This window comes from Paraburkholderia sediminicola, from assembly GCF_902859805.1.
Taxonomy (GTDB): Bacteria; Pseudomonadota; Gammaproteobacteria; order Burkholderiales; family Burkholderiaceae; genus Paraburkholderia; species Paraburkholderia sediminicola.
In genome coordinates this window covers 1-56,590 of record NZ_CADIKC010000003.1, presented here as the reverse complement: position 1 = coordinate 56,590, position 56,590 = coordinate 1, and the positions used below count along the sequence as shown (strand labels likewise).

56 protein-coding genes, 1 other RNA gene and 1 riboswitch (1 of these 58 cut by a window edge) are annotated in these 56,590 nt (G+C 61.9%); of the genes, 29 read left to right on the top strand and 28 right to left on the bottom strand.

Annotated features, from left to right (window positions below):
* On the top strand, positions 1 to 1,190 hold the 3' portion of the coding sequence (locus R8871_RS12525; protein ID WP_175050777.1) for a DEAD/DEAH box helicase. Its footprint begins 391 nt before the window's first position; 1,190 of the gene's 1,581 nt are visible here — the last part of the coding sequence; the start codon falls outside the window, past its left edge; its stop codon occupies positions 1,188 to 1,190.
* 37 nt (positions 1,191 to 1,227) lie between these two features.
* On the opposite strand, the gene R8871_RS12520 is transcribed toward R8871_RS12525, so the two are convergent.
* From R8871_RS12520 to ggt, 4 genes are all read right to left on the bottom strand, one after another.
* Positions 1,228 to 1,752: a hypothetical protein gene (locus R8871_RS12520; RefSeq protein ID WP_175050776.1), complete on the bottom strand. Its 525-nt coding sequence runs from the start codon at positions 1,750 to 1,752 to the stop codon at positions 1,228 to 1,230.
* Between the two features lie 137 nt (positions 1,753 to 1,889).
* Positions 1,890 to 2,717 carry a ferritin-like domain-containing protein gene (locus R8871_RS12515; RefSeq protein ID WP_175050775.1) on the bottom strand — a complete coding sequence of 276 codons (828 nt, stop codon included), beginning with the start codon at positions 2,715 to 2,717 and terminating at the stop codon, positions 1,890 to 1,892.
* A 344-nt stretch (positions 2,718 to 3,061) separates the two neighbouring features.
* Positions 3,062 to 4,426, bottom strand: a complete 1,365-nt coding sequence (locus R8871_RS12510; RefSeq protein ID WP_175050774.1) for an MFS transporter — start codon at positions 4,424 to 4,426, stop codon at positions 3,062 to 3,064.
* The gene (gene ggt / locus R8871_RS12505; protein WP_175050773.1) at positions 4,427 to 6,064 is read right to left on the bottom strand and encodes a gamma-glutamyltransferase; all 1,638 of its coding nucleotides are present in this window, start codon (positions 6,062 to 6,064) and stop codon (positions 4,427 to 4,429) included.
* Positions 6,065 to 6,406: 342 nt separating this feature from the next.
* Here ggt and R8871_RS12500 point away from each other — a divergent pair, with 342 nt between their 5' ends.
* The 3 genes from R8871_RS12500 (at position 6,407) to R8871_RS12490 (ending at position 8,420) form a co-directional block, all read left to right on the top strand.
* On the top strand, positions 6,407 to 7,186 hold the full coding sequence (locus R8871_RS12500) for a DeoR/GlpR family DNA-binding transcription regulator (protein WP_063497289.1): 780 nt from the start codon (positions 6,407 to 6,409) through the stop codon (positions 7,184 to 7,186).
* Positions 7,187 to 7,494: 308 nt separating this feature from the next.
* Entirely contained in the window at positions 7,495 to 7,692 is a 198-nt protein-coding gene (locus R8871_RS12495; RefSeq protein ID WP_054034465.1) for a hypothetical protein, read from the top strand.
* Positions 7,693 to 7,793: 101 nt separating this feature from the next.
* A complete protein-coding gene (locus R8871_RS12490) occupies positions 7,794 to 8,420 on the top strand; it encodes a TetR/AcrR family transcriptional regulator (RefSeq protein ID WP_175050772.1) in 627 nt (208 codons plus the stop codon).
* A 99-nt stretch (positions 8,421 to 8,519) separates the two neighbouring features.
* Here the strand turns inward: R8871_RS12490 and R8871_RS12485 are convergent, their stop codons facing one another.
* Positions 8,520 to 8,894, bottom strand: coding sequence for a hypothetical protein (locus R8871_RS12485; RefSeq protein WP_175050771.1), 375 nt, complete (start codon positions 8,892 to 8,894; stop codon positions 8,520 to 8,522).
* A gap of 202 nt (positions 8,895 to 9,096) precedes the next feature.
* Between R8871_RS12485 and glpD the strand changes: the two genes are divergently transcribed.
* From glpD to R8871_RS12455, 6 genes are all read left to right on the top strand, one after another.
* The gene (glpD, locus tag R8871_RS12480; protein ID WP_175050770.1) at positions 9,097 to 10,626 is read left to right on the top strand and encodes a glycerol-3-phosphate dehydrogenase; all 1,530 of its coding nucleotides are present in this window, start codon (positions 9,097 to 9,099) and stop codon (positions 10,624 to 10,626) included.
* 252 nt (positions 10,627 to 10,878) lie between these two features.
* Complete coding sequence (gene glpK, locus R8871_RS12475; RefSeq protein WP_175050769.1) at positions 10,879 to 12,378, top strand: glycerol kinase GlpK; 1,500 nt, start codon at positions 10,879 to 10,881, stop codon at positions 12,376 to 12,378.
* Positions 12,379 to 12,470: 92 nt separating this feature from the next.
* Positions 12,471 to 13,184: an MIP/aquaporin family protein gene (locus R8871_RS12470; RefSeq protein WP_054034471.1), complete on the top strand. Its 714-nt coding sequence runs from the start codon at positions 12,471 to 12,473 to the stop codon at positions 13,182 to 13,184.
* 207 nt (positions 13,185 to 13,391) lie between these two features.
* Positions 13,392 to 14,078, top strand: a complete 687-nt coding sequence (locus R8871_RS12465) for an HAD family hydrolase (RefSeq protein WP_175050768.1) — start codon at positions 13,392 to 13,394, stop codon at positions 14,076 to 14,078.
* Between the two features lie 206 nt (positions 14,079 to 14,284).
* Positions 14,285 to 15,124 carry a hypothetical protein gene (locus R8871_RS12460; RefSeq protein ID WP_175050767.1) on the top strand — a complete coding sequence of 280 codons (840 nt, stop codon included), beginning with the start codon at positions 14,285 to 14,287 and terminating at the stop codon, positions 15,122 to 15,124.
* Between the two features lie 10 nt (positions 15,125 to 15,134).
* Complete coding sequence (locus R8871_RS12455) at positions 15,135 to 15,515, top strand: hypothetical protein (RefSeq protein ID WP_175050766.1); 381 nt, start codon at positions 15,135 to 15,137, stop codon at positions 15,513 to 15,515.
* Positions 15,516 to 15,636: 121 nt separating this feature from the next.
* Here the strand turns inward: R8871_RS12455 and ribB are convergent, their stop codons facing one another.
* From ribB to R8871_RS12435, 4 genes are all read right to left on the bottom strand, one after another.
* The gene (gene ribB, locus R8871_RS12450) at positions 15,637 to 16,356 is read right to left on the bottom strand and encodes a 3,4-dihydroxy-2-butanone-4-phosphate synthase (RefSeq protein ID WP_175050765.1); all 720 of its coding nucleotides are present in this window, start codon (positions 16,354 to 16,356) and stop codon (positions 15,637 to 15,639) included.
* 146 nt (positions 16,357 to 16,502) lie between these two features.
* Positions 16,503 to 16,685, bottom strand: a riboswitch (FMN riboswitch).
* A gap of 143 nt (positions 16,686 to 16,828) precedes the next feature.
* Entirely contained in the window at positions 16,829 to 17,518 is a 690-nt protein-coding gene (locus R8871_RS12445) for a helix-turn-helix domain-containing protein (RefSeq protein WP_175050764.1), read from the bottom strand.
* Positions 17,519 to 17,751: 233 nt separating this feature from the next.
* Complete coding sequence (locus R8871_RS12440; protein ID WP_175050763.1) at positions 17,752 to 18,918, bottom strand: MFS transporter; 1,167 nt, start codon at positions 18,916 to 18,918, stop codon at positions 17,752 to 17,754.
* A gap of 31 nt (positions 18,919 to 18,949) precedes the next feature.
* Positions 18,950 to 19,351, bottom strand: coding sequence for a VOC family protein (locus R8871_RS12435; RefSeq protein ID WP_175050762.1), 402 nt, complete (start codon positions 19,349 to 19,351; stop codon positions 18,950 to 18,952).
* A 115-nt stretch (positions 19,352 to 19,466) separates the two neighbouring features.
* Between R8871_RS12435 and R8871_RS12430 the strand changes: the two genes are divergently transcribed.
* The 7 genes from R8871_RS12430 (at position 19,467) to lnt (ending at position 27,316) form a co-directional block, all read left to right on the top strand.
* On the top strand, positions 19,467 to 20,450 hold the full coding sequence (locus tag R8871_RS12430; RefSeq protein WP_175050761.1) for a LysR family transcriptional regulator: 984 nt from the start codon (positions 19,467 to 19,469) through the stop codon (positions 20,448 to 20,450).
* A 172-nt stretch (positions 20,451 to 20,622) separates the two neighbouring features.
* On the top strand, positions 20,623 to 21,996 hold the full coding sequence (gene miaB / locus R8871_RS12425) for a tRNA (N6-isopentenyl adenosine(37)-C2)-methylthiotransferase MiaB (protein ID WP_175050760.1): 1,374 nt from the start codon (positions 20,623 to 20,625) through the stop codon (positions 21,994 to 21,996).
* A gap of 46 nt (positions 21,997 to 22,042) precedes the next feature.
* The gene (locus tag R8871_RS12420) at positions 22,043 to 23,116 is read left to right on the top strand and encodes a PhoH family protein (RefSeq protein ID WP_175050759.1); all 1,074 of its coding nucleotides are present in this window, start codon (positions 22,043 to 22,045) and stop codon (positions 23,114 to 23,116) included.
* 97 nt (positions 23,117 to 23,213) lie between these two features.
* Positions 23,214 to 23,675: an rRNA maturation RNase YbeY gene (gene ybeY, locus R8871_RS12415; protein ID WP_054034485.1), complete on the top strand. Its 462-nt coding sequence runs from the start codon at positions 23,214 to 23,216 to the stop codon at positions 23,673 to 23,675.
* Between the two features lie 39 nt (positions 23,676 to 23,714).
* Positions 23,715 to 24,428 (top strand): gamma-glutamylcyclotransferase, encoded by a 714-nt coding sequence (locus R8871_RS12410; RefSeq protein ID WP_175050758.1) that lies wholly within the window; start codon positions 23,715 to 23,717, stop codon positions 24,426 to 24,428.
* Positions 24,429 to 24,660: 232 nt separating this feature from the next.
* Complete coding sequence (locus R8871_RS12405) at positions 24,661 to 25,557, top strand: HlyC/CorC family transporter (RefSeq protein WP_175050757.1); 897 nt, start codon at positions 24,661 to 24,663, stop codon at positions 25,555 to 25,557.
* A gap of 49 nt (positions 25,558 to 25,606) precedes the next feature.
* Positions 25,607 to 27,316: an apolipoprotein N-acyltransferase gene (lnt, locus tag R8871_RS12400; RefSeq protein WP_175050756.1), complete on the top strand. Its 1,710-nt coding sequence runs from the start codon at positions 25,607 to 25,609 to the stop codon at positions 27,314 to 27,316.
* Between the two features lie 125 nt (positions 27,317 to 27,441).
* On the opposite strand, the gene loiP is transcribed toward lnt, so the two are convergent.
* Positions 27,442 to 28,200, bottom strand: coding sequence for a metalloprotease LoiP (gene loiP, locus R8871_RS12395; protein ID WP_175050755.1), 759 nt, complete (start codon positions 28,198 to 28,200; stop codon positions 27,442 to 27,444).
* Positions 28,201 to 28,494: 294 nt separating this feature from the next.
* Positions 28,495 to 29,109 carry a glutathione S-transferase C-terminal domain-containing protein gene (locus R8871_RS12390; protein WP_175050754.1) on the bottom strand — a complete coding sequence of 205 codons (615 nt, stop codon included), beginning with the start codon at positions 29,107 to 29,109 and terminating at the stop codon, positions 28,495 to 28,497.
* A 233-nt stretch (positions 29,110 to 29,342) separates the two neighbouring features.
* Between R8871_RS12390 and R8871_RS12385 the strand changes: the two genes are divergently transcribed.
* The 6 genes from R8871_RS12385 (at position 29,343) to ruvC (ending at position 35,928) form a co-directional block, all read left to right on the top strand.
* Entirely contained in the window at positions 29,343 to 30,749 is a 1,407-nt protein-coding gene (locus tag R8871_RS12385) for an aminopeptidase P N-terminal domain-containing protein (protein WP_175050753.1), read from the top strand.
* Positions 30,750 to 30,792: 43 nt separating this feature from the next.
* The gene (locus R8871_RS12380) at positions 30,793 to 32,034 is read left to right on the top strand and encodes a UbiH/UbiF/VisC/COQ6 family ubiquinone biosynthesis hydroxylase (RefSeq protein WP_175050752.1); all 1,242 of its coding nucleotides are present in this window, start codon (positions 30,793 to 30,795) and stop codon (positions 32,032 to 32,034) included.
* Between the two features lie 254 nt (positions 32,035 to 32,288).
* Positions 32,289 to 33,356 (top strand): tRNA dihydrouridine synthase DusB, encoded by a 1,068-nt coding sequence (dusB, locus tag R8871_RS12375; protein WP_175050751.1) that lies wholly within the window; start codon positions 32,289 to 32,291, stop codon positions 33,354 to 33,356.
* Positions 33,353 to 33,586, top strand: coding sequence for a Fis family transcriptional regulator (locus R8871_RS12370; protein ID WP_007180440.1), 234 nt, complete (start codon positions 33,353 to 33,355; stop codon positions 33,584 to 33,586). The genes dusB and R8871_RS12370 overlap by 4 nt, the downstream gene beginning before the upstream one ends.
* A gap of 55 nt (positions 33,587 to 33,641) precedes the next feature.
* A complete protein-coding gene (purH, locus tag R8871_RS12365; RefSeq protein ID WP_175050750.1) occupies positions 33,642 to 35,207 on the top strand; it encodes a bifunctional phosphoribosylaminoimidazolecarboxamide formyltransferase/IMP cyclohydrolase in 1,566 nt (521 codons plus the stop codon).
* Positions 35,208 to 35,385: 178 nt separating this feature from the next.
* Entirely contained in the window at positions 35,386 to 35,928 is a 543-nt protein-coding gene (gene ruvC / locus R8871_RS12360) for a crossover junction endodeoxyribonuclease RuvC (protein WP_097390381.1), read from the top strand.
* Between the two features lie 4 nt (positions 35,929 to 35,932).
* Here ruvC and R8871_RS12355 read toward each other — a convergent pair whose 3' ends face one another.
* Positions 35,933 to 36,565, bottom strand: coding sequence for a LysE family translocator (locus R8871_RS12355; protein WP_175050749.1), 633 nt, complete (start codon positions 36,563 to 36,565; stop codon positions 35,933 to 35,935).
* Between the two features lie 197 nt (positions 36,566 to 36,762).
* Here R8871_RS12355 and ruvA point away from each other — a divergent pair, with 197 nt between their 5' ends.
* On the top strand, positions 36,763 to 37,344 hold the full coding sequence (gene ruvA / locus R8871_RS12350) for a Holliday junction branch migration protein RuvA (protein WP_093635484.1): 582 nt from the start codon (positions 36,763 to 36,765) through the stop codon (positions 37,342 to 37,344).
* Positions 37,345 to 37,465: 121 nt separating this feature from the next.
* Complete coding sequence (gene ruvB, locus R8871_RS12345; protein WP_175050748.1) at positions 37,466 to 38,530, top strand: Holliday junction branch migration DNA helicase RuvB; 1,065 nt, start codon at positions 37,466 to 37,468, stop codon at positions 38,528 to 38,530.
* 35 nt (positions 38,531 to 38,565) lie between these two features.
* Here ruvB and R8871_RS12340 read toward each other — a convergent pair whose 3' ends face one another.
* From R8871_RS12340 to tyrS, 3 genes are all read right to left on the bottom strand, one after another.
* Positions 38,566 to 39,246 carry a histidine phosphatase family protein gene (locus R8871_RS12340; protein WP_175050747.1) on the bottom strand — a complete coding sequence of 227 codons (681 nt, stop codon included), beginning with the start codon at positions 39,244 to 39,246 and terminating at the stop codon, positions 38,566 to 38,568.
* 111 nt (positions 39,247 to 39,357) lie between these two features.
* A complete protein-coding gene (dtd, locus tag R8871_RS12335; protein WP_175050746.1) occupies positions 39,358 to 39,816 on the bottom strand; it encodes a D-aminoacyl-tRNA deacylase in 459 nt (152 codons plus the stop codon).
* A gap of 56 nt (positions 39,817 to 39,872) precedes the next feature.
* Positions 39,873 to 41,117 (bottom strand): tyrosine--tRNA ligase, encoded by a 1,245-nt coding sequence (gene tyrS / locus R8871_RS12330; protein WP_175050745.1) that lies wholly within the window; start codon positions 41,115 to 41,117, stop codon positions 39,873 to 39,875.
* A 206-nt stretch (positions 41,118 to 41,323) separates the two neighbouring features.
* Between tyrS and R8871_RS12325 the strand changes: the two genes are divergently transcribed.
* Complete coding sequence (locus tag R8871_RS12325; RefSeq protein ID WP_175050744.1) at positions 41,324 to 42,454, top strand: anhydro-N-acetylmuramic acid kinase; 1,131 nt, start codon at positions 41,324 to 41,326, stop codon at positions 42,452 to 42,454.
* An 84-nt stretch (positions 42,455 to 42,538) separates the two neighbouring features.
* Here the strand turns inward: R8871_RS12325 and erpA are convergent, their stop codons facing one another.
* The 3 genes from erpA to rplM all read right to left on the bottom strand — a co-directional run bounded on the left by erpA (position 42,539) and on the right by rplM (position 44,006).
* Entirely contained in the window at positions 42,539 to 42,904 is a 366-nt protein-coding gene (gene erpA, locus R8871_RS12320; RefSeq protein WP_007180424.1) for an iron-sulfur cluster insertion protein ErpA, read from the bottom strand.
* Between the two features lie 269 nt (positions 42,905 to 43,173).
* Entirely contained in the window at positions 43,174 to 43,566 is a 393-nt protein-coding gene (gene rpsI, locus R8871_RS12315; protein ID WP_007180423.1) for a 30S ribosomal protein S9, read from the bottom strand.
* 11 nt (positions 43,567 to 43,577) lie between these two features.
* Positions 43,578 to 44,006, bottom strand: a complete 429-nt coding sequence (gene rplM / locus R8871_RS12310; protein WP_090686673.1) for a 50S ribosomal protein L13 — start codon at positions 44,004 to 44,006, stop codon at positions 43,578 to 43,580.
* A gap of 683 nt (positions 44,007 to 44,689) precedes the next feature.
* Here rplM and R8871_RS12305 point away from each other — a divergent pair.
* Complete coding sequence (locus R8871_RS12305) at positions 44,690 to 45,112, top strand: OsmC family protein (protein WP_063497318.1); 423 nt, start codon at positions 44,690 to 44,692, stop codon at positions 45,110 to 45,112.
* A gap of 113 nt (positions 45,113 to 45,225) precedes the next feature.
* On the opposite strand, the gene rnpB is transcribed toward R8871_RS12305, so the two are convergent.
* From rnpB to pyrC, 3 genes are all read right to left on the bottom strand, one after another.
* Positions 45,226 to 45,639, bottom strand: an RNA gene (rnpB, locus tag R8871_RS12300) — RNase P RNA component class A.
* Positions 45,640 to 45,680: 41 nt separating this feature from the next.
* On the bottom strand, positions 45,681 to 46,514 hold the full coding sequence (locus tag R8871_RS12295; protein WP_175050743.1) for a DUF3025 domain-containing protein: 834 nt from the start codon (positions 46,512 to 46,514) through the stop codon (positions 45,681 to 45,683).
* Positions 46,515 to 46,525: 11 nt separating this feature from the next.
* On the bottom strand, positions 46,526 to 47,605 hold the full coding sequence (gene pyrC / locus R8871_RS12290; protein ID WP_175050742.1) for a dihydroorotase: 1,080 nt from the start codon (positions 47,603 to 47,605) through the stop codon (positions 46,526 to 46,528).
* A gap of 190 nt (positions 47,606 to 47,795) precedes the next feature.
* Here pyrC and R8871_RS12285 point away from each other — a divergent pair, with 190 nt between their 5' ends.
* Positions 47,796 to 48,722: a class II glutamine amidotransferase gene (locus R8871_RS12285; protein ID WP_175050741.1), complete on the top strand. Its 927-nt coding sequence runs from the start codon at positions 47,796 to 47,798 to the stop codon at positions 48,720 to 48,722.
* A 118-nt stretch (positions 48,723 to 48,840) separates the two neighbouring features.
* Here R8871_RS12285 and R8871_RS12280 read toward each other — a convergent pair whose 3' ends face one another.
* From R8871_RS12280 to R8871_RS12255, 6 genes are all read right to left on the bottom strand, one after another.
* A complete protein-coding gene (locus R8871_RS12280; RefSeq protein WP_054034498.1) occupies positions 48,841 to 49,566 on the bottom strand; it encodes an amino acid ABC transporter ATP-binding protein in 726 nt (241 codons plus the stop codon).
* Positions 49,563 to 50,240, bottom strand: a complete 678-nt coding sequence (gene gltK, locus R8871_RS12275; protein WP_054034499.1) for a glutamate/aspartate ABC transporter permease GltK — start codon at positions 50,238 to 50,240, stop codon at positions 49,563 to 49,565. Before gltK ends, R8871_RS12280 begins: the two co-directional genes overlap by 4 nt.
* Entirely contained in the window at positions 50,240 to 50,980 is a 741-nt protein-coding gene (locus R8871_RS12270) for an amino acid ABC transporter permease (protein ID WP_175050740.1), read from the bottom strand. Before R8871_RS12270 ends, gltK begins: the two co-directional genes overlap by 1 nt.
* A gap of 82 nt (positions 50,981 to 51,062) precedes the next feature.
* Positions 51,063 to 51,956, bottom strand: coding sequence for a glutamate/aspartate ABC transporter substrate-binding protein (locus R8871_RS12265; protein ID WP_175050739.1), 894 nt, complete (start codon positions 51,954 to 51,956; stop codon positions 51,063 to 51,065).
* 265 nt (positions 51,957 to 52,221) lie between these two features.
* The gene (locus R8871_RS12260; RefSeq protein ID WP_054034502.1) at positions 52,222 to 53,535 is read right to left on the bottom strand and encodes a Glu/Leu/Phe/Val family dehydrogenase; all 1,314 of its coding nucleotides are present in this window, start codon (positions 53,533 to 53,535) and stop codon (positions 52,222 to 52,224) included.
* A 138-nt stretch (positions 53,536 to 53,673) separates the two neighbouring features.
* Positions 53,674 to 54,636 (bottom strand): LysR family transcriptional regulator, encoded by a 963-nt coding sequence (locus R8871_RS12255; RefSeq protein WP_175050738.1) that lies wholly within the window; start codon positions 54,634 to 54,636, stop codon positions 53,674 to 53,676.
* A gap of 132 nt (positions 54,637 to 54,768) precedes the next feature.
* Between R8871_RS12255 and purB the strand changes: the two genes are divergently transcribed.
* A complete protein-coding gene (gene purB / locus R8871_RS12250) occupies positions 54,769 to 56,157 on the top strand; it encodes an adenylosuccinate lyase (protein ID WP_054034504.1) in 1,389 nt (462 codons plus the stop codon).
* A 141-nt stretch (positions 56,158 to 56,298) separates the two neighbouring features.
* Here purB and R8871_RS12245 read toward each other — a convergent pair.
* Positions 56,299 to 56,590, bottom strand: a 292-nt coding sequence (locus R8871_RS12245) for a hypothetical protein (protein ID WP_407673146.1), incomplete at its 5' end; no start/stop codon positions are given.

Genomic DNA, 56,590 nt, shown 5'->3' with positions numbered 1-56,590 from the left:
TCGTCGCGACGCCGGGCCGTTTGCTCGACCACATGCAGCAGAAGACCATCGACCTGTCGCATCTCGAGATTCTCGTGCTCGACGAAGCGGACCGCATGCTGGACATGGGCTTCATCCATGACATCAAGCGCGTGCTCGCGAAGTTGCCGCCGAAGCGTCAGAACCTGCTGTTCTCGGCTACGTTCTCGGACGAGATCAAGACACTTGCCGACAACCTGCTCGACTCGCCGGCGCTGATCGAAGTCGCCCGTCGCAATACGACGGCTGAACTCGTCGCACAAAAGATTCACCCGGTCGACCGCGACAAGAAGCGTGAGCTGCTCACGCACCTCATCAAGCAACACAACTGGTTCCAGGTGCTGGTGTTCACGCGCACCAAGCACGGCGCGAACCGCCTTGCCGAACAGCTATCGAAAGACGGCATCAGCGCACTGGCGATTCACGGCAACAAGAGCCAATCGGCCCGTACACGTGCGCTCGCGGAGTTCAAGGACGCCACGCTGCAAGTGCTGGTCGCAACCGACATCGCCGCACGCGGCATCGATATCGACCAGTTGCCGCACGTAGTCAACTACGATTTGCCGAACGTGCCGGAAGACTACGTGCACCGCATCGGCCGCACGGGTCGCGCAGGCGCATCGGGCGAAGCGATTTCGCTGGTCTGCGTCGACGAACTGCAACTGCTGAAGGACATCGAGAAGCTGATCAAGCGTCAGGTGCCGCAGGAAGTGATCGCCGGTTTTGAGCCGGATCCGACTGCGAAGCCGGAACCGATTCTGCGCCGTGGCCAGGGTGGTGGTGGCGGCGGTGGCAATCGTCAGCCGCGTCAGAGCCAGGGTGCGCCGAAGCGCGAAGGTGGCCAGCGTGACGGCGGCCGCCGCGATGGCGCGTCGTCGGCAAAGCCCGCACAACGTTCGGGTCAGCGTCCGGCGAATGGTCAACAGCAGCCGAAGCCGCAAGGTGCGAAGCCGGCCGGCAACGGCGGCCAGCCGCGCCGCGACGGTCAGCGTCATGACGGTCAGCCGCGTGCCGCGGCGCACGAAGGCAGCGCCGCACAACATGCACCGCGCAAACCGCAGGCTGCAAAGCCGCAAGGCGGCAATCCGGGTGCGTTGCTGGGTGGCGCAAAGCCGCGTAACGACGCGCCGCGTGGCGGCCAGCCGACTCGCAGCGGCCAGCGCGGCCGTTAAGTTTCAAGCACCGCCGCTCGCTGGCTGTAGTCTCAGACTATCGGCTAGCCGCAGCGGCAGCCTGCTTCAGGTGCTCGATCTGGCGTTCCCATCGATCGAGCACCGCCTTTCCTTCCCCTTCCAGTTCAAACGTAATGCCGCTCGTCAGGCGCGCATAACGTACGCTCTGCGCCTCCGCTGTGTCGATCGAGCCGATGAGGTATACGAGACCGCTGTCGTCGCCTGTCACGCCCGCTAGCGGCGTCAAACGCAACTGCACCTGATAGAACGCCTCGTCGCAGACGAACGTCAGTGCGGCCCGGCCGCTTTGCGCGATCACGCGTGCCGCCCGGGCCTGCGGCCACAATGCAATGCATAGGGAGCGCGAATCCGGCGCGTATAACTCGCCGACGCCAAGCAGCGACGTGCGCACATGCCCGTTTGCATCGGCGGTAAGCAGCGACGCGGTGAACCCCATCTTGCTCGCCAGCGACGACCCGTCGAACAACGTGCGGACGGCGTCTGGCCATTCGTCGAACACACTCTGTTCGAGCGGACGTTCGGGTGAAGGAGAGTCGCTCATGGTATCGATCCAGTCAGTGGCGGGTTGCCGAGGTTGCGAGGGCTGCCGAGGATCAATCATGCCTCGAAATACAAATGGCCCGCACGGGCGGGCCATTCAATTTCATCTCTGTAAGCGGCGGACTCAGCAGAAAACCGTCAGCGAAAGAACACGTGCTGCGTGATCTTGGCGAGCGGATAGTGCACGCCCGGTTGAATCTTGGCCGGCAGATCGAGCGGCTTGAGCAGCATCTTCACGCACATGTCCGCCGACAGATTACGCCGGACCAGCGCATTGATGCGCGCGGCGCGTTCGCGGTTGTAGGCCGAGTCGTGCACGCGTTCCGGATAGCGAATCGCGAAGACATGGCGCAAGGCGATCTCCGAGTCTTCGTTCTTGATCTCCATCACACGCCGCATCAGCGCGCCAAGCACCGCAAGACGGCCATTGCCCTCGATCTTGTTGTACTTCTTGAAGAACTTGAAAAAGTGCTTGTAGTGACGAACTTCGTCAGTGCGAATGTTGTCGGTGATCTGCTTGAGCACGGGCTCGTCCGAACATTCGCCGATCGCGCGATACAGCGTTGCCGTGCCCGTTTCCACCACACAGCGCGCGACCATCTCGAGCGCGCGGGTCTTTTCGAAGTCTTCGACCGAGCAGGTCAGCGAGTACTCCTCCATGAAACTGCGAAAGGCAGTGTCCCAATCGAACTCAGGCCAGACGTAGGCGATATACGTCTTGAGCGCCCGGCCGTGCTGCATCTCTTCCGGCTCCCATTCCTGGTTGAGCCAGGCCGAGACTTCGGGGTCACCGTCGAAGAACGTGCTTAGATTACTGGTGTAAAGATCGGTACCGCTTTCGATAAACGAAGCGGCGCACAGCAGAAGCAGCAGGTCTTCATTAGCGACGGCCTTCTGACGATCTATGCGGGTGAGGTCGATATCCTCGATCCGCCAGGGCATCACATGGTTCAGCTCAGTGTGCATTGTGTCTTTGCTCCGAAAGCTGTATCGACTCGTGGAGCGCGCTCGAAACCGCCCACTATCGCAAGGGCGGTCCGCCGTGTCAGATACAGCGCCTTGATTAGAGTTAACCCCTTGTATCCTGCATCTTAGCCGGTGTTTCACAATTCTGCAGATAACCCAGCACAGACCGTGCCGAACCGCCGCAGTTCAAATTTCGCGGTAGTCGAATGCTTCAGTTGGTTACAAGCGGCACGCGCAAGGCACAAAAAAAGCCAGCTCGAAGAGCTGGCTTTGACTTGGCAAAGAGATTCCGCGTCAACCGCGGCAAGGCTCGCTGCGAAGCACAACGGCCACCGGCAACGCCATCATGCGGGCTGAACGCCTTCAAGACGCCGGACGCGCCGCATACGCCACGCGACCACGACAAGCGACAACCCCGACAGCACGGCCGCAATCAGGACGTAGTAACTTGGCGCCAGCTTGTCGCCGGTCAAGTGAATGAAGGTCTCGACAATCGTCGGCGCAAAGCCACCGAAAATCGTAACCCCAATGCTGTAACCGATTGAAAGACCCGTCGAGCGCACCTGCGTCGGAAAGATCTCGGACATCAGTGCGGGCATCGGTCCGGAGTAAGCCGCCTTGAAAATTCCGGCGGTGCCTTGCAACAGCAGCAGCCAACCGATCGTCGGATGCGACTGCAGCAAAGCGAACATCGGATAGATCAGCACGCCCATCAGTATCGACGTGGTCAGCATGATGCGAATCCGGCCGATGCGGTCGGACAATGCGCCCATCACAGGCGACAGCAGGAACTGCAAGCCGCCGTTGAGCACCACCACGCCGAACGACGCTGCAGCCGGCATGTGCAACTGCTTCACCGCGTACATCGGCATGTAGAGCTGCAGCACGTACACGCCGACCGTGGATTGCGCGACGATGCCCACTGCCAGCAGCAGATTCACCCACTGGTTGCTGAACGACGCGTCCTTCGCGTCAGATGCAATCTGATGCTTGCTCGCGGACTCACGCGCTTTACGCAAGGCGAGAAACTCGGGCGTCTCATCGAGATGCGAACGGATGTAATAGCCCACCGGCCCGACCAGCAGACCAAAGATGAACGGAAGGCGCCAGCCCCAGCTATTGAGTTGTTCGGGCGGCATCCACGCGGTCAGGAGCGAACCGAAGGCCGCCGCCGTGATCGCAGCAAGGCCCTGACTCGCGAACTGCCAACTCGCGTAGTAGCCGCGCCGCGACGCGCTATGTTCGACCATGAAGGCCGTCGCGCTGCCGAACTCGCCGCCCACCGCGAAACCTTGCACGAGCCGCGCGAGCAGGATCAACACAGGTGCCGCAAGACCGATCGACGCATACGGCGGCATCACCGCCATCGTGAAGGTGCCGACCATCATCAACACGATGGCGAGCGTGAGCGCCGCCTTGCGACCCTTGCGGTCGCCGTAGACGCCCAGCACGATGGCGCCCAACGGCCGCATCAGGAACGAGATGCCGAAGGTGGCGATGGCGAGCAGCGTCGAGAGCCACTCGTCCTGCATCGGGAAGAACTGTTTCGCGATGATGGTCGCGAAGTACCCGTAGACCAGAAAGTCGAACCACTCGAGCGCATTGCCGACCGACGACGAAAACACGATACGCCGCACCATCGCTCTGGAAAGCGGTGCGGACGTGGGATGCGCGGAGGCAGTCGCGGATTGCGACGCGGGGATGTTCATCTAGAACCCCGCGGCCAGGCCGTCGCGACGGCTGTCGCTTGCCGCCACATAGCCACGGTCCGGATCGTTGCGGTCGAGCTTCCAGATGTACTGGCCGGAGCCGAAGTCCATGTACGGATCGTCGACCGACTTGATCGTGTGCCCCAGCTTCTGCAGCGCCGTGGCGGTCGCCGGATCGAGCGTCGATTCGATGTCGATCGTGAAGTCGCGATTGACCTTCCAGCGCGGCGCATCGCAGGCGGCCTGCGGTTGCTGGCCGTAGTCGAGCATCCGCACGATCGATTGCAGGTGGCCTTGCGGCTGCATATCGCCGCCCATCACACCGAAGCTCATCACCGCTTCCTGCTTGCCGTCCACCTGCTGCGTCAGGAACGACGGGATGATGGTGTGGAACGGCCGCTTGCCGCCTTCCACCACGTTCGGCGACTTCGGATCCATCGAGAAGCCGCAGCCACGGTTCTGCATCGCGATACCGCTATCCGGCACCACGATGCCCGAGCCGAAGCCCATGTAGTTCGACTGGATGAAGCTGACCATCATGCCGCGCTCGTCCGCCACCGACATGTAGATCGTGCCGCCGGCCTTCGGCATGCCGAAGTCGAATTGCGTGGCGCGCTTGTGATCGATCAGCTTCGCGCGCGATGTGAGGTACGCGTCGTCGAGCATCTGTTCGGGCGTGACGTCCATCGAACGCGGATCGGCGACGTAGCGGTAGACGTCGGCGAACGCCAGCTTCATCGCTTCGATCTGCAGATGCTGCGACTCGACGTTGTCGACGGCGAGTTCTTTCACGTCGAACTTTTCGAGGATGCCCAGTGCGATCAGCGCCGCGATGCCCTGCCCGTTCGGCGGAATTTCATGCACGGTGTAGCCGCGATAATCCTTGCCGATCGGCTCGACCCAATCCGCTTTGTAGTTGCGCAGATCGTCGAGGGTCAACGCGCCGCCGCCTTCGCGCGCAAACGCCGCGATCTGTTCGGCGATCTCGCCTTCGTAGTAGGCTCGCGGACCTTGTTCGGCGAGCTTGCGCAACGTCTTGGCGTGGCCGGGAAAGCGCACCAGCTCGCTAACTTCCGGCGCGCGGCCGCGCGGCATGAAGGTTTGTGCGAAGCCCGGCAGGTCCTTCAATTCGGGTACGGCTGCCGCCCATTTGTAGGCGACGATGCTCGCCACCGCGTGACCACGCTCGGCGATCTCGATTGCCGGTTCCATCAGATCGGCGAACGGCAGCGAGCCGAATTTCTGATGCAGCGCTTCCCAGCCGGCGATCACGCCAGGCACCGTCACAGCGTCCCAACCGCGCTTGGGTTGTTTGGCAAGGCCGTTTTCCTCACCGTACTTGCGCTTGAAGTAGTCAACGTTCCAGGCCGCCGGCGACACACCCGACGCATTCAGGCCGTGCAGCTTCTTGCCGTCCCACACCAGCGCGAAGGCGTCGCCGCCAAGGCCGCACGAGACCGGCTCGACCACCGTGATGGCGGCGGCCGCCGCGATCGCCGCGTCGACGGCATTGCCGCCTTTCCACAGCATCCGCAGGCCGGCTTGCGCGGCGAGCGGATGCGAAGTCGAAACGATGTTGCGCGCGAATACAGGCAGACGCGGCGTCGGATAGGGGTTTTGCCAGTTGAAGCCAGTCATGTCGAACACTCTCGAAAGCGCGGTCCGGCGCGTTCTATAACACCGGAAACCATGGGAAACGGGTAAGACTCAGGTAGCACGCGGGGTAAAACGCGGAGCCTTGGATTGCATCGCGATCCGGCACAAAAAACAAATTCATTTATCAAATGAATAAATGCGCAAATGACCTGAATGGATCGCCGCACGGTCGTCCTGGATCCGAACCATGACGCATGAGTTGGCAGACAAGACGTGCGATGGTCTTACAATACGCTCACCCTCGTTCACGCATTACCCGTCTTCCGGCTCGGCTTCTCGCGCCGGCGGCGGGCAGCGCCGATAAAAACCCACTACCCGAGACACATGACCCGAGACCCCCGCCTGACTCTCAACGCCCGGCAACAGGAACTGCTGGAGTGGGTGCAACGCGACGGCTTCGTGACCGTGGACGACCTCGCGGCCCACTTCGACGTGACGCCGCAGACGATCCGCCGCGACGTCAACTGGCTCGCCGATATGAACCTGCTGCGCCGCTATCACGGCGGCGCCAGTCTGCCGACCAGTTCCGAGAATGTCTCGTACACGGCGCGTCAGCGGATGTTCCACGAAGAGAAACGGCGCATTGCGACGCTAGTGGCCACTCACATTCCCGATCAGGCGTCCCTCTTCATCAACCTCGGCACGACGACTGAAGAAGTCGCACGAGCGCTCAACCGGCATCGCGGCCTGCGCGTGATCACCAACAATCTGAATGTCGCCAGCATGATGAGCGGCTATCCGGATTGCGAAGTGCTGGTGACGGGCGGCATCGTGCGGCCGTGGGACAAGGGCATCGTCGGCGAACTGGCGATCGACTTCATCCGGCAGTTCAAGGTGGATTTCGCGATCATCGGTACCTCGAGCATTGAAACGGATGGCACGCTGCGCGATTTCGACACCCGCGAAGTGCGCGTGGCCGAGGCAATCATCCAACATGCACGCACCGTATTTCTCGCCGCCGACAACTCCAAATTCGGCCGTCCGGCGCTCGTTCGCCAAGGTCACCTCGATCAGATCGACGCGCTTTTCACCGACGCCGCACCGCCCGCCGAGATGAACGAAACGCTCGCCGCCGCCAATTGCCAGGTGTATATCGCCGAGTGATCCCAGGCGTCTTCCGCCATGTTGCAGTGCACGCGAAACTTCGAGTGAAATCAAGGATCTGGCCGCTCCTCCAAACCGCCTCTGCGGGTCCTGATTGTCAAAGGGAAAATTTACTGGGGCCCATTTGGTGTTTGTCCGGCGGTTGACTACACTCCAGTTCCCCGGCGTCCGTTCCGCGTTACGCGGAGTGCCGGCAGCGTGAACTTGTCGTGATAGCCGCACCTCCCGCCTGATCCTCTAGCGGACTCCACTGGCATCGTGCCAGTCGCCTCCAAGGCCGTCCGCGTTTGCTTGACATGGAGAGAACGATGCTGAGTCCGCATGAATTCGCCACGTTGTTGCTCGTCAAGGACGCTCCCAATCAAGTCGACATGGAGCGAGAAGAACTCGACGCCTTGCTGGAACGCCAGCTTGTGCAACTCGAACGGCTCGCGTCGGGCAACGAACAATGGCGCGTAACCGAAACCGGCGACAGTGCGCTCCGGGCCATCAAGCGTTTTTCCTAGTACCCTGGATTACCAAGCAAAGCGGCCGCATCTACGGCCGCTTTGTTGTGCGCAATTCATTTACACAGTAAATTGACGCGACGGACCTTCTGCCCTCGCGCATGCCAAAAACGCTCTCTTCCGACGACATCCAGCAATTCCGCGAAACCATGCGGTGTGTAGCCGAAAACGCGTTCGCCACGCGCGGCGCGCAAGGCGTGACGATGCGCGAACTCGCGAAGGAGCTGGGTTGCAGCGCGATGACGCCCTATCGCTACTTCCGCGACAAAGACGAGATTCTTGCGATGGTCCGCGCGGCGGCGTTCAACCGTTTCGCGGCGCGGCTCGAAGCCGTGGCGAAGGAAGCGCCCGCGACCGACCGCTCCGCCGTCAGCGACGCCTATGTGGCGTTCGCACTCGACGAGCCGCATGCCTACCGCCTGATGTTCGATCTGAACCAGCAGGAGGCCGCCTATCCGGAACTCCAGGCCGCATCGCATCGCGCCTGGCGGATGCTCGGGACGCATTTCGAGCAGCTCGTTGCCGCAGGCCTTCTGGAAGGCGATCCGGAATTGATCGGTTACGCCTACTGGGCGAGCCTGCACGGCTTCACCATGCTGGCGCTCGCCAATCAACTGCCTTTACCCCAGGCGCAACAAGCCGCAGGAAGCGCCGCGCCGACACGCGAAGCCGTATTCGCGCAGATTCGGCGGATGTTGTGGCGGGGGGCCCAGCCGCAGCGCGGCTAGCCTTGGGTTTGCCCCGGGTTGCCCCCGGGTTTGCCGATCAAATCACGCAACGCGAACAAGCCGCGAAACGTTCTGGGTAGGAACAAGAAGACGTAAAACTCAACCCGCCCGCAAGGTCGGATCGGCGGCCGCGCGCCAGCTCAAAGCTTTAGCCCGCTGGTCGGTGAAGAAAGTCACCCACTGATTGCGCGCTTGCGGGTCGGTACTCGCGCCGAGGCTCGTGTAATGCTGCGCCAGCGACGCCTGAAACGCGCAGTAATCGTCCTTCGACAACTTGCCGCGCCGGTTCGCCACGTACGCATCGAACAGCGTTGCGTAGACGCCTTGCGCGTCGTTGCCGTAGTCGACCGTCTGGGCACTGCACATCTGCTGCAACGATGCGAACGAGGGTGCGCCCATCGTTCCGTTCAAGCTCGGCGAGCTGATGCATCCGGTCAGGAGCGCAGCGGCCCCGATTATCCAAAGTCCACGCATGAATTCACCTCGAAATGGCTGCTGCCGAGAGTATCGTCCGTGGCCGCACGTTACGCCACCACCTTAGCCGAGCACTAGAGGGGCGCTTAAGAAAACCGAACTTTACTTTTTCGAATATGTTCATTAAAGTTCGCAAACGAACACTATCGGCTCGATAGTTTTTCCAAACCAGTTTCCGGATACAACGCAGAGGACACAGCAGGTGACGCAAGGCTCGAGATACGATTTGCTCGTCGTGGGCGGCGGGATCAACGGCGCAGGCATCGCACGCGATGCGGCGGGCCGCGGCCTGTCAGTGCTGCTCTGCGAGCAGGACGATCTGGCGGCCCATACTTCGTCGGCCAGCACCAAGCTGATTCACGGCGGCCTGCGCTACCTCGAATACCGCGAGTTCGGGCTGGTGCGTAAAGCCCTGCAGGAACGCGAAACGCTGCTGCGCGCCGCGCCGCACATCATGTGGCCACTGCGCTTCGTGATGCCGCACATGCCCGATCTGCGTCCGGCCTGGCTGATCCGCGCCGGCCTGTTCCTTTACGATCACCTTGCCAAACGCGAACTGCTGCCCGGCTCGCGCGGTATCGTGATGCGCAACCATCCTGCCGGCGCACCGCTGGTCGATTCGATCAAGCGCGGCTTCGTGTATTCGGACGGCTGGGTGAATGACGCGCGTCTGGTCGTGCTGAACGCGCTGGATGCGAAGGAACGCGGCGCGAAGATTCTCACGCGCACCAAACTGCTGAGCGCGGTGCGCGCCGGCGGCGAATGGCGCGCGCAACTCAAGCGCGAGGACGGCACGATCCTCGACGTGCGTGCCGCTTCGATCGCGAATGCGGCGGGACCGTGGGTCGGCGAATTGCTGCAAGGCGCGCTCGGCCGGGAAGCAACGCACAGCGTGCGCCTCGTGAAAGGCAGCCATATCGTCACGCGCCGTCTGTTCGAACACGATCACGCGTACATCTTCCAGAATCCGGACAAGCGGATCATCTTCGCGATTCCGTACGAACACGATTACACGCTGATCGGCACGACCGACCTCGAATATCGCGGCGACCCGTCGCAAGTGGCGATCAACGCCGACGAAACACAGTACCTGTGCGATTCGATCAATCGCTACTTCAAAGAGAAGATCTCGCCGCAAGACGTGCGCTGGACCTACTCGGGCGTGCGTCCGCTGCTCGAGGAAGAAGGTGCGGACAACCCGTCGGCGGTTACGCGAGACTACTCGCTCGAACTCGACGCGCCCGCGGGCGAAGCACCGCTGCTGTCGGTGTTCGGCGGCAAGATCACGACCTTCCGAAAGCTGGCGGAAGAAGCCGTCGACAAACTCGGGCACGCCCTGCAGAACGGCACGCCTTCATGGACAGCCGGTGCGCCGTTGCCCGGCGGCGATATTCCGCAAGCCAACTTCGAGCGCTTCCTCGCCGGTTTCAAGCAGCAGAATGCGTGGCTGCCCGCCGATCTGGCTCACCGCCTCGCGCGTGCTTACGGCACGCGTGTGAAAAACGTCATTGGCAACGCGCGCTCGGTGGCCGACCTCGGCCGCGCTTTTGCGCCTGGTCTCTACGAAGCCGAACTCACTTACCTGCGCGACACCGAATGGGCGCGCAGCGCGCAGGACGTATTGTGGCGCCGCTCGAAACTCGGCCTGCACGTCGAACCGGGCACACTCGATTCGATCACACACGACATTGACGCATGGTTCGCTCGCGAGCCGTTCCGACAGAGTGCCTAGCCAGCCAAGCTAGTTAGATCGTTTAGTCAGGTCATTTAGCTGAGCCGCGTAGCCAGACCGCCCAGGTCAGGCTATCGCAACACGCCCTGGCTACGTGGATGAACCCGCATAACCCGAACCAATTTTCACCCCTCGGCTACTGACAAAGCCGGGACGCATACGCTCAAACTGTTGCAGCCCGCTTAAAACAACGAGCCGTTCCCGTCGCCGGCCTGCAATCCGGCGATTCATAAAACACATGGAGAAGAGACAATGCAGGATCAGTACATCCTCGCGCTTGACCAAGGCACCACCAGCTCCCGCGCGATGCTGTTCGACCGGCTCGGCAATGTCGTGTCGACCGCTCAAAAAGAATTCCAGCAAATCTATCCACGTCCGGGTTGGGTCGAACACGACCCGCAGGAAATCTGGTCGACGCAGGCAGGCGTCGCCGCCGAAGCGGTCACGCGCGCCGGTATGAACGGCACGTCGATTGCGGCGATCGGCATTACTAATCAACGTGAGACCACCATCGTGTGGGACCGCGAAACCGGTCATCCGATTTATAACGCGATCGTCTGGCAGGACCGCCGCACCGCCGACTTCTGCGATCAGCTCAAAGAACAAGGTCTCGAAGAAAAAGTTCGCGCGAAAACCGGTCTGCCGATCGATTCGTATTTCTCGGCAACCAAGATCCGCTGGATTCTCGACAACGTCGAAGGCGCACGCGAAAAAGCGAAGCAAGGCCGCCTCGCCTTTGGCACGGTAGACAGCTGGCTCGTGTGGAATTTCACCAAGGGTGGTCTGCACGTCACCGACGTGACCAACGCCTCGCGCACCATGCTGTTCAACATTCACACGCTGAAGTGGGACGACGAACTGCTCGAAGCGCTCGACATTCCGCGCAATATGCTGCCGGAAGTGCGTGCATCGTCGGAAGTGTACGGGCCGACCAAGACCACCGTGTTCGCCTCCAAGATTCCGCTCGCGGGCATCGCCGGCGACCAGCACGCCGCCCTGTTCGGCCAGATGTGCACGGAGTCCGGCATGGTGAAGAACACCTACGGTACCGGCTGCTTCCTCGTGATGAACACCGGCGACAAGCCGATCGAATCGAAGAACAATCTCGTCACCACCATTGCGTGGCAGATCGGCGACCAGATCAACTACGCGCTCGAAGGCAGCATTTTCATCGGCGGCGCGGTGGTGCAATGGCTGCGCGACGGCCTCGGCATCATCAAGAACGCAGCGGAAATTGAAACGATGGCGCGCAGCGTACCGCATAGCGATGGCGTGTATCTGGTGCCCGCGTTTGCAGGCCTCGGTGCGCCGCACTGGAACGCACGGGCTCGCGGCACGTTGTTCGGCGTGACGCGCGGCACGAGTTCGGCGCACATCGCGCGCGCCGCGCTCGACTCGATCGCCTATCAGTCGCTCGACGTGCTGAAAGCAATGGAAGCCGACTCCGGCATTCGCATCGGCGAATTGCGCGTGGACGGCGGCGCTTGCGCGAACAATCTGCTGATGCAATTCCAGGCGGACATTCTCGGCGTCGACGCAGTGCGTCCGAAGGTATCGGAGACGACCGCATTGGGCGCGGCGTATCTGGCCGGTCTCGCGGTCGGTTACTGGAAAGACGTGAACGAACTGAAAAGCCAGTGGGCGCTCGATCGTCGTTTCACGCCTGCCCTGCCGCACGCCGACGTCAAGGAGTGCCTCGACGGCTGGCAGCGCGCGGTCCGCGCCGCGAAGGCCTGGGCCGACACGCCCTGATTCGCGTTCATCGGTTCCATAAGACACCTTTCGATATAACGAAGCCGCCTATCCAGCGGCTTCCCTAACAACTATATTTCGGATACCAAATCATGTCTCCTTATATTGCGGAATTCATCGGCACCGCTCTTCTGGTGCTGCTCGGCAACGGCGCGGTTGCCAATGTGCTGCTCGCGCGCACCAAGGGCAAAGGCGCGGACCTGATCGTGATCGTGATGGGCTGGGCGATGGCCGTGTTCATCGCTGTGTACGTCACGGCATCGTACAGCGGCGCGCACCTGAATCCTGTAGTTACGATCAGCCTCGCGCTGGCAGGCAAATTCGCATGGGCCAAAGTGCCGGGCTACGTCGCGGCGCAGATGCTCGGCGGGATGGCGGGCGCTCTGCTCGTATGGCTCGCGTATCGTCAGCACTTCAATAAGGAAGGCGATGCCGACGTGAAGCTCGGCGTGTTCTGCACGTCGCCCGCGATTCGCAGCGTGCCGCATAACCTGCTCACCGAAATGATCGCGACTTTCGTGCTGATTCTCGGCGTGCTGTATCTGGCTTCGCCGCAAGTTGGCCTCGGCGCGCTCGACGCGCTGCCGGTCGGCCTGCTGGTGCTCGGCATCGGCATTTCGCTCGGCGGTCCGACCGGTTACGCAATGAGCCCCGCGCGCGATCTGTCGCCGCGTCTGATGCACGCGCTGCTGCCGATTCCGGGCAAACGTGACAGCGACTGGCGCTATTCGTGGATTCCGGTGTGCGGTCCGTTGCTGGGCGGCGCCGCGGCAACAGGGCTGTATTTGTATCTGCACGCGCACTGATCCTGCCGCGCAAGTGGGAGCGTATATAGGGCCCGCACGGGGCGCCCGAAAGGCGCATTGAGCGCGCTCCCACGTCGCAAATAAGCACCGACGGCAAGCGACGGCGCCGCGCACGCGGCGCCAAAGCACGTATCATGATGCTTTCAATCTCCGCGCATGAGCTTGCAACTGTCTTGCTTGCGTGCCTCTCGCTTTCCGTCTTAAAGCATGATCGACCACCTCATCTGTGACTGCGACGGCGTGCTCGTCGACAGCGAAATCATCGCTGACCGCGTGATGCTCGAAACGCTGTCCGCCGCCTTCCCCGGCCTCGACTTCGAACCCGTCGTCAAGACGGCATTCGGCCAGCAGACCTCGCGTTTTCTTGAAGGTATCGAGAAGTCGTTCGATATCACGCTGCCGGCCGATTTCTTCAATACGATTGAACACAATGTCGAGCTTGAGCTCGCGGCATCGCTCAGCCCGATCAACGGCGTGCGCGACGCCTTGCAACGCGTAACGCTGCCGGCCGCAGTCGTGTCGAACAGCAGGATGGCGCGCGTGAATGCGTCGGTGCGGCGCGCGGGTTTGCAGCAGATTTTCGGCGAGCGGATTTTTAGCGCCGAACAGGTCGCGCGGCCGAAACCTTATCCGGATGTGTATCTGTTCGCTGCAAAGGCACTGGGCGTGGAGCCCTCACGCTGCGTCGTCGTGGAAGACAGCGTGGCCGGTTTGAATGCGGCTCGGGCGGCAGGCATGAAGACGATTGCTTTTGTCGGTGCGAGCCATATCCCCGACGGTTATGCGGATGCGTTGCGCAAGATGGGCATGACACGCATCATGAAACATATGGATGAACTGCCCGCGCTGGTCGAGGCCGGTGTGCGCGGTGAGTTTGGCGACGTGCAGTCTTAATCATTCGCAACAACAAAGTGGTCCGCGCTTTGCACCACTCCCACTGTCATCCCTGGCAGTTAGCGTGGCGACTTCCCCCGGCGTATCTGCCCTGACAGGGAGGTTCGCCCGAGTGGCAGTCGCCCGAACACGTTGACAGAATTTTACGTTCGCTTGATCGATCACCTCTACGATGTCCTCCGCTCAACCCGCGGAGACGTCGAGGTATGCCGACAGAACTGAAAACAGACTCATGGCAACGATACATGTTGTATCGACGGGACGAACGTTACATGACGCTCCAGCCAGAGGCGAAACGTCAGGCAGCGGCCGATGCGGGCCGCAAATACACGCTCGCGGCTTATGCCGATATATGGGCGAACGATTCTGCTCTCGTCGCCCGCGTGCGCGGATTCCTCGGCGCTAACTTCCACTGGCACGACAGGTTAGCGAATAAAGGTTCCGATCTCGAAGTCATACAGGTGCTTCACGACATGGTGCGTGGCGGAAGTGTCCTCGTCATTCCTGAAAACCCGCCGAGTTCTGGCAGCGCCGGCGTTAGTGCGCCGGCAGCGGCCGTCAAAAAGAGCTTCCACAAGTCGGTAATGGAACAGATGGGGCTGTCCGCCGATGCGGCATCGGACTACATTGACTGGTACAACGCAATGGTTGACCGCGTGAATGAGGTCGAAGCGGCTCGCAGCGCGATTGCCGCTAACACGAGGCTCGGGCTGCATGCCTTCGGCAATGGTGATATCGACCCGGACAATTTCAGCACCGGTACACCGACGTTACTGGGCGATGCTCGACCGTTCGAGTACTCATCCAATCTGCCGCACGGCGACGCGTTCGACATCGCTAAAACGCCAAACAACGGCGAGCCCGGCACTTGGTACACCAATCCAGGAAGTGGACAAATGCGCCTGTTTGGCGATAACGGCAAGCCAGTCGTGGATTTAGATTTCGATCACGTACACAACGGTTTGCGACCGCACGCTCATAATTGGGGGCCAGCAGGCCGTGATATGGGCAATGACGTCGTGCCATTCAGCCCATGGCGTCCTTGAGGAAAGTCAGATGAACATACATTCGTTTCACGATTGGTTCATAACCGGCATGTCGGTAGACATCGACGAAAAGAGCGTAGTTCTAACACTGCAAAGCGATAACAAAAGAGACCGTGCAACCCTTACTTTTTCGGGTGCCCCTCGTTGCGTGGCAGAAGGTTTTGCGGCTCAAAACATCGTCTATGAGCTGAAGTCGATAGAGGATTTTCAGACGCCGTCCTACAAATCGGCACTGCGAGCCCTGGAGAAAGCGCACCCGTGGGGAAGTGATTGGCCTTTGCGGAAAATTATCGCGATAAGCAGTTCGCTCGGCGCAGAGATTATCGTTGAATATGACGAGCTAGATATCGAATACAGTGGCGCCAAACCGTCGGAGTCGCTCGCTGAATAAACTCACTCACCCGGAACATCTAAGTGTTCGGGCATCACGTGGTGTCATGACACACGCCTAAGTCGCGAAAGAGACCGACACGCAGCCGGTCTCTTTCATTTAACACTCACGTTAAATCACATCAAACCTCATCCGCGACCAACTCACGCGCCGTCGCCAGTGCCTGGCGGAATTCCACCAGCTCGGCGATCGTCAGCATCGGCAGATTGTGTTGCTGAGCGAAGCGCTCCACATCCGCGCCGCGCGTCATCGTACCGTCGGCGTTCATCAGTTCACACAGCACGCCGGCCGGCTTCAGACCCGCGAGAATCGCCAGATCGACCGTGCCTTCGGTATGGCCGCGACGCGCGAGCACGCCGCCCGGCTGCGCACGCAGCGGAAACACGTGGCCCGGACGCACAATGTCGGCAGGCTTCGCCGTATCGTTGATAGCCGCGCGGATTGTCGTCACGCGATCGAGTGCGGACACACCCGTGGTCACGCCATCGCGCGCTTCGATCGAGACCGTGAACGCGGTGCCGTGACGGCTTTCGTTGTTGACAGACATCGGCGGCAGCTCAAGCGCGCGAATCTTCTCGTCGGGCAGGCACAGGCAGACGATGCCGCTGCATTCGCGGATCAGCAAGGCCATGGTTTCGACGGAAAGACGCTCGGCGGAAACAATCAGATCGGCTTCGTTCTCACGGTCGTGGTCGTCTTGCAGAACGACAGCGCGGCCATCGCGCATGGCTTGCAAGGCGGCGGCGATACGCGGCGGAACGGGCTCGGTGGCGAGCAGGGGGAGGTCAAGTGATGCGCTATCCGCAATCACCGACGGAGCAGGAAAAGTAGCAAAGGACATAGTTGAAACGCTCATCGCAAAAGTTGGGCGAAAAACGTTTCAGGGCATTGCAAACAGACAAAGACGCGCCGTTGAACGCCGCGCAAAGCGGCGCTCGCCCACCGCCCAAACCTCTGGCGGCATCACGGAAACGAACATGACTATCTGCACATCTTCTTCCATCCGGACTCTAACCGTCGGCTCTGGCTTCTCACCAGATCTGCTGACCCCGCTGCGCTTTCGATACGCTGAAAGCTGAACGACACGGGCGCTCGCGGGCTCACCGGCTCACGCTTTCGCGCTGCCGGCATACCGCCGGTGGGGAATTTCGCCCCGCCCTGAAGACGCACTGATTGCCGGATTGACCGGCCGGCAAAGAATACAACAGTCGCGCGAAACCTGCAGCGCAACCCCTACGGACTAGACGGACATCCCGGCTTCATCGCCGACTTTGACAGCACATCCGCCTGAAAAACTGCATTCGTCGCTCCGGTCAAACCGGTGCGGCCTGGCGTGTCAAATCGTGCTGCGCGGGCACATCCCAGCGCGGCGGCGTTTCCGCCTTCAACGTAACGCGAAACGCGCGCGCTTCGGTGTCGCCGGGATTGCGCAGGCTGTGCGGCTGGTCGGCGTCGAACACGATCGCATCGCCCGTGGCCAGCAATTGGCGCTGGTCGTGCACACTGACTTCCAGCGTGCCTTCGCTCACCACCAGATTCACCGTGGTGCCCGGCGCGCGGCGCGTGCCGGCCTCGGTATGCAGCGGCGCGATACGCAGCTCGTGAAACTCGGCGGCGGTCGGCTCGGCGTCGGGATAAAGCGGCCGGGCCGAATAACGCCCATTCGAACTGACGAGCCGCGACGACCGCTCCGCCGGTAAATGCTCGAAGCCGTTAGTCGCATGACGTCGCAAGAACGCCGCTACTGATACCTTCAGCGCCGATGCCACTTTGCACAGCACCTTGATCGACGGCACGCTGCGTGCCGATTCGATCTGCGCGAGCATCGCTCGCGAGACGCCCGAGGCGCGGGCCAGAGCGTCGAGCGAAAGTTGGCGCTCGGCGCGCAAACGGGCGAGATTCACGCCAACCAGATGTTCAAGAGCATCGAAAGGTTCAGCGGCACGCGGCGACGCATCGGTGTCAGCCGTGGGATCGCGAACCAGCGCAAGCGGGGAATGCATGATTGCCTCCAGGAGCGCCGCCGGACGGCGGGCAAGCGGTTAGTGGAAGCAAGATAGCATCGCGGCTTGCTGCGCCCAACGAAGTTATCTTCACACTGTTATCAGCATTGCGGAGGACGATTCTCGCAAAGCTTGTGCGAATTTTTCATATGGGCGTATTTGGGGCAGATGCGGTTGAGCACACTCACACGCACTCAATCACACCCTGGGACGTCGGGTGCGCCCGCTCAAACTCAGGCGCTTTGCGCCACGGTCCTTGCCGGCGCATCCATCCGCGCCGCGAACCACGTGAGCAACAACGCCACCACGCTAACCGCCGCTGCGACCCACGGCAGCGTATCGAGCGAGTGACCGTGATTGATCACCAGTCCGCCGAGCCACGCGCCGCCCGCGTTGCCCACGTTGAAGGCGCCGATATTCAGCGTCGAAGCCAGATTCGGCGCAGCAGCGGCCTTCTCGACCACACGCATCTGCAACGGCGGCACCGTTGCGAACGCCGCAATGCCCCACACGAAAATGGTAATCGCCGCCGCCACCTGCGAGTGGCTGGTCCGCGCGAAGATCGCCATCACCACCGCGAGCGCCACGAGAATGCCCATCAGCGAAGGCATCAAAGCCCGATCCGCAAGCTTGCCGCCCACGGTGTTGCCAATGGTAAGACCGACGCCGAACAGCACGAGAATCAGCGTCACGCCACGCGGCGAAAAACCGCTCACTTGCTCCAGAATCGGCGCGATGTAGGTGAACACGACAAACACACCGCCGAAACCTAGCACCGTCATCGCGAGCGCCGTCCAGACTTGCGGGTCCTTCAGCACGCGCACCTCGTGACCCAGGCCAACCGGGCCGGAATCATGGCGATTCGGCACCAGCAACGACACGCCCGCCAGCGACAGCACGCCAAATGCGCTGACGATCCAGAACGCCGCACGCCAGCCAAACTCCTGGCCGACGAACGTCCCGAACGGCACGCCGAGCACATTCGCGAGCGTCAAACCGGTGAACATCAGCGCAATGGCGCTTGCCCGCTTTTCGGCCGGCACGAGCGAAGCCGCCACCACTGCGCCGATGCCAAAGAACGAGCCATGCGCAAACGACGTCACCACGCGCGCAATCATCAGCACCGAATAGTCCGATGCGACCGCGCACAACGTATTGCCGACGATGAACACGCCCATCAGCAACTGCAACGCGAGCTTGCGCGGCATCTTGCTGGTGACCACCGCGAGCAGCGGCGCACCGACGGCGACGCCGAGCGCATAGCCGCTCACCAGCAAACCGGCCGACGGAATCGACACAGCCAGATCACGCGCGACCTCGGGCAACAAGCCCATGATCACGAACTCGGTCGTGCCGATCGCGAAAGCGCTGATTGCGAGCGCCAGTAATGGAATGGGCATTTTTCTACTCCAGGTTCTAAAGTTGAGCGTGTTAGCCACGATGGGCGGTGCGCAGCGCCGTGACGAATTCGATGACCACACCCGGCGCGAGTGCGACGAACAACTGCAGTTCGGCTTGCTGCGGCCCCATCTGTGGCACCTCGGCAAGCTGATAAGGCATGTCGGCCGCATGCAGGCGCCGCAGGAGCGCCACCCACTCGTCGGCACTCTCCAGCCGGAAGGCGACATGGTCGATGCGCGGCGCGGCCCTGCCCGCTACGGCGGGAACCGTCTCATCGATCAGATGAATCACTGGCCGGCCGTTTGCATACAGCCAGTAGCCATCGATCGAAAACGGCGGACGCGCGCCCGCCGTCAGCCCGGCGACGTCGACGAAGAAACGTCGGGCGGTGTCGAGGTCGGCGGTGACGATCGTTGCGTGATCGAGTTGCATGGCGTGGGCTGCACTGAGCACAAGGGTTTACGAGGAGTGCATTGTGGGCGCAACACGTCGATTTGATAATTGGCGTAGCATTTGAAACATTTTCAAATTGTTTTGAAAGATCACGATGGATAACCTCGGTGATATCCGCCTGTTCGTCGAAGCGGCGCAGCAAGGCAGCCTGTCGGCGGCGGGCCGCAAGATGGGTCTGACGCCAGCCGCCGCCAGCGCGCGGCTGGCCAAACTCGAAACCGGCCTGAAAACGCGCCTGTTCGAGCGCACCACCCGCCAGTTGAGGCTCACGGACGAAGGCCGCCTCTACCTGAACTGCTGCCGCCAGGCGCTGCAGTCGCTCGACGACGCCGAGGCCGCCCTGCAAGCCGGCCAGGGCGTGGTGCGCGGCAAGGTGCGGATCTCCGCGACCTCGGACTTCGGGCGCAACCTGCTGATGCACTGGCTCGACGAGTTCAACGCGCTCTACCCGGAAGTCACGTTCGCGCTGACGCTGTCGGATTCGCTATCGAATCTGGTGCAGGAAGACATCGATCTGGCGATCCGCTTCGGCGTGCCGCAGGACAGCTCGCTCATCGCCCGCAAGCTGGCGCCGAACCGCCGTGTGCTGTGCGCGTCGCCGGACTACATCGCGCGCAAGGGCGAGCCGAAGGACCCGCACGATCTGGCGAATTTTGACTGCATCGTGCTCGGAACCGCATCCGGCCCGGCCAACGAATGGCGTTTCACGCGCGGCGAGGAAGTGCAGCACTACACGGTGCCGTTCGAAACGTCGCGGGAAACCAACGACGGCGCGGTGGCCCGCGAATGGGCGCGGCGCGGCTACGGGATCGTCATCAAATCGATGTGGGACGTGGAAGCGGACTTGCGCGGCGACTGCCTGAAAATCCTGTTGCCCGAATGGCGCTACCCGGACGCGCCGCTGCACGCGCTCTACCACCGCAACCGCTTCATGGCGCCGCGCGTGCGCGTGCTGCTCGATTTTCTGAGCGAACGCTTCGCACAAGTGTCGGACGAACTGGAAAGCCTGCTGGGCTTGCCGTCGGAGCGGCCCCGAGCTCAGGCCGCCGCGGAAACCGCATCCGGTGAAGGGCTATAATATTGAGCTACGCTGCAAACGTGCATTGAAAGTGGACCGGAATAGGTCCAAGCAGGCCCAAGCGGGCTCAAGCAAGCCCAGGCGCTGCCCTGCGGGGCCGTCCGCACGTTTTCACCTCTCTCCACCTTTTAAACGACGCCCCCAGGTTAACCACTGCGACCGGCGAAAATCGATGACCAAGAAAGTTTATGTAAAGACCTACGGCTGCCAGATGAACGAGTACGACTCCGACAAAATGGTCGACGTACTCGGCGCGGCTGAAGGCCTCGTCAAGACCGATACCCCGGAAGACGCGGACGTTATTCTCTTCAATACCTGCTCGGTGCGCGAAAAAGCGCAGGAGAAAGTCTTCTCCGAACTCGGCCGTGTGCGCGAGTTGAAAGAGGCGAACCCGAATCTGATCATCGGCGTGGGCGGTTGCGTGGCGAGCCAGGAAGGCGCATCGATCGTCGCGCGCGCACCGTATGTCGATCTCGTATTCGGGCCGCAAACGCTGCACCGTCTGCCGCAAATGATCGACAAGCGCCGCGAAAGCGGCCGCGCTCAGGTCGACATCTCGTTCCCGGAAATCGAAAAGTTCGATCACCTGCCGCCGGCGCGCGTGGATGGCGCGAGCGCGTTCGTGTCGATCATGGAAGGTTGCAGCAAGTACTGCAGCTACTGCGTCGTGCCGTACACGCGCGGTGAAGAAGTGTCGCGACCGCTCGACGACGTGCTGACTGAAATCGCCGGCCTCGCCGACCAGGGCGTGCGTGAAGTCACGCTGCTCGGCCAGAACGTGAATGCTTACCGCGCCGGCATCACGCTCGGTTCGTCGGAAATCGCCGACTTCGCCCAGTTGATCGAATACGTCGCGGACATTCCGGGCATCGAACGGATTCGCTACACCACCTCGCATCCGAAGGAATTCACGCAGCGCCTGATCGACACGTACGCCAAGGTGCCGAAGCTCGTCAGCCACCTGCATCTGCCGGTGCAGCACGGCTCCGACCGCATCCTGATGGCGATGAAGCGCGGCTACACGGTGCTCGAATACAAGTCGGTGATCCGCAAGCTGCGCGCGATCCGCCCTGACCTGTCGTTGTCGACGGACATGATCGTCGGCTTCCCGGGCGAGACGGAAGAAGACTTCGACAAGATGATGGCGCTGGTCCACGAGATGAAGTACGACACCAGCTTCTCGTTCATCTACAGCCCGCGTCCCGGCACGCCGGCCGCGAATCTGCACGACGACACCCCGCGTGAAGTGAAGCTCAAACGTCTGCAATATTTGCAGGCTACGATCGAAGAAAACGTGCAGCGCATCAGCGATTCGATGGTCGGCAAGATCGAGCGGATTCTGGTCGAGCGCCCGGCGCGCAAGGACCCGAACGAACTCGCGGGCCGTACCGAGAACAACCGCGTGGTGAATTTCCCGGCGCCGATCGCGTCGCACGCGCGGCTGATCGGCCAGATGGTGGACGTGAAAATCGTCCATGCGTACCCACATTCGTTACGTGGCGAGCTCGTGCTGGTGCACGACGACGCGCCCGCAACCACCCACTGAGCGACGCCAGCCAGCGTCACGAACCCCACAGGATCGATCCTCCGCCTTGAAGACCACTCAGCAGCATCTGGAATTCACCGCTCCGCGCGACGACAACGCGCGGCTCGCCAACCTCTGCGGACCGCTCGACGAAAATCTGCGGCAGATCGAGCAGGCGCTCGACGTGACGCTGCAACGCCGTGGCCACCGCATCACGATTCGCGGGCGTGGCGCGAAACTCGCGCTCACCGCGCTCGAAAAGTTCTACGACAACTCGCAGAAGCCTCTGTCGGTCGACGACATCCAGCTCGCGCTCGTTGAAGTGCGTCAGCCGGCACGCCATCGCGCGAACGGCAACGGCCACAGCGCGGAAGCGCTGGACCCGCGCTTTCCGGGCAATCCGGATCACCCGTTCGATCAGCCCGCCGACAGCGGCGACGACGACCTCGAAGAACTCGGCCCGAAGCTGTACACGCGCCGCGCCGACCTGCGCGGCCGCACGCCGATGCAACGCGAATATCTGAAGCAGATCATTTCGCACGACGTGACGTTCGGCATCGGTCCGGCGGGAACGGGCAAGACCTATCTCGCGGTGGCTTGCGCGGTGGACGCGCTGGAGCGCGATCAGGTTAAACGCATCGTGTTGACGCGCCCGGCCGTCGAAGCGGGCGAACGCCTCGGCTTCCTGCCGGGCGATCTGGCACAGAAGGTCGATCCGTATCTGCGTCCGTTGTATGACGCGCTGTACGACCTGCTCGGTTTCGACAAGACCGCCAAGATGTTCGAGCGGCAGATGATCGAAATCGCGCCGCTCGCGTACATGCGCGGCCGCACGCTGAATCACGCATTCATCATCCTCGACGAAGCGCAGAACACGACGCCCGAACAGATGAAGATGTTCCTCACGCGGATCGGCTTCGGCTCGAAGGCCGTGGTCACCGGCGACACGACTCAGGTCGACTTGCCGCGTGGTCACAAGAGCGGGTTGATCGAAGCGCAGCAGGTGCTGGCGGACGTGCGCGGCATCGCGCTCACGCGCTTCACGAGCGCGGACGTGGTGCGGCATCCGCTGGTCGCGCGAATTGTGGAGGCGTACGATGCGCATTCGCAGAAAACCGCCAGTCCGGCGGATTCGCGCTAGATTGCGTCGTTAATTTACGTCGCCAATCTGCGTCGTTAATTTTGCGCCGAACTCCACTGGACAGGCCGCAGCAAACCAGGCAACAAACCGATCAAGCATGAGCCGCGCACCGAAACTGACGTTGAATCTGCAATTCCCCGCCGCCAAGACCTGGCCGGAACATAAGGCGCTGCTGCCGCGCGCCACCGTGGCCGGCTGGATCAAGGCGGCGCTCTTCGCGGACGGCGAGCTGACCGTGCGTTTCGTCGATGCCGAAGAAGGCCGCACGCTGAACCGCACCTATCGCGGCAAGGATTACTCCACCAATGTGCTGACGTTTGCGTACGCCGAATCGGAAGACGATCCGGTGACGGGCGATCTGATCCTGTGCTGTCCGGTAGTCGAAAAAGAAGCCGCCGAACAGGGTAAGCCGCTGATCGCACACTACGCGCATCTGCTGGTGCACGGCACCTTGCACGCACAAGGCTACGACCACGAGGTCGAGGAAGAAGCCGAGGAGATGGAAGCGATCGAAACCGAAATCCTCGGCAAGCTCGGTTTCCCGGATCCTTACCAATAGTCTTTCCCAACCTCTTTACCCTCTCCGTCAGAAACTACCGTGAGCACGTCCTCCCCTGAAACCGATACGCGAAGCACGCCCTGCCCGGACTACCCGCCCGCGCTCGGCGAGCCGCGGCTGCTGACTGAGGAGGAGTTGCGCGCATCGCTCGAATGCACGTTGCGCGACTGGGACCGCAAGAGCGATCTGTGGCTGTTCGGTTATGGTTCGCTGATCTGGAATCCCGGTCTGCCTTCCGTCGAAGCGGCCCGCTCGAAAGTGCATGGTTATCACCGCGGACTGTATCTGTGGTCGCGCGTGAATCGCGGCACGCCCGAACAGCCGGGTCTCGTGCTCGCGCTCGATCGCGGCGGCTCGTGCTCCGGCATCGCCTTCCGCCTCGCCGCCGAGGGCGCGATGCCGCATCTGGAAGCACTGTGGCGCCGCGAAATGCCGATGGGTTCGTACCGCCCGACGTGGCTGCCGTGCGTGCTCGCTGACGGCCGGCGCGTCGACGCGCTCGCGTTCGTGATGCGGCGCGACGTGCCGACCTACACCGGCAAACTGCGCGACGAGGTCGTCAAAACCGTGTTCGGCTGCGCGAGCGGCCGCTACGGCACCACGCTCGACTACGTCAGCCGCACCGTCCACGCGCTGCGCGAAAGCGGCATGCCCGACCGTGCGCTCGAAGCACTGCTCGAGCGTTGCCGCGAAGAAAGGCGCGAGGCCGGTCATGACGCTGACCGGCAAACGGGCCAGGGCTCGGCGCAATAAGCGCAGACGCAGCCGCGCGCAGGTCGGCGCACCGCTCGATCCTTACTTTTTTGCTCGAAAACGCTTTTCCTCGCGTAATCAGTTAGGATTGACCCATGCCCACCGCACGCGGCCGGGCGGGTTCATCACTGCTTCACTCATCGCCCAGCCCGGCGGGACACGGTCCTGCCATGTGCCTGGTGTATCCTTAATGCTCTGCAACAGCGCGCCCAGTCTCGCCGGGCGCACTACCATGAACGACACGTATCCCAGTCGACACCGAACTAGCGACAAACCACAGGAAAAACGCTCACTTCTTGAGCGTCTGACCGACTTCATCTCGCCCGAGCCCGACTCGCGGGCCGAACTTCTGGAAATTCTGCAGGACGCGCACGAGCGCAACCTGATCGACGCCGACTCGCTGTCGATGATCGAGGGCGTATTCCAGGTGTCCGAACTCAGCGCCCGCGACATCATGGTGCCGCGCGCTCAAATGGACGCGATCAACATCGCGGACAATCCCGCCGAATTCATCCCCTACGTGCTGGAAAAAGCGCACTCGCGCTATCCGGTATTCGAAGGCAATCGCGACAACATCATTGGTGTGCTGCTCGCGAAAGACCTGCTGCGCTACTACGCGGAAGACGAATTCGACGTGCGCGGCATGCTGCGCCCCGCCGTCTTCATCCCGGAGTCCAAGCGCCTGAACGTGCTGCTGCATGATTTCCGCGTGAATCGCAATCACCTCGCGGTGGTGGTCGACGAATACGGCGGCGTGGCCGGCCTGATCACGATCGAAGACGTGCTGGAACAGATCGTCGGCGATATCGAAGACGAATACGATTTCGACGAGGAAAGCGGCAACATCATCGCCTCGCCGGACGGCCGCTTCCGCGTGCGCGCACTCACGGAGATCGAGCAGTTCAACGAAGCCTTCGGCACGCATTTCCCGGACGACGAAGTCGATACGATCGGCGGTCTCGTCACGCATCATTTCGGACGGGTGCCGCATCGCGGCGAAAAAGTCCGTCTCGACGATCTGATCTTCGAGATTCTGCGCGGCGACGCCCGCCAGATTCACATGCTGCTGGTGCGCCGCGACCCGCTCGCGGGCCAGCGCGAGCGCGAAGCACAGCACGTGCAGACCTGATCCGCTCCTTTTCTTCGCCTCTTCAACTCCTCACGCCGACCGCGCAACAATGGCCGACCCGATTACATCCCGTTCGCGCCGCGGCGTGAGTGCCCCTGTCGCCCCTGCCACCCAGGAGGCGCGCGGCCGTGCACTACCCCGCTGGCATTACCTCGTTGCGCTGGCCGCCGGCGCGGCCAATACGCTTTCGTTCGCGCCAACGCCCCACGGCGGCTGGCTCGAACTCGTGATCTTCGCGTTCTTTTTCGCATGGCTCACGCGAACGACCGGCTGGAAAAGCGCCGCGCTGACGGGCGGCGCATTCGGCTTCGGCAATTACGTCACCGGCGTGTGGTGGCTTTACGTCAGCATGCACGACTACGGTGGCATGGCCGCCCCCCTCGCGGGCGCGGCAGTCGTGCTGTTCACCTTGTACCTGGCGGTGTATCCGGCGCTGGCTGCCGGCGTCTGGTCGTTCTGCGCGGGGCATGCGCGCAACGGCGCATCCGATACCGACAAACCGTTCTCGCCGACCTGGCACGGCGCGCTGGCGTTTGCGAGCGCGTGGGCGATCGGTGAATGGTTGCGCGGCACGGTGTTCACCGGTTTTCCGTGGCTCTCGAGTGGTTATGCGCAGGTAGACGGCCCGTTCGCCGGGTTTGCGCCCGTGGCGGGCGTGTACGGCGTCGGCTGGATGCTGGCGCTGGTCGCGGCTTTGATCGTGCAGGCGCTGATGCCGCTGGTGCCTGCGCGCGGGCAGCTCGATACCGCCAATGGCGGCAATGAGGCCAAACGCGGCATCGCACGCGTTGCTGTGCCCGGGGGAATCGCGGTTGCGCTGATCGCGGCCGGCCTGCTGCTGCCGCTCGCGCAATGGACTCTGCCCGCCAACGCGCCGCTGACGGTGCGCCTCCTGCAGGGCAACGTCAAACAGGAAATGAAGTTCGAAGAATCCGGCATGCGCGCCGCGATCGACCAGTATCAGCAGATGATCACGTCGAAGCCCGCCGACCTGATCGTCACGCCGGAAACCGCCATTCCGGTGCTCGCGCAGCAATTGCCGCCGCAGTTCGCCTCGGCGGTGCGCAACTTTTCAGACACGACGGGCACCGCGATCGTGTTCGGCGCGATCGGCGGCACGATCACGCCGGAAGGCCAGGTAGTCGACTACACGAACAGCCTGTTCGGCGTCACGCCGGGCACGCGCGATATATATCGCTACGACAAACACCATCTCGTGCCATTCGGCGAATTCGTGCCGTGGGGCTTTCGCTGGTTCGTGAATCTGATGCGCATTCCGCTCGGCGATTTCGCGCGCGGCGCGCCGGTGCAGAAGCCGTTTATCGTGCATAACCAGCCGGTGTCCGTCGACATCTGCTACGAGGATATTTTTGGCGAGGAGATCGCGCGGAACATCCGCGAGAGCGACACGCCCGCGGGCGTACTGGTCAACTCGACCAATCTCGCCTGGTTCGGCGACACGATCGCACTGGATCAGCATCTGCAGATTGCACGCATGCGTTCGCTTGAAACCGGCCGGCCGATGCTGCGCGCCACCAACACCGGCATGACCGCCGCGATCGACGCCAACGGCAAGGTGATCGGGCGCCTGACGCCGTTCACGATCGGCTCGCTCGACGTGACGGTGCAAGGCACCTCGGGCAGCACGCCCTATGTGACGAGTGGCAATAACACGGTGCTGGCGGTTTCGTTATTGCTGCTGGCGTTCGGGTTTGCATTCGGACCGGGGATTACGCGGCGGCAAAACGGTAAGAAATAACTCGCGATAAACGGCGTGACTGCGCGCATGCCGTTTATACGTGAAAGCGCAGCGGTAAATCTCTCCCCAATAGAAAAGCGCGCGCTCCGGAACCCCGTGAGCGCGCGCTTATAGTAAATCAGGCTTTACTGATTCGATGCGATCCGCTGTTGAATATGTTGTGCACGCGCCGGTGAAGCCGGATGCGAACTCAACATGCTCGACTTGCCGCCATCCAGTTGGGCAAGCTTGTTGAACGCCGTCACCAATCCCGACGGATCGAGATTCTTCTTTTTCTGCAAGTCGAATGAATAATCGTCGGCGGCGCTTTCCTGGGTTTGCGAGAATTGCGCATTAATCAGCTTCTCGGAGAAATCGCCGAGTTGTGAACCGGACAACGCCCCCGCCACACCACCCGCCGACGATGCCACCGAACGCGCCGCTGAAGTCGCGTACGCAACCTGCATCGCCTTCTTCGTATGACCTAGGGCAACGTGGCCCATCTCGTGGCCGACCACACCGCGCACTTCGTTGTCGTTCATCATGTCCATCAGGCCGCTGTAGACGCGCACGCAACCGTTGGCCATCGCCCATGCATTGACGTCCTTGGTCATGTAGACCTTGTAGTTCACCGGCACGCCGTTGATGTTGTTGCCCAGCTGCGCGGCAATCTTGTTCAGGCGTTTCTGATACTTGCTGTTCGCGGCGGCAATCTGATTTTCGCTATCCAGCTGCGCGCACGACTTGTCGGTCAGCGCACGCACGTCAGCATCGCTGAGTGTGGCGGCCTGAGCGGCCTGCTGGCCGGACTGGATCAGGGCAGTCGGATTAACGTTGCTGACGTTCGAGCACGCAGCAAACAGCGCACAGGCAGAAGCGGCAATGACAAAGCGGTACGATTTCATGGTGGAAGTCTCTTTTGCGGACGTTATTAATATCGACGGTGCGTTTTAATGCACCGCCCATTCGCAATGGCCGCATATCACGGGAGAAAAACTCCACGTATGTCGATTGCATAAACCATTACGCCACGCGACAGACAAAAAAAATGCGCCTGACGGGTAGGCGCACTTTTACCACAAACGTAAGCTTAAATTTATGCTTATGAAAGCATCAATGACATCATTTTGCAATTTAGCGAAATTGCGGGCGGTGCGATTCCAGACAACCGCACCGCTGAGCGGCAACGCGTACTTCGCTCAATCCGCCGGCACCGTATCAATGAACGACTGACGCAGCGACAGTTTCTGGAAATGTTTATCCAGATTCGGATACCCTTCGCGCCAGTTCAATTGAGGCATGCGGAAATCGAGGTAGCCCAGCGCGCAACCCACTGCGATGTCCGCGAGCGTGTAGTGATTTCCCGTGCACCACGGCTTGGTGCCCAGGCCTTGCGACATGGCAATCAGGCCTTCGTCGATCTTGCGTTGCTGCCGCGCGACCCACGCGTCCACGCGCTGTTCGGGCGCGCGCTGGGTGCTTTCAAGGCGAATCAGCACAGCGGCGTCCAGCATGCCGTCGGCGAGCGCCTCCCAGCAGCGCACTTCGACGCGCTCGCGCCCAGACGGCGGAATCAGCTTGCCGACCGGCGACAGCGTATCCACGTATTCGCAGATCACCCGCGAGTCGAACACCGCTTCGCCGTCTTCCATCACGAGGCACGGCACCTTGCCGATCGGATTGAAGGTGTGAATCGTGGTATCCGGCGCCCAGACGTTCTCGGGCACGAGTTCGTAGTCGATCTTCTTGTCGGCCAGAACGATCCGCGCTTTGCGCACGAACGGGCTGGCGAGCGAACCGATGAGTTTCATCATTACCATCTGCCTTTTCTTGAATTCGGCGAAAGTATAAGTGGTCAGCGGCATTCCCGAGCACAGCGCAGTCGCTTCGCAAGCCGCATGGATGCTCGCTGTGGATGGATTGCAACATTGCCGCGATGCCAGCATGCCGTCTACCCGGCCAAACGGCTAACGTGACTGGGGCGACCACCTCTCCCCGCCAGTATCCGCGCAAAATAAGTCTCCGAATTGGGCGCTACAATCTCACGATGAACCAGCCGACCGAACCCACCATCGCCATCGACGTCTACCGCACGCGCCGCGAGCGCGTCCTCGCCGCGCTGCGCGCGACGGGTGGGGGCGTCGCCATCGTCCCCACTGCGCCGGAAAAGCTGCGCAACCGGGATGCCGACTACCCCTACCGGCACGATAGCTACTTCTACTATCTGACGGGCTTCACGGAACCCGAGGCGTGGCTGGTGCTCGACGCCAGCGCCGCGCCTGGCGAACCGGCCTCGATCCTGTTCTGTCGCGAGAAGAATGTCGAGCGCGAGACGTGGGAAGGCTTCCGTTTCGGGCCGGAGGGCGCACGCGAGGCATTCGGCTTCGACGCCGCGTTCCCTGTCGATGAAATCGACGCGCAGCTGCCACGCATTCTCGCCGACAAGCCATCGCTGCATTACGCGCTCGGCACGTCGGCGGAACTGGACGAACAGGTGCGCGGCTGGCTCGACGCAGTGCGCTCGCTGGGCCGCAGCGGCGTCGCCGCGCCCACGGCCGCGCATGATCTGGTCCCGTTGCTCGACGACATGCGGCTCATCAAGGATCCCCACGAACTCGCCATCATGCGTCGCGCCGGGCAGATTTCCGCCCAGGCGCATCGCCGCGCAATGGCCGCCTGCCACCCCGGCGTGCGCGAATACGAACTCGAAGCCGAGCTGCTCTACACCTTCCGCAAATTCGGCGCGCAGGCGCCGGCTTACACGTCGATCGTCGCCGCGGGCGCCAATGCCTGCGTGCTGCACTACCCGGCCGGCAACGCGATCGCCCAGGACGGCGACCTGATCCTGATCGACGCCGCGTGCGAACTTGACGGCTACGCATCCGACATCACCCGCACCTTCCCGGCGAGCGGCCGCTTCACGCCGGCGCAGCGCGAGTTGTACGACATCGTGCTGGCCGCGCAGCAGGCTGCGGTCGACGCCACCCGTGTCGGCGCGACCTTCGACGACCCGCACCAGGCCGCCGTGCGCGTGCTGTCGCAAGGCCTGCTCGACACCGGCATCATCGACCGCGCGAAGTTCGCCTCGGTCGACCAGGTGATCGCCGAGCGCGCCTATGCGCCGTTCTATATGCACCGCACCGGCCACTGGATCGGCATGGACGTGCACGACGTCGGCGACTACCGCGAACGCGGCGCGCCGCGCGACGAAGCGGGCGCGCTACCGTGGCGCACGCTGCAGGTGGGGATGACGCTGACCATCGAGCCCGGTCTGTACATCCGTCCGACCGAAGGCGTGCCCGAGCGCTACTGGAACATCGGCATCCGCATTGAAGACGACGCGATCGTCACGGCGGCGGGTTGCGAGCTGATCACACGCGACGTCCCGGTGGCCGCCGATGAGATCGAGGCGCTGATGCAGGAAGCCCGCGCAGCCCAGGCAGCAAAGCAGTAACCGAGGCAGTAAGCCAGGCAGTAACCCAAGGAAGCAACCCGCAATGAACGACGTTTCCCAGTCGACGGTGATTCTGAAACCCGCCGCGTCCGACCATGGCTTCGATTTCGACGTGACGATCGTCGGCGCCGGGCCGGTGGGGCTGGCGCTTGCCGGCTGGCTGGCGCGCCGCAGCGCGACGCAGGCGCTGAAGATCGCGCTGATCGACGCGCGCGAGCCGGAAGATTCGATTGCCGATCCGCGCGCGATCGCCGTCTCGCACGGCAGCCGGATGATTCTCGAGCCGCTGCGCTGGCCCGCCGACGCCACCGCGATCCAGCGCATCCACGTATCGCAGCGCGGCCATTTCGGCCGCACGCTGATCGACCACAGCGAGCACGGCTTGCCGGCGCTCGGCTACGTGCTGCGTTATGGCTCGATCGTGCATGGTCTCGCCGAAGCCGTGCACGCGAGCTCAGTGCACTGGTTCCGCTCGACGTCCGCCACGGCGCCGACTCAGGACCTCGACGGCGTCGCGCTGCCGATCGAAACCGCCGGTGTCACACGCAATTTGCGCACGCGAATTCTGGTGAGTGCCGAAGGCGGCCTGTTCGGCGACCAGAAACAGAAAGCCGCCGGGAGCGCCGGCAGCAGCGCAGGCGGTGGTACGCGCGATTACGGGCAGACTGCGCTGGTCGGCACGGTCACCGTGTCGGCACCGCAACCGCATGTGGCGTGGGAGCGCTTCACGTCGCAAGGGCCGATCGCGCTGCTGCCGATGGGCGGCGTGCGCGGCGCGAATTACGCGCTGGTCTGGTGCTGCGCCCCCGACGAAGCCGCGCGACGCGCACAACTCTCCGACGACGAATTCCTGCTTGAACTCGGCACTGCATTCGGCGACCGCATGGGCCGCTTTACGCAAATCAAGGGACGCGCGTCGTTCCCGCTGGGACTGAACGCGGTCGATACGCTGGTCAACGGCCATGTCGTCGCAATCGGCAATGCGGCGCAGACGCTGCATCCGGTGGCAGGTCAGGGTCTGAACCTGGGCTTGCGCGACGCGCACGCGCTCGCCGACGCCTTGTCGGCGGAAGGTCCCACCCCGCTGGCTCTCGCGACGTTCGCGCAACGCCGCGCGCTCGACCGTCGTCTGACGATCGGCGCAACCGACACGTTAGCGCGCCTTTTCACCGTCGACTTCCCGCCGCTCGCCGCCTTGCGCGGCCTCGCTCTCACCGCGCTCGAATTCGTGCCGCCGGTGAAAACCGCGCTTGCGCGGCAAATGATGTTCGGCCAACGCCGCTGAACGCAACGCCCGTTCGCGCCCAACGGTCTCAGTAGTGCAGCCTTTTTAGGCGTCGTACCAAGCACATAAGCGGCGCCGCGCGAACGGGTCCGGTTCTATGAACCGGACCACTTTCATAGAAGATTTAATGAGTTACGACAGACTCAAGTCGGGTGTCGACTATCCGTTAACGCTAAAATGGCGGTTTTCCTTCGCATTTCGCGCAAGCTTCGATTGACAGAAACTTAACAATCGGACACAAGCGCGTCCAAGTCATGCCCACTCTCGGCTCCCACAATCTGCGTAACAACCTGTTCGTCGCCCCCATGGCCGGCGTAACCGACCGGCCGTTCCGCCAGCTGTGCAAACGGCTGGGCGCAGGCTATGCGGTCTCGGAAATGGTCGCCTCGAACGCGCAGTTGTGGAAAAGCGAAAAAACCATGCGCCGTGCCAACCACACGGGCGAGGTCGAGCCGATCGCCGTGCAGATCGCCGGCGCCGATCCGGCCATGATGGCCGAAGCCGCGCGCTACAACGTGGCGAACGGCGCGCAGATCATCGACATCAACATGGGCTGCCCGGCCAAGAAGGTGTGCAACGTGGCCGCGGGTTCCGCCTTGCTGCAGAACGAACCGCTCGTGCAGCGAATCGTCGAGGCGGTGGTGGGCGCCGTGGGCGTGGGCCCGGATGCCGTGCCCGTCACGCTGAAGATCCGCACCGGCTGGGATCGTGACAACAAAAACGCTTTGACGGTCGCACGTCTGGCCGAAGCCGCCGGCATTTCCATGCTGACCGTGCACGGCCGCACGCGCGCCGACCTGTATCACGGCGACGCCGAATACGAAACCATCGCTGCCGTCAAAGCAGCGGTGCGCATTCCGGTGGTCGCCAATGGCGACATCACATCGCCGCAAAAAGCCCGTGAAGTGCTCGCCGCCACCGGCGCCGACGCCATCATGATCGGCCGCGCCGCCCAGGGGCGTCCGTGGCTGTTCCGCGAGATCGAGTATTTCCTGCAAACGGGTGAGTTGCTGCCGCCGCCGCGCATCGACGAAATCCAGCAGGTGATGAACGAGCATCTCGAAGATCACTACGCGTTCTACGGCGAATTTACGGGCGTGCGCACTGCGCGCAAGCATATCGGCTGGTACACTCGCGGCCTTTCTGGCGCCAACGTGTTCCGGCACCGCATGAATACGCTGGACACCACGCGCGAACAACTCCTCGCCGTCAACGAGTTCTTCGACGCCCAAAAGGCGATTTCCGACCGCCTCGTCTACGTCGACGAGACGCTCAGCAAGAACGACGGCGAGCCGGACCATACCGACCGACTAGCAGCATGAGCAAGAACAATATCGAACAATCTGTCCGCGACAGCCTGGGAATGTATTTCCAGGATCTCGACGGCTCCAATCCGCATGACGTCTACGACATGGTTATTTCATGCGTGGAAAAACCCTTGCTCGAAGTGGTGCTCGAGCAGGCCGGCGGCAACCAGTCGCTGGCCGCCGAGTATCTCGGCATCAACCGCAATACGCTGCGCAAGAAACTGCAACAGCACGGTTTGTTGTAGTTCGTTGTAGTTTCAGGCGCCCTGCCACGTTTCCCTTCGGCTTTTCGTCTTCATCATGATCAAGCAAGCGCTCATCTCTGTTTCCGACAAGTCCGGCATCGTCGACTTCGCCAAGTCGCTGTCTGACCTCGGCGTCAAGATCCTGTCGACCGGCGGCACCGCGAAACTGCTCGCGGACGCGGGCCTCTCCGTCACCGAAGTCGCCGACTACACGGGCTTCCCGGAAATGCTGGACGGGCGCGTGAAAACGCTGCATCCGAAGGTCCACGGCGGCATTCTCGCGCGCCGCGACCTGCCGGAACACATGGCAGCGCTTGAGAAACACGACATCCCGACGATCGACCTGCTGGTCGTGAATCTGTACCCGTTCGTGCAGACCGTGTCGAAAGAAGAGTGCTCGCTGGAAGACGCCATCGAGAACATCGACATTGGCGGCCCGACCATGCTGCGCTCCGCCGCGAAGAATCATCGCGACGTGACGGTCGTGGTCGATCCGGCGGATTACGCGGTCGTGCTCGACGAAATGCGCGCGAATAGCAACGCAGTCTCGTACAAGACCAATTTCCGTCTGTCCACCAAGGTCTTCGCACACACCGCGCAGTACGACGGCGCGATCACGAACTACCTGACGAGCCTGACCGACGAATTGCAACACTCGTCGCGCAATACTTACCCGGCTACGTTTAACCTGGCGTTCGACAAGGTCCAGGATCTGCGCTACGGCGAAAACCCGCATCAGAGCGCTGCGTTCTATCGCGATCTGTCGGTGCCGGCCGGTGCACTGGCGAATTACAACCAGTTGCAAGGCAAGGAACTGTCGTACAACAACATCGCCGATTCCGACGCAGCGTGGGAATGCGTGAAGACGTTCGACGTGCCGGCCTGCGTGATCGTCAAGCACGCGAATCCGTGCGGCGTGGCTGTCGGCGCGGACGCGAACGAAGCGTATGCAAAGGCGTTCCAGACCGATCCGACCTCGGCGTTCGGCGGCATCATCGCGTTCAACCGTGAAGTCGACGAAACGGCGGCGCAAGCCGTGGCCAAGCAGTTCGTCGAAGTGCTGATCGCACCGTCGTTCAGCGCGGCGGCTCGTCAGGTGTTCGCGGCCAAGCAGAACGTGCGTCTGCTGGAAATCGCCTTGGGCGAAGGCCATAACGCGTTCGATCTGAAGCGCGTCGGCGGCGGCCTGCTGGTGCAATCGCTCGATTCGAAGAACGTGCAGCCGCACGAATTGCGCGTGGTCACGAAGCGTCACCCGACACCGAAGGAAATGGACGACCTGCTGTTCGCGTGGCGTGTCGCGAAGTACGTGAAGTCGAACGCGATCGTGTTCTGCAGCAACGGCATGACGCTCGGCGTCGGCGCGGGCCAGATGAGCCGCGTGGACTCGGCGCGTATCGCGAGCATCAAGGCGCAAAACGCTGGTTTGACGTTGACGGGTTCGGCCGTGGCGTCGGATGCTTTCTTCCCGTTCCGTGATGGGTTGGACGTGGTGGTCGCAGCAGGCGCGACCTGCGTGATTCAACCGGGCGGCTCGATGCGTGATGACGAAGTGATCGGTGCAGCAGACGAGCACAACATCGCGATGGTGTTGACCGGCGTGCGTCACTTCCGGCATTGAATTCGGCTTCGCAGACACCGCGTGGCTCTTTGTGATGCGGTAGTCGCTAACGTAGTTTGAGCGAAACGGCCCGGTGGAGTTTTCCGCCGGGCCGTTTTGTTTCGGGGCACCGACCGCCACACGGCGCGTTCGTTGTAGTATCGCAAGCACCTGCTTTTCACCGCATACGCGGCACCTCATGAGAATTCTCGGCATCGACCCCGGCTTGCGCGTGACCGGCTTTGGCGTAATCGATCAAACCGGACACACGCTCAGCTACGTCGCAAGCGGCGTGATCAAAACCGCCGACGCCGATCTGCCCTCGCGCCTCGGCACCATTTTCGAAGGCATTTCGACCCTGATCCGTCAGCATTCGCCGGATCAATCGGCGATTGAAAAGGTGTTCGTCAACGTCAACCCGCAATCCACCCTGCTGCTTGGTCAGGCGCGCGGCGCGGCGATCTGCGGACTGGTGGCGGGCGGCGTGCCGGTTGCCGAATATACGGCCTTGCAGTTGAAGCAGGCTGTGGTCGGTTATGGCCGCGCGACCAAGGAGCAGATGCAGCAGATGGTGGTGCGGCTGCTCAACCTCTCCGGCGTGCCCGGCACCGATGCTGCCGACGCCCTTGGCATGGCGATTTGCCACGCACATGGGGGCTCGACGCTTAGCACGCTCGGCGGCATTGCGCCGTCGCTCGCGAAGAAAGGCCTGCGGGTGCGGCGCGGACGGTTGGTGGGCTAGGCCCTCAGTTCCGGCTCGCCAGCGCCAACCGGCAAGCTAGTCCGGCAAACACCGTCCCCAACAGATACTGCGGCACGCGCGACGGCCTGCGCCCCGCACTGAGCTTGCGGCTCAGTTTGCTCGCCATCAGAATCACAGCGCCGTTCACACAGAAGCCGATCAGATTCAGCACGGTCGCGAGCACCATGATCTGCAGCGCCACCGAGCCCGCTTCGGGCCGCACGAACTGCGGAAACAGCGCGAGCACGAACAGCGCGACTTTGGGATTCAGCAAATTGGTGAAGAGACCCTGCCGGAAGATGCGGCCGATCGGATAACGACTCATCGAAGAATTCGGCGACAGCACGGTGCCTTGCGTGCGGAACGTTTTCCACGCGAGATAGAGCAGGTAGGCGGCGCCAGCGAAACGCACGACGTCGTAAGCCATCGGCACGGCCAGAAACAGCTGCGACAGACCAAATGCGGCGGCCAGTGCATGACAGTAAGTGCCGACCAGAATGCCCGCTAACGAGGCGAAACCAGCCGGACGCCCCTGGCTCACGCTGCGCGAAGCGATCAGCAGCATGTCGGGGCCGGGCGTGGCGGTCAACGCGAGACAGGCGCCGGCAAACAGCGCGAGAGTGGTGAGGCTCAGCATGGAAGCTCCTTCTGGTTGTGCCGGGCGAGAACCCGCCAAAAGGGATCTCAGTCTAGGGGGCTGCAACACGCTGGTCAACCGCGATCGCGCATAATGCAGCGCGCTACTGCGCAGCTTGCCTGCGCGCCACCACGCTGCCACGCCCGCCGCGCATCCACTGCGCTACACTCGCCCTTTCTCTCAAGATTGAATCCGCCATGATCGGTCGCATTGCCGGCGTTCTGCTGGAAAAAAACCCGCCGCATCTACTCGTCGACTGCAACGGGGTCGGTTACGAAGTCGATGTGCCGATGAGCACGTTCTACAACCTGCCCTCGACCGGCGAACGCGTCGTGTTGCTCACGCAAATGATCGTGCGCGAAGACGCGCATTTGCTGTACGGTTTCGGCACCGCCGAGGAACGCTCGACCTTCCGCGAATTGCTGAAGATCACCGGCATTGGCGCGCGTATGGCGCTCGCCGTGCTCTCCGGCATGAGCGTGCATGAGCTGGCGCAGACCGTCACGATGCAGGACGCAGCGCGGCTGACTCGTGTGCCGGGTATCGGCAAGAAAACAGCGGAGCGGCTGCTCCTCGAACTGAAGGGCAAGATCGGCGCCGACCTGGGCGCGCTCGCGGGCGCGGCGTCGGCATCCGACCACGCGTCCGACATCCTGAACGCACTGATCGCATTGGGTTACTCCGAAAAAGAAGCGTTGGCGGCCGTCAAGAACGTGCCGGCGGGCACAGGTGTTTCCGAGGGCATTAAGCTCGCGTTGAAGGCGTTGTCCAAGGGTTAAAAGCTCGTGCCGTGACGGTGGCGCGGCGTGCGACAAGTAAAGCTTCGCACACGGCGGCGCGGCGCACACCCTGGCCGTTCGGCCGAGTTTCGCAACGGGCGGGGCGCGGTACAATGACCGCATGATCGAAACCGACAAACTCGCCGCCGAGCGCATCATCGCGGCCACGCCCGTCTCGCCGAACGAAGAAGCGTTCGAGCGTGCGTTGCGCCCGCGCCAGCTCGAAGAATATGTCGGGCAGGAAAAAGTGCGCGGTCAGCTGGAAATTTTCATTGAGGCCGCCAAGCGCCGGTCGGAATCGCTCGACCACGTTCTGCTGTTCGGGCCGCCGGGTCTCGGCAAGACCACGCTCGCGCACATCATCGCGCGGGAAATGGGTGTCAATCTGCGGCAAACGTCTGGCCCGGTGCTTGAACGCGCCGGCGACCTCGCCGCGCTGCTCACCAATCTCGAAGCCAACGACGTGCTGTTCATCGACGAAATCCACCGGCTCTCGCCGGTCGTCGAAGAAATTCTGTATCCGGCGTTGGAGGACTATCAGATCGACATCATGATCGGCGAAGGACCGGCCGCGCGCAGCGTGAAGCTGGATCTGCAGCCGTTCACGCTGGTCGGCGCAACCACCCGCGCGGGTATGCTGACCAATCCGCTGCGTGACCGCTTCGGTATCGTCGCGCGGCTCGAGTTTTATAACGCCGAAGAATTGGCGCGCATCGTCACGCGTTCAGCCTCATTGCTGCATGCGCAGATTCATCCGGATGGCGCATTCGAAATCGCCAAGCGCGCACGCGGCACGCCGCGGATCGCGAACCGGCTGTTACGCCGTGTGCGCGATTTCGCCGAGGTAAAAGCGGACGGCAACATCACCGCGGAAGTGGCCGACGCGGCGCTCAAAATGCTCGACGTGGACGCGGTCGGCTTCGACCTGATGGACCGCAAACTACTCGAGGCGATCCTGCACAAATTCGACGGTGGCCCGGTCGGCGTCGACAATCTGGCAGCGGCAATCGGCGAAGAGCGCGACACGATCGAAGACGTGCTCGAACCGTATCTGATCCAGCAGGGCTTCCTGCAGCGCACGCCGCGTGGCCGCGTCGCCACGCTGCTCACGTACCGGCATTTCGGCCTCGCTGCGCCGGACGCTTCGAGCCCCATCGCCGGCATATGGGATTCGGCCGCACCCTGAGCCGGATGCGCGAGTTGAAGTCAGAGTCGCGCTGTTTAACGCCCCGGTTCCGGCGCGCTCTTTTTGAAGCTATCGTCGTCGCTCGGCGTGTCGAGATGCGACACGTCTGCCCATGACACGATCGTTGCCTTGCTGGCGTCGTCGGCATAATCCACCACGTTGACGCTCGTGTTCAGCAACGCGTAATCGCGCGGTGCGTCGAGCGACAAACTGCACGCAAAACGACGCACGCAATCGAGCACACCGCCATGCGCGACGACAGCAATCCGTCCACCCGGATGCGCGGCCACCAGCGGCTCGATTGCATGCAGCACACGATGGTAAAGCGTGCGCTGCGATTCACCCTCGGGCGGCGCGAAGCCCGCGTCGCGGGTTTGCCAGTGCGCGTACTCGTCCGGGAAGCGGATCGCGATTTCGTCGCTGTCATGCCCCTGGAACGCGCCGTACGAACGCTCACGCAAACCTTCACGCAGTTGCAGCGGCAAGCCGAGCGCGTCGGCGATCGGCTGCGCCGTTTGCTGGGCACGTTGCAGATCGCTCGAATAGATCGCGTCGAGCCGTGCGCCCTCTTTCACCTCACTCGCGATACGGCGTGCAAGGCGTTGTGCCTGTGCGAGGCCGGTTGTCGCGAGCGGAATGTCGATGTGACCTTGAATGCGCTTGATGCGGTTCCAGTCGGTCTCGCCGTGGCGGATGAACAGAATCTGCGTGGTCATGGAATGAGCGTGGGCGCCAGTAGCCGGTTATGCCGAGCCGCTATTGTCGCAAAAAGCGGCTGGAGGAGTGGATGCGTGCCGCCGAGTACACCATGCGGCAGCGGTTGAATCTCAAGCGTTCGTCTGCAGCCAGAACGTGACCGGCCCGTCATTGACGAGCGACACCTGCATATCGGCACCGAACTCGCCGGTCTCGACGATCGGGTGCCTGGTGCGCGCTGCGGCGACGAAGTAATCGAATAGCCGCTTACCCTCGTCGGGCGGCGCGGCGGGTGTGAAGCTGGGGCGCAGGCCGCTGTTGGTGTCGGCCGCCAGAGTGAACTGCGACACGAGCAGCAAGCCGCCTGCGCGCCCGGCGCCGTCTAGATTCTGCACGGAGAGATTCATTTTGCCGGCCGCATCGCTGAAGACGCGGTAGCCGAGCACTTTGGCGAGCAGCCGGTCGGCTGCGGCCTCCGTGTCACCACGTTCGGCGCACACGAGCGCGAGCAGGCCCGCCTCGATTGCGCCGGTCATGCGGTCATCCACGCGCACTTCCGCCCGCCGAACGCGCTGGATCAGCGCGATCATCGGTTCGACTCCCGGTGCAACAACGCTCGAGTCACCATCGTGTTATCGCTGAGCCATCAAGCCGTCAGCGTGACGCGCGCAAAACGGCGCTTGCCGACCTGCACGACGTACTCGCCGGCTTCGACCTTCAAGCCCTTGTCGGACACGGTCGTGCCGTCGATCTTCACGCCACCCTGCTCGATGTTGCGCAGCGCCTCGCTGGTCGACGGTACGAGATTGGCCTGCTTGAGCAACTGGCCGATTGCGAGCGGTGCGCCCGCGAGCGTCACGGCCGGAATATCGTCCGGCACGCCGCCCTTCGCACGATGATTGAAGTCTTCGAGCGCGCGTTCGGCGTCGGCTGGCGAGTGGAAGCGCGCAACGATTTCCTGACCGAGCATCACCTTGAAATCGCGCGGATTGCGGCCCGCTTCGATCTCTTTCTTGAAGCCGGCAATCTCGTCCATCGGACGGAACGACAGCAGTTCGAAATAACGCCACATCAGCACGTCGGAAATGCTCATCAGCTTGCCGAACATGTCCGTCGGCTTTTCGCTGATGCCGATGTAGTTGTTCTTCGACTTCGACATCTTCTCGACGCCGTCCAGGCCTTCGAGCAAGGGCATCGTCAAGATGCACTGCTGTTCCTGACCGTACTGCTTCTGCAGTTCACGGCCCACCAGCAGGTTGAACTTCTGGTCCGTGCCGCCGAGTTCGAGGTCGGCATTCAGCGCGACCGAGTCGTAGCCTTGCATCAGCGGGTACAGGAACTCGTGGATCGAGATCGGCACGCCGCCCTGGAAGCGCTTGGTGAAGTCTTCGCGCTCGAGAATCCGCGCCACCGTGTAGCGCGAGGCGAGTTTGATCATGCCGTCGGCGCCGAGCGGCATCGACCATTCGCTGTTGTAGCGGATTTCGGTCTTGTCGCGGTCGAGCACGAGTGCTGCCTGCTCGAAATACGTCTTTGCGTTCGATTCGATCTGCTCGCGCGTGAGCGGTGGGCGCGTGGCGTTGCGGCCCGACGGATCGCCGATCAGCGACGTGAAGTCGCCGATCAGGAAAATCACCGTGTGACCGAGGTCCTGCAACTGGCGCATCTTGTTCAGCACGACCGTATGGCCGATGTGGATGTCAGGCGCGGTCGGATCGAGGCCGAGCTTGATGCGCAGGGGCACACCTGTGGCCGCGCTCTTCGCGAGCTTCTGTGCGAATTCTTCTTCGATCAGCAGTTCGTCGACGCCGCGTTTGGTGACGGCGAGTGCGTGACGGACTTCGTCGGTGATCGGGAAGGCGGGGCTGGGCTTGGTGGACTCGGTGCTCATGCTGGAAACTTGAAGTCGCGAAAAAAAGAGATTGTCCCATAGATGCGCGCCGCCGCGCCCACTGACTCCGCCACAAGCGCGCTGTCGGCACACGATTTCGGCTTGCCGGGACGCGCCATTGGCATCGTCACGCTTTATATTCGGCCGCGCTTGCGCCGATAATCTGCTAAAACAGATCGCAACGAATCATCGAGAGGAGCAGCAACGTGGCGCAAGACCCCGCAGACGGCGTGTACCTGGGATTGATGTCCGGCACGAGCATGGACGGCGTGGACGGTGTTGCCGTCAGATTCGCGAAAGGAAAACCGCCGGTGGTGCTGGCCGAGGCGTTTGTCGGTTTCGCGGCAGGCTTGCGCGACGCGCTGTTCGCGCTTCAACAGCCGGGAGACAACGAAATCGAGCGTGAGGCGCTAGCCGCCAATGCGCTTGCCACGCGCTACACGGTGTGCTGCCATGAATTGCTCGGCGGCAGCCGGGTGCCGGCCTCGGAAGTCCGCGCCATCGGCGTACACGGCCAGACGGTGCGGCATCGGCCGGAAAAGGGTTACACGCGGCAGATCAACAACCCCGCGCTGCTCGCGGAAATGATGCACATCGACGTGGTCGCCGATTTTCGCAGCCGCGACGTCGCGGCCGGCGGCCAGGGCGCGCCGCTCGTGCCGGCGTTTCACGCCACGGTGTTCGGTGCGAAAGACGAAACGCGGGTGGTGTGCAATCTCGGCGGCATCAGCAATATCACGATCCTGAACGCGACCGGCGGCGTGCGCGGCTTCGACTGCGGACCGGCGAACGCGCTGCTTGACGAATGGGCGCAGCGCCATCTCGGCAAGCCTTTCGACGAAAACGGCCATTTCGCCGCGAGCGGACAGGTCGATCGCACGCTACTGAACGCGCTGCTCGACGAGCCGTTTTTCTCGGCACAACCGCCGAAAAGCACCGGTCGCGACCTGTTCAACCCGCAATGGCTGGATGCCAAGCTCCAACCGTTCGCCGCCCTCGCCCCGGCCGACGTGCAAGCCACGCTGGTCGCGCTGACCGCCGTAACGGTTGCTCGCGAAATCGAACGGCATGCATCGGACGCCAAAGCAGTCTATGTGTGTGGCGGCGGGGCGCGCAATCCAGAGATCCTGAGAGCCCTGCATCAGGCGTTGGAGGACAGCGGAGTAAGCGGCGTACCGGTGATGACAACCGATGCGCTCGGCGTCCCGCCGAGCCAGGTCGAGCCGCTAGCCTTCGCCTGGCTGGCCATGCGATGCGTGGCACGCCTGCCTGGCAACTTACCGGCAGTCACTGGCGCCACCGCCGAACGCGTGCTGGGAGCGATCTACCCGCGGTGATGGAAGAGCCCGGGTTTTAGCGCAGGCAATAAAAAACGGGGCCGAAGCCCCGTTTTCTTTTACAACCTGTCGACTAATCAGCCATCAAACCGAGAACGACGAACCGCAACCACACGTGGTCGTAGCATTCGGGTTCTTGATGACGAACTGCGCGCCGTTGATGTCGTCCTTGTAGTCGATCTCAGCGCCGACCAGATACTGGTAGCTCATCGAATCGATCAGCAGCTGGACGCCGCTCTTGTTCATGACGGTGTCGTCTTCGTTGACGGCTTCGTCGAACGTAAAACCGTACTGAAAGCCCGAGCAGCCGCCGCCCTGCACGAAAACGCGCAGTTTGAGGTCCGCATTGCCTTCTTCTTCGATCAGTTGCTTGACCTTGTCAGCCGCTGCGTCGGTAAAAACGAAGGGGGCGGGCATCTCGGTCACGGGTGTATCGGTGACTGCGTTCATTCGAACTCTCCAAAAAGCTTCTAACCGCTATTGTAGGGCTGATCTCGATATCGTGCCGAAGCCCACAAAATCAATGGGTTCTTACAGCAAATTCAATGGTCGGCCCTGATGCCGCCACCAGCTTGCCTGAACAGGCTGCGTCGACACCTTCGGCAACACAATTCTTACCGCGAAGCCTGGCTGCGAACCAATAAAAAAAGCCGCCTTCGCGAAAGCGTTGGCGGCTTTTGCAGCAATCCAGCCCGAAAGCCGGATTGCACACGAAGCGATTAACGCTTCGAGAATTGCTTCCGGCGACGTGCCTTGTGGAAGCCGACCTTCTTACGTTCGACTTCACGAGCGTCACGCGTAACGAAGCCAGCCTTCGACAGTTCCGGCTTCAGCGTTGCGTCGTAGTCCATCAGCGCGCGGGTGATGCCGTGGCGAACCGCACCGGCTTGACCCGTTTCACCGCCACCGTTCACGTTGACCTTGATGTCGAACGTGACGCCGTGGTTCGTGAGTTCCAGCGGCTGACGCACGATCATCAGCGACGTTTCGCGCGAGAAATAATCGGCGATAGGCTTGCCGTTTACAATGATCTCGCCCTTACCAGCCTTGATGAAGACGCGTGCGACGGCGCTCTTGCGGCGGCCCGTGCCGTAATTCCAGTTACCGATCATGTGGGCTCCCCTTAGATCTCGAGCGCTTTCGGCTGTTGTGCCGAATGCGGATGCGTTGCTTCAGCGTAGACCTTCAGCTTCTTGATCATCGCGTAGCCGAGCGGGCCCTTCGGCAGCATGCCCTTGACCGCTTTCTCGAGCGCACGGCCCGGGAAGCGTTCTTGCATCTTGCCGAACGTCGTTTCATAAATACCGCCCGGGTAACCCGAGTGACGGTAGTACTTCTTGTCCGTAGTCTTGTTGCCCGTGACACGGAGCTTGCCGGCGTTGATAACGATGATGAAATCACCGGTGTCGACGTGCGGAGTGAATTCAGGCTTGTGCTTGCCGCGAAGACGGTGTGCCACTTCGCTGGCGACACGCCCGAGAACCTTATCCGTCGCGTCAATCACGTACCATTCACGCGTAACCTCATGGGCTTTTGCGGAAAACGTCTTCATGATCGATCCAAAAAAATTGCTGCGCCCAATGTATTTTTTCCTGCTTGTAGTGTGCGCATCGAGGCGCGTGCAGGCTCTCCCTGGTTCTTCCTCCGCGGGCGCGGATGCGGAAAAGCTCTGAATTATAAAGGAATTTGTCACGCCGAGTCAAAGCTTGCGGGGGTTTGGGCGCGAAATCGGGCGATCCGACAGCCGGAAATGGCCATTTGCCCTTCCCGTTCGCCCCGAATCCGGCGTTCGCGAGATCAAAGCCGCGGGCGAAAAAAAACCCGAACGAGCGGTTCGGGTTTAATCCACCAAAGGAGGAGGTGGAGGAGACAGCGGAGGTTGCAGAACTGCTGCAACCGATGGAATCGATTATATGAGTCGCCCTTGTGCGACGCAAGAACATTTGCATTGTGAAATGCGATTTTACAATGTGGCAGACAAATCATCTGACCAAAAAAATCAAAATTTCCTTTAAAATCAATTACAGATGCCATTTTAAGAACCTGCATACACAGACATCATCTAGAGTAAAACCCCTAAACCCGTCAGGGCATTCCCGAATCGTCGAAACATGCCGCACCGCAACACGCAAGCGGTCATCGGGCATAAGTTCCAGCGAAAGTCCCTTCGGGCGGACGCGCAAACACCGGGCTACAATGCGTTTTCGATATAAGCGCAGCGCGGTGGAGCACAGCATGGAATGCAAAGTTAGCTGGATGGGGCAAGACGGGATGGCATTTGCGGCCGAGACGGGCAGCGGTCATCTGGTCACGATGGATGGCGCGCCGGAAGGCGGCGGCCGCAATCTCGCGCCGCGTCCGATGGAAATGGTTCTGCTCGGCACGGGCGGCTGCACGGCGTACGACGTCGTGATGATCCTGAAGAAAAGCCGCCAGGAAATCGCCGGCTGCTCCGTGACGTTAAAAGCTGAACGCGCCAGCGAAGATCCGAAGGTGTTCACCAAGATTCACTTCCACTTCACCGTGACCGGCAAGAATCTGAACCCGGCTACCGTGGAGCGCGCGATCAACCTGTCGCACGACAAATACTGCTCGGCGTCGATCATGATCGCGAAGACCGCTGAGCTCACGCACTCGTTCGATATCGTCGCGGGTTAAGCGAGATAAGCGCAGCGCTTCGGCTTCTGCACGGATAACCGCGCATTTAGCCAAACCAGCGCGTCAAAATAAAAATGCCGGCGTCCACACGGACGCCGGCATTTTTTGTTGGGTGGCAAAGCAGGCCGATAAGCCGGATTCTGTGCACGCGCCACGTCCGAAAACGCGACACGCGTAGCAGTCATTCCTCTAGGCGCGCCATTACTGACGCGCTCAAGCTTCCTACCCGCTGACGTGACGGGGGCCCCGTCCTGCATCTCGAAGATGCTAGCCAGCCTACTTGGAATTGCTCCGGGTGGAGGTTACCGTGCCGGTCTGCCTTGCAGCAGCCGCGGTGCGCTCTTACCGCACCGTTTCACCCTTACCTGATCCCGGCTTGCGCCGGGCCATCGGCGGTTTGCTTTCTGTTGCCCTGTTCCGCGTGTCACCACGGATGGCCGTTAGCCATCACCCTGCCCTATGGAGTCCGGACTTTCCTCGCCCTCTTTGACCGAAGCCGCAGAGGCCGCGACTGCCTGGCCTGCTTTGCTGGGGCGTATTTTAACACTGTGGCGGATAGGGAACGGCTTTAGCGCGAACGTCGTCCTGTACGAAAGACGGACGTGTCGTCGTAAAACGCAGGCGATTCGTTCTCGGCGCACCAGCCCGGAATCCCTAGTACGGGCAGCGGCGCAAACATGCGGCTCGTCAAATCCACGGTGTTCAGGAGTGTCGTGCTGACAGACTCGTCGAGCCATGCGTCGCGTGCCGCAGCGTCCCATTCGAAGTACTCGGACGGCACGTCGACGATCCACGCGTGGCCCGTACAGGCCTTGAACGGCGCAATCAGCTTTTCCAGCAACGCGTGACCGAAGCAGCGCACTTCGCAGCGTGTGCCCCAGGCGTCACGGTGAGCAACCATCAGCGTCTGCCAGTCGAACCCGCGTAATGCCGCGCTCAACGCCGGGTCGGCGCAGGCGAACAGCAACGCGTTTTCGTCGAACAAGGTCAGCGTATCGCGCACGCCGCCTCGGGTCGGACCAACGCCTAACACGTCGATGGCGGCCGACTGCCGCGCGTTCAGTGCCGCCTTGATCCGCGGAAACGCAAACCACATCGACCCGTTGAAGAAGTCATGCAGGTTGTGGCGCGTCGGCACGCAACCCGTCGACGCGATGTGCGCCTCGTAAGCCGCACCCGGCGGCAGATCGTCCTGCGCGATGAATGCGAGGCGCTGGCCGCGCCCTGTCACCTGCCGCGTCTCGCCGGCATCGGCATTCATTTCTGCGAGCAAGGCCGCGTAGCTCGTCAGCGCGCCCTGCTGCCAGCGCTCGCCACGCGCCGCGAACTGCGCAAACCACGGCTTCGACCAATCGATATCGGCGAAACCGAAGTCCGCGCGCGCCGCCTCTTGCGCCTGCATCTAATGCAACCTCAGACGAGGCGCCAGCCAATCGACTCACCGCCACGAAGCGGCACAACAGGCGTATCGCCGACCGGCAATTCAGCCGGCAGCGTCCATTCTTCGCGACGCAGCGTGACTTTCTCTTCGCTGCGCGGCAAGCCGTAGAAATCCGCGCCAAAGAAGCTGGCGAAGCCTTCGAGCTTGTCCAGCGCGCCGGCCTCGTCGAACGCTTCCGTGTAGAGCTCGAGCGCATGCAGCGCCGTGTAGCAACCCGCGCAGCCACACGCGTGCTCCTTCAAACCCTTCGGATGCGGCGCGCTGTCCGTGCCGAGGAAGAAGCGCGGATTGCCCGAGGTCGCCGCCTCGACCAGCGCCACGCGATGCGTCTCGCGCTTCAACACCGGCAGGCAGTAGTAATGCGGGCGAATGCCGCCCTGGAAAATCGCATTGCGGTTGTACAGCAGATGGTGCGCGGTAATCGTCGCGCCCAGCAGCCCCGGCGCCACGCCGGCTTCGCGAATGTAGTCGACTGCATCTTTCGTGGTGATGTGCTCGAACACCACCTTCAGCGCCGGAAAGGCGCGGCGCAGCGGTGTCATCACGCGGTCGATAAACACTTTCTCGCGGTCGAACAGGTCGATCGACGAATCCGTCACTTCGCCGTGCACCAACAGCGGCATGCCGGTTTCCTGCATCACTTCGAGCGTTTTGGCGCACTTCATGATGTCGGTGACGCCTGCGTCCGAATTGGTCGTGGCACCCGCCGGGTACAGCTTCACGCCGTGCACGAAGCCGCTTTCGCGCGCGCGGCGGATTTCGTCGGGCGGCGTGTTGTCGGTCAGGTACAGCGTCATCAGCGGTTCGAACTTCGCCCCGGCTGGGATCGCAGCGACGATGCGTTCGCGGTACGCCCGCGCCATCTCGGTCGTGGTAACCGGCGGCTTCAGGTTAGGCATGATGATCGCGCGGCCGAACTGGCGCGCGGTGTCCGGCAACACGGCAGCGAGCATCTCGCCGTCGCGAACGTGCAGGTGCCAGTCGTCCGGGCGGGCGAGCGTAACTGAGTCGATGGAGTCGATCGAATCGGGGGAGGCGTTGGAAGCGGTCATGGCGAGAGGGGAACGAGATTCGGCGGCAAAAAAAGCAAATCGGCGTGCTCGAAGCGGTACAAATCACAGCAATTCGCAGCGCTGGAGCCTAAACACACGTCAATTTTGCTATTTGGCGCTTCTGGCTCGGTGATATGCTTGGAAAATCATCATTGTAACGGCTCGCCCCGTTCACAGGCTTACCCGCAACATGTGCCAACTTCTCGGAATGAACTGCGCCGCGCCGACGGACGTCACGTTCTCGTTCACCGGCTTTGCGGCGCGCGGCGGCGTCACCGATCACCACGCGGACGGCTGGGGCATCGCCTTCTTCGAAGACAAAGCCTGCCGCCTGTTCATCGACCATCAATCGTCGGCCACTTCGCCGATCGCCGAGATGGTCAAGCGCTACCCGATCAAATCGAAGAACACGATCGCGCATATTCGCAAGGCGACGCAGGGGCACATCCTGCTCGAAAACTGCCATCCGTTCATGCGTGAACTGTGGGGGCGCCACTGGATCTTCGCGCACAACGGCGACCTGAAAGATTATTCGCCGGCGCTAAATGGCGTCTATCAACCTGTCGGCACAACCGATAGCGAACTCGCCTTCTGCGCGCTGCTGCAAGGCTTGCGCAAGGCGTTCCCGGGCTGCCAGCCGCCGCTGGAAGAACTTTTCCAGGCGCTCGAAACGCTCACGCGCGAGATCACGCAATTCGGCGTGTTCAATTTCCTGATGTCGAACGGCCAGGCGCTGTTCGCGCATTGCTCGACGCATCTGCACTACATCGTGCGGCGCTGGCCGTTCTCGACCGCGCATCTGGTCGATGCCGACGTGTCGATCGATTTCGCCAAGTACACCACGCCAGAAGACCGCGTCGCCGTGATTGCGACCAAGCCGCTCACCGATAACGAAGTGTGGACCGCCTTCAAACCGGGCGATCTGCTGATGTTCCAGCACGGCGAAGTGATCGGCCGGGTCAACGTGCCGGTGCCGGCTTCAGTGCTGGAAAAGCTGCTCAATCCGGCGCTGGATGCATCGGCTTCGGCAACTACGATTGCTGCTTCGATCGAGGCTGTGGCCACGGCCGAGGTCGACCTCGAAGCCGCGGATGACACCGCCGCCTTCGAATCCTGACCCGGGTCGGGCGGTGTTCGTGAACGCCTGAAACGTCATCAGATACGAAAAAGCCGCTTCCAAAGAAGCGGCTTTTTTTCTGCAGGGCCACGCCAACCAATGTGGCCCTACAACACCCTCAGTGCAGGATCTTCGCCAGAAAATCCTTCGCGCGATCCGACTTCGGATTCGCGAAGAAGTCTTCCTTCTTGTCGTCTTCCACGATCAAGCCCTTGTCCATAAAGATCACGCGGTGCGCGACCTTCTTCGCAAAGCCCATTTCGTGCGTGACGCACATCATCGTCATGCCTTCCTGCGCGAGTTCGACCATCACGTCGAGCACTTCATTGATCATTTCCGGATCGAGTGCCGAAGTCGGCTCGTCGAACAGCATAGCGATCGGGTCCATCGACAACGCGCGCGCAATCGCCACACGCTGCTGCTGGCCGCCCGACAACTGTCCCGGAAACTTGTCCGCATGCGCACGCAGGCCGACGCGATCGAGCAGCTTGTAGCCCTTGGTCGTGGCCTCGTCCTTCGAACGGCCGAGCACCTTGACCTGTGCGAGCGTCAGGTTCTGCACGATCGACAGATGCGGGAACAGCTCGAAATGCTGGAACACCATGCCGACCTTCGCACGCAGCTTCGACAGATTGGTTTTCTTGTCGGTCAGCGATTGGCCGTTGATGACGATCTCGCCCTTCTGGAACGGCTCAAGGCCGTTGACGGTTTTGATCAGCGTGGACTTGCCCGAGCCCGACGGCCCGCACACCACCACCACTTCACCTTTTTTGACTTCCGTCGTGCAGTCCGTCAGCACTTGAAACTGGCCGTACCACTTCGAAACATTCTTGATAGAGATCATCTTGCGACCTTTTTCTGAAGACCTTTGACGAGGCTCGACGCGATCACGCAGATCACGAAATAACACGCGCCCGCGAACAGTACCATTTCAACATTCGTGCCGTCACGGTCGCCAATATTCGTGGCGGTGCGGAAGAAGTCGGCGAGGCTGATCACGTAGACGAGCGACGTATCCTGAAACAGCACGATACCTTGCGTAAGCAGCAGCGGCACCATCGCGCGGAACGCCTGCGGCAGCACGATGAGGCGCATTGCCTGCGGGTAGCTCATGCCGAGCGCAAACGCGGCATTGACCTGCCCACGCGGCACCGCCTGAATGCCGGCGCGGATGATCTCCGAATAGTACGCTGCCTCAAAGAGCGAGAAAGCGACCATCGCAGACGCCAGACGAATGTCGATATCCGGTGACAAACCCAGCACGTTCTGCAGCACCTGCGGCACGATCAGGAAGAACCACAGCAGCACCATCACCAGCGGAATCGAACGGAACACCGTCACGTAGGCCTTGGCGAACCATTCGAACGGCTTGATCGGCGACAGCCGCATGATCGCGAGAAGGGTGCCCCAGACTATGCCGATCACGATCGCGATCAGCGTGATCTTGATGGTGACGATAGCGCCGGTCCACAGCGTAGGCAGTGCGCCCGGAATACCGCTCCAGTCGAAATGATGCATCACTTACCTCCGATATAGCCGGGCAACCGGGTCTTGGCTTCGACCCAGCGCATCAGTTGCATCACGACCAGATTGATCAGCACATAGGCCAGCGTGACCGCGATGAACGACTCATACGTCTGCGACGTGTAGTCGACCAGTTGGCGCGCCTGGGCCGACAGATCCAGCAAACCGATGGTCGACGCAACCGCCGAGTTCTTGAAAATATTCAGAAACTCGGACGTGAGCGGCGGCACGATGATCCGGTACGCAACCGGCAGCAACACGTAGCGATACGTCTGCCATTGCGTGAAACCCATTGCCAGACCCGCGGCGCGCTGACCGCGCGGCAACGCGTTGATACCCGAGCGCACCTGCTCGCACACGCGCGCGGCGGTGAAGAGCCCGAGACAGATAATCGACGACGAGAAAAACTGCGCACCCGGCGGCAGTTGCTTGTACCAGTTCCCTATCGACGCAGGCAGCAACTCCGGTATCACCAGATACCAGATGAAGAACTGCACGATCAGCGGGATGTTGCGGAAGATCGCGACATAGAGCGTGCCGATACCCGACGCCCATTTGTTCGGCACCGTGCGCAGCACGCCGAACAACGAACCGACGATCAGCGCGATCACCCATGCCGACAGCGACACGGTAATCGTCACCCAGAAGCCGGACAGCAGCCAGCCCAAATAGGTGGTCGGCTCGCCGGTGGAGACCGGACTCAGCAGAATGCCCCAGTTCCAGTGATATGACATGACCAAGACTCCAGCAAAAAGAAACGGAAGAAGCGCGCGGCCCCTTCCGTTTCGTTCAGCGTTTCAAAAAAACAGCTAAGGTTTAATCGATAGCCTTGTCATTCGGGCTCTTGTAGAGCGCCTTGATGTCATCGCTTTCCGGGAAGGCCAGGTTCAGGCCCTTCGGCGGAATCGGCGATTCGAACCACTTCTTGTAGATCTGATCGGCTTCGCCCGAGGTTTCGACCTTCGCGATCGCGTCGTCCACGACCTTCTTGAATTCCGGATCGTTCTTGCGAATCATGCAGCCGTACGCTTCATGCGATTGCGGCGTGCCGACGATCACGAAATCGCCCGGGTTGTTCGACTTGGCGCGTTCGCCTGCCAGCAGCGCGTCGTCCATCATGAACGCAGCAGCACGGCCGGTGGAGAGCGTCAGGAACGACTCGCCGTGGTCTTTCGCGCTGATGATGTTCATGCCCATGCTCTTGTCCTGATTCATCTTGCGAAGCAGGCGCTCGGAGGTCGTGCCGGCGGTCGTGACGACCGTCTTGCCCTTCAGGTCAGCGAAGTCCTTGATGCCGGAGTCTTTCTTGGTCATCAGGCGCGTGCCGATCACGAAGATCGTGTTCGAGAACGAAGCCTGTTGCTGGCGCTCGGCGTTATTGGTGGTCGAGCCGCATTCCATGTCGACGGTGCCGTTCTGCACCAGCGGAATACGGTTTTGCGACGTGACAGGCGTGAGCTTGACCTTCAGGTTAGGCATGTTCAGCTTCGCCTTGACCGCCTCCACCACCTTCAGCGCGAATTCCTGCGAGTAGCCGATGACATTCTGCTTGTCGTCGTAGTACGAAAACGGGATCGACGATTCGCGGTGACCCAGCGAAATGACGCCCGTATCTTTGATCTTTTTGAGCGTACCAGCGTCTTGCGCATGCGCGCCAACCGTAAACAGTCCGAGAGTCGCGAGCAGCAGCGCAGCTTTTTTAACCTTCATGTGTGATCTCCTTGGCAAGAACCGGCGCCAGTTTAGCAAAGTAATTATTCTGAAAGTATTGCTATAAACCATGTTTGTTGCGCCCGCGCGCCGCCGCTGGATGCAGGCGGCTTAACCGGGCAATTCAAACACGGTGAATACGCAAAGGCGGGCGGCATCGATAGGATGCCGCCCGCCGGGTGAAACACGCGATCTTGTGGACCACGTCAAAGCAAGGATTCGCAGCGGCCCGCGAGGTGGCGGGCCGCCGTTTCAAGCCAATCGATCAAGGATACAGGCCGCGCAATTCACGCGCTTCGAGGATCCGCTTACATGCGACGATAAACGCCGCAGTCCGCACGGACACCTTCTGCTCGCTCGACACTTGCCACACAGCGGCAAACGCTTCGCGCATAACGCGCTCGAGACGCTGGTTGATCTCGTCTTCGGTCCAGAAGAAGCTCGAGAAGTCTTGCACCCACTCAAAGTACGACACGGTCACGCCGCCGGCGTTGGCCACGACGTCCGGAATCACGAGGATGCCGCGGTCGTGCAGAATGTCGTCCGCTGCCGTGGTAGTCGGGCCGTTGGCGCCTTCTACGACGATCTTCGTCTTGATCTTGCCGGCGTTCTTTTCGGTGATCTGGTTTTCCAGCGCGGCCGGAATCAGGATGTCCGATTCGACTGTCCAGAATTCTTCGTTCGTGACTGCGTCGGCTTCCGGGAAACCGCCCACGCCACCGTTCTTCGCCACGTAATCCGCCAGCGCAACAGCATCGATACCGGTCGACTTGTACAGCGAGCCGGTGTGATCCTGCACCGCGACCAGCTTCGAGCCGGCTTCCTGGAACAGGCGTGCGGCGATACCGCCCACGTTACCGAAACCTTGAACTGCAATCCGTGCGCCTTCGATGTCGACACCGATACGGCGTGCAGCTTCGGAAGCCACCACGAACACGCCACGGCCCGTCGCTTCACGACGGCCCAGCGAACCACCCAGCGCGATCGGCTTGCCCGTCACGACGCCCGTAGCCGTTTGGCCCTGGTTCATCGAGTACGTGTCCATCATCCACGCCATGATCTGCTCGTTCGTGTTCACGTCCGGCGCGGGAATGTCGGTATTCGGTCCGATGATGATGCCGATTTCGCTCGTGTAGCGGCGCGTCACGCGCTCCAGCTCACCACGCGACAGCGTACGCGGATCGACACGGATACCACCCTTCGCGCCGCCGTACGGCACGTTCACAGCAGCATTCTTCACCGACATCCACGCCGACAGCGCCATCACTTCCGAGAGCGTCACGTCCTGGTGATAACGCACACCGCCTTTACCCGGACCGCGCGATACGTTGTGCTGCACGCGATAGCCTTCGAAGTGCGCGACCGTGCCGTTATCGAGTTCGATAGGCACATCGACGATCAGAATGCGCTTCGGGCGCTTCAGGGTTTCGAGCCAGCGGGACAGCGAGCCGAGATACGGCGCGACGCGGTCGACCTGACGCAGGTAGTTGCCCCACGGGCCGAGGTCGTCTTTATTCAGGTAGGAAGGAACAGACTGCAACGTTGACGCGGATTGTGCTGCTTGTTGCTGGGATGACATGAACGCTCCGGCGTTGATCGAGTGACAGCATTGTCGAAAAACGCCGTTTTGAAATCCAATGCCGTTTCATTATCCGATTATGTTTTTTATGCATAACCATCAATAAGCCGCAAATTCGCGTCGTGGGGACGCAGGTTCTCAGGCAGCGCTTGCGCGTTGGGCAAGCTCCTCCGACACCACGTCCCACAGTTGCCGCACGAGTATCTGCCGCGCATCGTCGGTCTTCGCTACGAGCTTGTCGCGATAGAGCCGGATCTCCATGGTTAGCGTGAGTTGCCCCTCAGGCGTGCCACGGGTCGCGCGGTCGAGCCGGATCAGCTTGCCGTCGGCGACGGCGTCTTCCACGGCGCTGTGCGGCAGGAAGGCGATGCCGTGACCGGCCAGCGCCATGGCCTTGAGCCCCTCGGCCATGTCGGTTTCGTAGAGCCGATCGAGATACAGACGCTCCGGCGCGTTGGCGAGGATCACCTCGGTCATGCGGCCGAGATACGCGTTCGGCGTGTAGGACAGATAGGGCGTGGGCGCCTCGGGAGTGCCCGGCAACGTGTGGCGCGCCCTGCCCGCTCGACCCGGCGCGGAGAACGGGCTGATCGGCTCGTTGCCGAGTGTGAGCATGTCGTAGCGCGCCGGATCGAGCGCGACCGGATGACTCGGATGGTGATAGCCCATCATCAGATCGCAGCCGCCTTCCACCAGCGACAACGCCGCGTCGTGCACATTCAACGCCCGCAGCCGTGTGTGAATCGGGCCCATCTGTGCTTCGATGCGTTGCAGCCAGCGCGGGAAATACGTGAGCGACAACGTGTGCGGCACGGCGAACTCGATGGTCGCCTGCGGCGTGGCCGTGTGGCCGCGTAGTAGCGCGCGCGCCTCGTGGAACTGCGACAGCATCGCGAGGGCCTGCTCGTTGAACACCTGGCCGGCCGCAGTGAGTCGCGTCGGATAAACCGAACGGTCGATCAGTTCGGTGCCGAGCCACGCTTCCAAGGCCTGAATCCGCCTCGAAAACGCCGGTTGCGTGACATGACGCAATTCAGCCGAGCGGCTGAAACTACGCGTTTCCGCGAGCGAAACGAAGTCTTCGAGCCATTTCAGTTCCATGCGAAAGCCTGCTGCCAACGGGAGGGAGGAAGTCAGCATTCTAGCGGCGCGGGGTGGCGCCGCCGGGTTGAGTGGTAAAATTCGCGGTTCCCTCCGTTCCCGATCCGCCTTCTGAGCGCTCACGCCCCCATCATGTCCGACACCCGCCCCGACACCCTGTTCGCGCTGAACGCGCTCTCCCCGCTCGACGGCCGTTACGCCTCGAAAACCGAAGCCCTGCGCGACTGGCTCTCGGAAGCCGCTTTCATGCGCAATCGCGTGACGGTTGAAATCCACTGGCTGATCGCGCTCTCGCACGCCGGTTTCGCCGAAGTGCCGCGTTTTTCCGAAGCCGCCGAACAATTCCTGCTGCAACTGGCCGAGCGCTTCACCGCGCACGACGCCGCGCGCATCAAAGACATCGAACGCGTGACGAATCACGACGTGAAAGCAGTCGAATACTGGCTGAAGGAATCGGTGAAGGGGCAGGAAGAACTGGAACGCGCGAGCGAGTTCATTCACTTCGCCTGCACCTCGGAAGACATCAACAACACGTCGCACGGCCTGATGCTCGCCGGCGCACGTGAACATGTGATTCTGCCGGCGCTGCGCTCGGTGCATCAGCGCCTCGTTGCGCTGGCTCATGCACAAGCCGAACAGCCGATGCTGTCGCGCACGCACGGCCAGCCGGCCAGCCCGACCACGCTCGGCAAGGAAATCGCCAACGTCGCCGCGCGTCTGGAACGCGCGATCGACCGCATCGCGAAGGTCGAGCTGCTGGGCAAGATGAACGGCGCGGTTGGCAACTTCAATGCGCACCTGTCCGCGTATCCGGAATTCGACTGGGAAGCGTTCTCGCGCGAAGTGGTCGAACAGCGCCTTAAGCTCACGTTCAATCCGTACACGATCCAGATCGAACCGCACGACTACATGGCCGAACTGTTCGACGCCGTGTCGCGCGCCAACACGATCCTGCTGGATCTGGACCGCGACGTATGGGGCTACATCTCGGTCGGCTACTTCAAGCAGCGCACGAAGGCCGGCGAAATCGGTTCGTCGACGATGCCGCACAAGGTCAATCCGATCGACTTCGAAAACTCGGAAGGCAATCTCGGCCTCGCCAACGCCACGCTGCGCCACCTCGCCGACAAGCTGCCGATTTCGCGCTGGCAGCGCGACCTGACCGACTCGACGGTGCTGCGCAATATGGGCGTCGCGTTCGGCTACTCGCTGCTCGCCTACGACTCGCTGATCCGCGGTCTGGACAAGCTCGAAGTGAATGCGCAGCGTCTGAACGAAGATCTCGACAATTGCTGGGAAGTGCTCGCCGAGCCGGTGCAAACGGTAATGCGCCGTTACGGCATCGAGAACCCGTATGAGCAGTTGAAGGAACTGACGCGCGGCAAGGGCATCACGCGCGAAGCGCTGCAAACGTTCGTGACCGGCCTCGCGATTCCGCAAGATGCGAAGGATCGTTTGCTCGCCATGACGCCGGGTTCGTATATCGGCAAGGCAGTCGAACTGGCCAAGCGGATCGCTTGATGCGATGACGTTTGCGGTGTCGGCGCTGTCCGGTTAAACGGCCGGCTGCGGATATTCAAAGGGCTCGCTTCCGCGAGCCCTTTTCATTGCGTCCGGCACGGACGGAAGCTTCGATGATCAAAGCTTCCGTCGTGCTTCAGCTTAGTACGCGTAGCGCACCGATATCATGTAGGGCTGCGCCTGGGGTGCATAGCTGGCCTGCTGCCGGCCTTGGGCGGCTTGCCACGCCTTATAGTCCGCCTCCATCTGAGCCTGACGGGCCGCCTGCTCGTTTGCCAGACGCTGTTGCTCAGCCTGCTGCGCCGCCTGCGCTGCGGCCCGCGCTTCTTCCGCACGTTGCTGCTCGGCTTGCTGGTTGGCTTGCCACGCCTTGTAGTCCGCCTCCATCTGAGCCTGACGGGCCGCCTGCTCGTTTGCCAGACGCTGTTGCTCA

Coding starts and splice junctions, on each gene's coding strand:
- R8871_RS12520 (WP_175050776.1), bottom strand. CDS start 1,752: ATGAGCGACTCTCCTTCACCCGAACGTCCGCTCGAACAGAGTGTGTTC.
- R8871_RS12515 (WP_175050775.1), bottom strand. CDS start 2,717: ATGCACACTGAGCTGAACCATGTGATGCCCTGGCGGATCGAGGATATC.
- R8871_RS12510 (WP_175050774.1), bottom strand. CDS start 4,426: ATGAACATCCCCGCGTCGCAATCCGCGACTGCCTCCGCGCATCCCACG.
- ggt (WP_175050773.1), bottom strand. CDS start 6,064: ATGACTGGCTTCAACTGGCAAAACCCCTATCCGACGCCGCGTCTGCCT.
- R8871_RS12500 (WP_063497289.1), top strand. CDS start 6,407: ATGACCCGAGACCCCCGCCTGACTCTCAACGCCCGGCAACAGGAACTG.
- R8871_RS12495 (WP_054034465.1), top strand. CDS start 7,495: ATGCTGAGTCCGCATGAATTCGCCACGTTGTTGCTCGTCAAGGACGCT.
- R8871_RS12490 (WP_175050772.1), top strand. CDS start 7,794: ATGCCAAAAACGCTCTCTTCCGACGACATCCAGCAATTCCGCGAAACC.
- R8871_RS12485 (WP_175050771.1), bottom strand. CDS start 8,894: ATGCGTGGACTTTGGATAATCGGGGCCGCTGCGCTCCTGACCGGATGC.
- glpK (WP_175050769.1), top strand. CDS start 10,879: ATGCAGGATCAGTACATCCTCGCGCTTGACCAAGGCACCACCAGCTCC.
- R8871_RS12470 (WP_054034471.1), top strand. CDS start 12,471: ATGTCTCCTTATATTGCGGAATTCATCGGCACCGCTCTTCTGGTGCTG.
- R8871_RS12465 (WP_175050768.1), top strand. CDS start 13,392: ATGATCGACCACCTCATCTGTGACTGCGACGGCGTGCTCGTCGACAGC.
- R8871_RS12460 (WP_175050767.1), top strand. CDS start 14,285: ATGCCGACAGAACTGAAAACAGACTCATGGCAACGATACATGTTGTAT.
- R8871_RS12455 (WP_175050766.1), top strand. CDS start 15,135: ATGAACATACATTCGTTTCACGATTGGTTCATAACCGGCATGTCGGTA.
- ribB (WP_175050765.1), bottom strand. CDS start 16,356: ATGTCCTTTGCTACTTTTCCTGCTCCGTCGGTGATTGCGGATAGCGCA.
- R8871_RS12445 (WP_175050764.1), bottom strand. CDS start 17,518: ATGCATTCCCCGCTTGCGCTGGTTCGCGATCCCACGGCTGACACCGAT.
- R8871_RS12440 (WP_175050763.1), bottom strand. CDS start 18,918: ATGCCCATTCCATTACTGGCGCTCGCAATCAGCGCTTTCGCGATCGGC.
- R8871_RS12435 (WP_175050762.1), bottom strand. CDS start 19,351: ATGCAACTCGATCACGCAACGATCGTCACCGCCGACCTCGACACCGCC.
- R8871_RS12430 (WP_175050761.1), top strand. CDS start 19,467: ATGGATAACCTCGGTGATATCCGCCTGTTCGTCGAAGCGGCGCAGCAA.
- miaB (WP_175050760.1), top strand. CDS start 20,623: ATGACCAAGAAAGTTTATGTAAAGACCTACGGCTGCCAGATGAACGAG.
- ybeY (WP_054034485.1), top strand. CDS start 23,214: ATGAGCCGCGCACCGAAACTGACGTTGAATCTGCAATTCCCCGCCGCC.
- R8871_RS12405 (WP_175050757.1), top strand. CDS start 24,661: ATGAACGACACGTATCCCAGTCGACACCGAACTAGCGACAAACCACAG.
- lnt (WP_175050756.1), top strand. CDS start 25,607: ATGGCCGACCCGATTACATCCCGTTCGCGCCGCGGCGTGAGTGCCCCT.
- loiP (WP_175050755.1), bottom strand. CDS start 28,200: ATGAAATCGTACCGCTTTGTCATTGCCGCTTCTGCCTGTGCGCTGTTT.
- R8871_RS12390 (WP_175050754.1), bottom strand. CDS start 29,109: ATGATGAAACTCATCGGTTCGCTCGCCAGCCCGTTCGTGCGCAAAGCG.
- R8871_RS12385 (WP_175050753.1), top strand. CDS start 29,343: ATGAACCAGCCGACCGAACCCACCATCGCCATCGACGTCTACCGCACG.
- R8871_RS12380 (WP_175050752.1), top strand. CDS start 30,793: ATGAACGACGTTTCCCAGTCGACGGTGATTCTGAAACCCGCCGCGTCC.
- dusB (WP_175050751.1), top strand. CDS start 32,289: ATGCCCACTCTCGGCTCCCACAATCTGCGTAACAACCTGTTCGTCGCC.
- R8871_RS12370 (WP_007180440.1), top strand. CDS start 33,353: ATGAGCAAGAACAATATCGAACAATCTGTCCGCGACAGCCTGGGAATG.
- purH (WP_175050750.1), top strand. CDS start 33,642: ATGATCAAGCAAGCGCTCATCTCTGTTTCCGACAAGTCCGGCATCGTC.
- ruvC (WP_097390381.1), top strand. CDS start 35,386: ATGAGAATTCTCGGCATCGACCCCGGCTTGCGCGTGACCGGCTTTGGC.
- R8871_RS12355 (WP_175050749.1), bottom strand. CDS start 36,565: ATGCTGAGCCTCACCACTCTCGCGCTGTTTGCCGGCGCCTGTCTCGCG.
- ruvA (WP_093635484.1), top strand. CDS start 36,763: ATGATCGGTCGCATTGCCGGCGTTCTGCTGGAAAAAAACCCGCCGCAT.
- ruvB (WP_175050748.1), top strand. CDS start 37,466: ATGATCGAAACCGACAAACTCGCCGCCGAGCGCATCATCGCGGCCACG.
- R8871_RS12340 (WP_175050747.1), bottom strand. CDS start 39,246: ATGACCACGCAGATTCTGTTCATCCGCCACGGCGAGACCGACTGGAAC.
- dtd (WP_175050746.1), bottom strand. CDS start 39,816: ATGATCGCGCTGATCCAGCGCGTTCGGCGGGCGGAAGTGCGCGTGGAT.
- tyrS (WP_175050745.1), bottom strand. CDS start 41,117: ATGAGCACCGAGTCCACCAAGCCCAGCCCCGCCTTCCCGATCACCGAC.
- erpA (WP_007180424.1), bottom strand. CDS start 42,904: ATGAACGCAGTCACCGATACACCCGTGACCGAGATGCCCGCCCCCTTC.
- rpsI (WP_007180423.1), bottom strand. CDS start 43,566: ATGATCGGTAACTGGAATTACGGCACGGGCCGCCGCAAGAGCGCCGTC.
- rplM (WP_090686673.1), bottom strand. CDS start 44,006: ATGAAGACGTTTTCCGCAAAAGCCCATGAGGTTACGCGTGAATGGTAC.
- R8871_RS12305 (WP_063497318.1), top strand. CDS start 44,690: ATGGAATGCAAAGTTAGCTGGATGGGGCAAGACGGGATGGCATTTGCG.
- R8871_RS12295 (WP_175050743.1), bottom strand. CDS start 46,514: ATGCAGGCGCAAGAGGCGGCGCGCGCGGACTTCGGTTTCGCCGATATC.
- pyrC (WP_175050742.1), bottom strand. CDS start 47,605: ATGACCGCTTCCAACGCCTCCCCCGATTCGATCGACTCCATCGACTCA.
- R8871_RS12285 (WP_175050741.1), top strand. CDS start 47,796: ATGTGCCAACTTCTCGGAATGAACTGCGCCGCGCCGACGGACGTCACG.
- R8871_RS12280 (WP_054034498.1), bottom strand. CDS start 49,566: ATGATCTCTATCAAGAATGTTTCGAAGTGGTACGGCCAGTTTCAAGTG.
- gltK (WP_054034499.1), bottom strand. CDS start 50,240: ATGCATCATTTCGACTGGAGCGGTATTCCGGGCGCACTGCCTACGCTG.
- R8871_RS12270 (WP_175050740.1), bottom strand. CDS start 50,980: ATGTCATATCACTGGAACTGGGGCATTCTGCTGAGTCCGGTCTCCACC.
- R8871_RS12265 (WP_175050739.1), bottom strand. CDS start 51,956: ATGAAGGTTAAAAAAGCTGCGCTGCTGCTCGCGACTCTCGGACTGTTT.
- R8871_RS12260 (WP_054034502.1), bottom strand. CDS start 53,535: ATGTCATCCCAGCAACAAGCAGCACAATCCGCGTCAACGTTGCAGTCT.
- R8871_RS12255 (WP_175050738.1), bottom strand. CDS start 54,636: ATGGAACTGAAATGGCTCGAAGACTTCGTTTCGCTCGCGGAAACGCGT.
- purB (WP_054034504.1), top strand. CDS start 54,769: ATGTCCGACACCCGCCCCGACACCCTGTTCGCGCTGAACGCGCTCTCC.